General features: G+C 61.6%; 57 protein-coding genes (2 of these 57 cut by a window edge). 24 read left to right on the forward strand and 33 right to left on the reverse strand.

Features of this window, described 5'->3' with window-relative positions; translation table 11 throughout:
• Nucleotides 1-844, reverse strand: partial view of an Hsp33 family molecular chaperone HslO gene (hslO, locus tag PHA8399_RS17175; RefSeq protein WP_058287349.1) — the 5' portion only. Its footprint begins 143 nt before the window's first position; only the first 844 of its 987 coding nucleotides appear in the window; the start codon lies at nt 842-844; its stop codon lies off the left edge, out of view.
• Between the two features lie 77 nt (nt 845-921).
• On the opposite strand from hslO, the gene PHA8399_RS17180 reads away from it, so the two are divergent.
• The gene (locus PHA8399_RS17180; RefSeq protein WP_058287350.1) at nt 922-1365 is read left to right on the forward strand and encodes an NUDIX hydrolase; all 444 of its coding nucleotides are present in this window, start codon (nt 922-924) and stop codon (nt 1363-1365) included.
• A gap of 79 nt (nt 1366-1444) precedes the next feature.
• On the opposite strand, the gene PHA8399_RS17185 is transcribed toward PHA8399_RS17180, so the two are convergent.
• A complete protein-coding gene (locus tag PHA8399_RS17185) occupies nt 1445-2698 on the reverse strand; it encodes a PP2C family protein-serine/threonine phosphatase (protein ID WP_145977062.1) in 1254 nt (417 codons plus the stop codon).
• Nucleotides 2699-2885: 187 nt separating this feature from the next.
• On the opposite strand from PHA8399_RS17185, the gene PHA8399_RS17190 reads away from it, so the two are divergent.
• A complete protein-coding gene (locus PHA8399_RS17190; protein ID WP_058287352.1) occupies nt 2886-3209 on the forward strand; it encodes an Hpt domain-containing protein in 324 nt (107 codons plus the stop codon).
• A 15-nt stretch (nt 3210-3224) separates the two neighbouring features.
• On the opposite strand, the gene ilvA is transcribed toward PHA8399_RS17190, so the two are convergent.
• Nucleotides 3225-4451: a threonine ammonia-lyase IlvA gene (gene ilvA / locus PHA8399_RS17195; RefSeq protein WP_058287353.1), complete on the reverse strand. Its 1227-nt coding sequence runs from the start codon at nt 4449-4451 to the stop codon at nt 3225-3227.
• A gap of 72 nt (nt 4452-4523) precedes the next feature.
• Nucleotides 4524-5285: a hypothetical protein gene (locus PHA8399_RS17200; protein WP_058287354.1), complete on the reverse strand. Its 762-nt coding sequence runs from the start codon at nt 5283-5285 to the stop codon at nt 4524-4526.
• A 137-nt stretch (nt 5286-5422) separates the two neighbouring features.
• Between PHA8399_RS17200 and PHA8399_RS17205 the strand changes: the two genes are divergently transcribed.
• The 3 genes from PHA8399_RS17205 (at nt 5423) to PHA8399_RS17215 (ending at nt 7474) form a co-directional block, all read left to right on the forward strand.
• Nucleotides 5423-6649: an argininosuccinate synthase gene (locus tag PHA8399_RS17205; protein ID WP_058287355.1), complete on the forward strand. Its 1227-nt coding sequence runs from the start codon at nt 5423-5425 to the stop codon at nt 6647-6649.
• Nucleotides 6646-7110: a DUF1810 domain-containing protein gene (locus PHA8399_RS17210; RefSeq protein WP_058287356.1), complete on the forward strand. Its 465-nt coding sequence runs from the start codon at nt 6646-6648 to the stop codon at nt 7108-7110. The genes PHA8399_RS17205 and PHA8399_RS17210 overlap by 4 nt, the downstream gene beginning before the upstream one ends.
• Before the next feature lie 79 nt (nt 7111-7189).
• On the forward strand, nt 7190-7474 hold the full coding sequence (locus tag PHA8399_RS17215) for an SCP2 sterol-binding domain-containing protein (protein WP_058287357.1): 285 nt from the start codon (nt 7190-7192) through the stop codon (nt 7472-7474).
• Nucleotides 7475-7548: 74 nt separating this feature from the next.
• Here PHA8399_RS17215 and PHA8399_RS17220 read toward each other — a convergent pair whose 3' ends face one another.
• Together PHA8399_RS17220 and PHA8399_RS17225 are read right to left on the reverse strand one after the other, a co-directional pair.
• Nucleotides 7549-8262 (reverse strand): sulfotransferase-like domain-containing protein, encoded by a 714-nt coding sequence (locus PHA8399_RS17220; RefSeq protein ID WP_058287358.1) that lies wholly within the window; start codon nt 8260-8262, stop codon nt 7549-7551.
• A complete protein-coding gene (locus PHA8399_RS17225) occupies nt 8262-9170 on the reverse strand; it encodes a D-amino acid aminotransferase (RefSeq protein WP_058287359.1) in 909 nt (302 codons plus the stop codon). The genes PHA8399_RS17220 and PHA8399_RS17225 overlap by 1 nt, the downstream gene beginning before the upstream one ends.
• A gap of 148 nt (nt 9171-9318) precedes the next feature.
• Between PHA8399_RS17225 and msrA the strand changes: the two genes are divergently transcribed.
• Nucleotides 9319-9984 carry a peptide-methionine (S)-S-oxide reductase MsrA gene (gene msrA / locus PHA8399_RS17230; protein ID WP_058287360.1) on the forward strand — a complete coding sequence of 222 codons (666 nt, stop codon included), beginning with the start codon at nt 9319-9321 and terminating at the stop codon, nt 9982-9984.
• 54 nt (nt 9985-10038) lie between these two features.
• On the opposite strand, the gene PHA8399_RS17235 is transcribed toward msrA, so the two are convergent.
• The gene (locus PHA8399_RS17235) at nt 10039-10911 is read right to left on the reverse strand and encodes a ribokinase (RefSeq protein WP_058287361.1); all 873 of its coding nucleotides are present in this window, start codon (nt 10909-10911) and stop codon (nt 10039-10041) included.
• A gap of 6 nt (nt 10912-10917) precedes the next feature.
• A complete protein-coding gene (locus tag PHA8399_RS17240; protein ID WP_058287362.1) occupies nt 10918-13173 on the reverse strand; it encodes an NADP-dependent malic enzyme in 2256 nt (751 codons plus the stop codon).
• A gap of 296 nt (nt 13174-13469) precedes the next feature.
• Here PHA8399_RS17240 and PHA8399_RS17245 point away from each other — a divergent pair, with 296 nt between their 5' ends.
• Entirely contained in the window at nt 13470-14303 is an 834-nt protein-coding gene (locus tag PHA8399_RS17245) for a flagellin (protein WP_058287363.1), read from the forward strand.
• 102 nt (nt 14304-14405) lie between these two features.
• Nucleotides 14406-17036 carry a DNA mismatch repair protein MutS gene (gene mutS / locus PHA8399_RS17250; protein WP_058287364.1) on the forward strand — a complete coding sequence of 877 codons (2631 nt, stop codon included), beginning with the start codon at nt 14406-14408 and terminating at the stop codon, nt 17034-17036.
• 87 nt (nt 17037-17123) lie between these two features.
• Here mutS and PHA8399_RS17255 read toward each other — a convergent pair whose 3' ends face one another.
• A complete protein-coding gene (locus PHA8399_RS17255) occupies nt 17124-17687 on the reverse strand; it encodes a nucleotide exchange factor GrpE (protein WP_058287365.1) in 564 nt (187 codons plus the stop codon).
• Between the two features lie 9 nt (nt 17688-17696).
• Nucleotides 17697-18761, reverse strand: coding sequence for a heat-inducible transcriptional repressor HrcA (hrcA, locus tag PHA8399_RS17260; protein ID WP_058287366.1), 1065 nt, complete (start codon nt 18759-18761; stop codon nt 17697-17699).
• Nucleotides 18762-18904: 143 nt separating this feature from the next.
• Here hrcA and rph point away from each other — a divergent pair, with 143 nt between their 5' ends.
• Genes rph through PHA8399_RS17280 form a run of 4 tightly spaced genes read left to right on the forward strand, consistent with a single transcriptional unit; the run spans nt 18905 to nt 21734 of the window.
• Nucleotides 18905-19618: a ribonuclease PH gene (rph, locus tag PHA8399_RS17265; RefSeq protein ID WP_058287367.1), complete on the forward strand. Its 714-nt coding sequence runs from the start codon at nt 18905-18907 to the stop codon at nt 19616-19618.
• Nucleotides 19615-20229 carry an RdgB/HAM1 family non-canonical purine NTP pyrophosphatase gene (gene rdgB / locus PHA8399_RS17270; protein ID WP_058287368.1) on the forward strand — a complete coding sequence of 205 codons (615 nt, stop codon included), beginning with the start codon at nt 19615-19617 and terminating at the stop codon, nt 20227-20229. Before rph ends, rdgB begins: the two co-directional genes overlap by 4 nt.
• Entirely contained in the window at nt 20222-21376 is a 1155-nt protein-coding gene (gene hemW, locus PHA8399_RS17275; protein ID WP_058287369.1) for a radical SAM family heme chaperone HemW, read from the forward strand. Before rdgB ends, hemW begins: the two co-directional genes overlap by 8 nt.
• Nucleotides 21377-21380: 4 nt before the next feature.
• Nucleotides 21381-21734 (forward strand): YbaN family protein, encoded by a 354-nt coding sequence (locus PHA8399_RS17280; RefSeq protein ID WP_027245219.1) that lies wholly within the window; start codon nt 21381-21383, stop codon nt 21732-21734.
• Here PHA8399_RS17280 and PHA8399_RS17285 read toward each other — a convergent pair.
• The 7 genes from PHA8399_RS17285 to PHA8399_RS17315 all read right to left on the reverse strand — a co-directional run bounded on the left by PHA8399_RS17285 (nt 21724) and on the right by PHA8399_RS17315 (nt 29165).
• Complete coding sequence (locus PHA8399_RS17285) at nt 21724-22617, reverse strand: ParB/RepB/Spo0J family partition protein (protein ID WP_058287370.1); 894 nt, start codon at nt 22615-22617, stop codon at nt 21724-21726. The genes PHA8399_RS17280 and PHA8399_RS17285 overlap by 11 nt on opposite strands.
• Nucleotides 22618-22643: 26 nt before the next feature.
• Nucleotides 22644-23453, reverse strand: a complete 810-nt coding sequence (locus PHA8399_RS17290) for a ParA family protein (protein ID WP_058287371.1) — start codon at nt 23451-23453, stop codon at nt 22644-22646.
• On the reverse strand, nt 23446-24063 hold the full coding sequence (gene rsmG / locus PHA8399_RS17295; protein WP_058287372.1) for a 16S rRNA (guanine(527)-N(7))-methyltransferase RsmG: 618 nt from the start codon (nt 24061-24063) through the stop codon (nt 23446-23448). The genes PHA8399_RS17290 and rsmG overlap by 8 nt, the downstream gene beginning before the upstream one ends.
• A complete protein-coding gene (mnmG, locus tag PHA8399_RS17300; protein ID WP_058287597.1) occupies nt 24060-25934 on the reverse strand; it encodes a tRNA uridine-5-carboxymethylaminomethyl(34) synthesis enzyme MnmG in 1875 nt (624 codons plus the stop codon). The genes rsmG and mnmG overlap by 4 nt, the downstream gene beginning before the upstream one ends.
• A gap of 13 nt (nt 25935-25947) precedes the next feature.
• Nucleotides 25948-27234, reverse strand: a complete 1287-nt coding sequence (mnmE, locus tag PHA8399_RS17305; RefSeq protein WP_058287373.1) for a tRNA uridine-5-carboxymethylaminomethyl(34) synthesis GTPase MnmE — start codon at nt 27232-27234, stop codon at nt 25948-25950.
• Nucleotides 27235-27264: 30 nt separating this feature from the next.
• Nucleotides 27265-28536 (reverse strand): transcription termination factor Rho, encoded by a 1272-nt coding sequence (rho, locus tag PHA8399_RS17310; RefSeq protein WP_008554331.1) that lies wholly within the window; start codon nt 28534-28536, stop codon nt 27265-27267.
• Nucleotides 28537-28709: 173 nt separating this feature from the next.
• Entirely contained in the window at nt 28710-29165 is a 456-nt protein-coding gene (locus PHA8399_RS17315) for a CopD family protein (RefSeq protein WP_058287374.1), read from the reverse strand.
• 410 nt (nt 29166-29575) lie between these two features.
• On the opposite strand from PHA8399_RS17315, the gene PHA8399_RS17320 reads away from it, so the two are divergent.
• The 4 genes from PHA8399_RS17320 to dnaQ are packed head-to-tail and all read left to right on the forward strand — an operon-like array spanning nt 29576 to nt 32313.
• Nucleotides 29576-30175: a Maf family protein gene (locus PHA8399_RS17320; RefSeq protein ID WP_058287375.1), complete on the forward strand. Its 600-nt coding sequence runs from the start codon at nt 29576-29578 to the stop codon at nt 30173-30175.
• Nucleotides 30172-31005, forward strand: coding sequence for a shikimate dehydrogenase (locus tag PHA8399_RS17325; protein WP_058287376.1), 834 nt, complete (start codon nt 30172-30174; stop codon nt 31003-31005). Before PHA8399_RS17320 ends, PHA8399_RS17325 begins: the two co-directional genes overlap by 4 nt.
• Nucleotides 31002-31595 carry a dephospho-CoA kinase gene (gene coaE, locus PHA8399_RS17330; RefSeq protein ID WP_058287377.1) on the forward strand — a complete coding sequence of 198 codons (594 nt, stop codon included), beginning with the start codon at nt 31002-31004 and terminating at the stop codon, nt 31593-31595. The genes PHA8399_RS17325 and coaE overlap by 4 nt, the downstream gene beginning before the upstream one ends.
• A complete protein-coding gene (gene dnaQ, locus PHA8399_RS17335; protein ID WP_058287378.1) occupies nt 31588-32313 on the forward strand; it encodes a DNA polymerase III subunit epsilon in 726 nt (241 codons plus the stop codon). The genes coaE and dnaQ overlap by 8 nt, the downstream gene beginning before the upstream one ends.
• 72 nt (nt 32314-32385) lie before the next feature.
• Here dnaQ and secB read toward each other — a convergent pair whose 3' ends face one another.
• Complete coding sequence (secB, locus tag PHA8399_RS17340; RefSeq protein WP_058287379.1) at nt 32386-32874, reverse strand: protein-export chaperone SecB; 489 nt, start codon at nt 32872-32874, stop codon at nt 32386-32388.
• Between the two features lie 56 nt (nt 32875-32930).
• Nucleotides 32931-33431, reverse strand: a complete 501-nt coding sequence (locus PHA8399_RS17345) for an FxsA family protein (RefSeq protein ID WP_058287380.1) — start codon at nt 33429-33431, stop codon at nt 32931-32933.
• A 116-nt stretch (nt 33432-33547) separates the two neighbouring features.
• Between PHA8399_RS17345 and PHA8399_RS17350 the strand changes: the two genes are divergently transcribed.
• Genes PHA8399_RS17350 through PHA8399_RS17360 form a run of 3 tightly spaced genes read left to right on the forward strand, consistent with a single transcriptional unit; the run spans nt 33548 to nt 35841 of the window.
• The gene (locus tag PHA8399_RS17350) at nt 33548-34204 is read left to right on the forward strand and encodes a Tim44/TimA family putative adaptor protein (RefSeq protein WP_058287381.1); all 657 of its coding nucleotides are present in this window, start codon (nt 33548-33550) and stop codon (nt 34202-34204) included.
• Nucleotides 34201-35253, forward strand: a complete 1053-nt coding sequence (gene mltA, locus PHA8399_RS17355) for a murein transglycosylase A (RefSeq protein WP_058287382.1) — start codon at nt 34201-34203, stop codon at nt 35251-35253. The genes PHA8399_RS17350 and mltA overlap by 4 nt, the downstream gene beginning before the upstream one ends.
• Nucleotides 35254-35841, forward strand: a complete 588-nt coding sequence (locus tag PHA8399_RS17360) for a Smr/MutS family protein (protein ID WP_058287383.1) — start codon at nt 35254-35256, stop codon at nt 35839-35841. It abuts the gene before it with no gap.
• Nucleotides 35842-35852: 11 nt separating this feature from the next.
• Here PHA8399_RS17360 and PHA8399_RS17365 read toward each other — a convergent pair whose 3' ends face one another.
• The 3 genes from PHA8399_RS17365 to hslV all read right to left on the reverse strand — a co-directional run bounded on the left by PHA8399_RS17365 (nt 35853) and on the right by hslV (nt 38981).
• A complete protein-coding gene (locus tag PHA8399_RS17365; RefSeq protein WP_058287384.1) occupies nt 35853-36974 on the reverse strand; it encodes an alpha/beta hydrolase in 1122 nt (373 codons plus the stop codon).
• Nucleotides 36975-37053: 79 nt separating this feature from the next.
• Nucleotides 37054-38361 carry an ATP-dependent protease ATPase subunit HslU gene (gene hslU / locus PHA8399_RS17370; protein WP_058287385.1) on the reverse strand — a complete coding sequence of 436 codons (1308 nt, stop codon included), beginning with the start codon at nt 38359-38361 and terminating at the stop codon, nt 37054-37056.
• A 62-nt stretch (nt 38362-38423) separates the two neighbouring features.
• Nucleotides 38424-38981, reverse strand: coding sequence for an ATP-dependent protease subunit HslV (gene hslV / locus PHA8399_RS17375; protein WP_008554606.1), 558 nt, complete (start codon nt 38979-38981; stop codon nt 38424-38426).
• A 221-nt stretch (nt 38982-39202) separates the two neighbouring features.
• Here hslV and PHA8399_RS17380 point away from each other — a divergent pair, with 221 nt between their 5' ends.
• On the forward strand, nt 39203-39394 hold the full coding sequence (locus tag PHA8399_RS17380; RefSeq protein WP_008555919.1) for a DUF1127 domain-containing protein: 192 nt from the start codon (nt 39203-39205) through the stop codon (nt 39392-39394).
• A 52-nt stretch (nt 39395-39446) separates the two neighbouring features.
• Here PHA8399_RS17380 and PHA8399_RS17385 read toward each other — a convergent pair whose 3' ends face one another.
• The 10 genes from PHA8399_RS17385 to regB form a co-directional block, all read right to left on the reverse strand.
• A complete protein-coding gene (locus PHA8399_RS17385) occupies nt 39447-39818 on the reverse strand; it encodes a Lin0512 family protein (protein ID WP_058287386.1) in 372 nt (123 codons plus the stop codon).
• Nucleotides 39815-40162 (reverse strand): Lin0512 family protein, encoded by a 348-nt coding sequence (locus tag PHA8399_RS17390; RefSeq protein ID WP_058287387.1) that lies wholly within the window; start codon nt 40160-40162, stop codon nt 39815-39817. The genes PHA8399_RS17385 and PHA8399_RS17390 overlap by 4 nt, the downstream gene beginning before the upstream one ends.
• Nucleotides 40163-40315: 153 nt before the next feature.
• Nucleotides 40316-40636 carry a thioredoxin gene (gene trxA / locus PHA8399_RS17395; RefSeq protein WP_008557909.1) on the reverse strand — a complete coding sequence of 107 codons (321 nt, stop codon included), beginning with the start codon at nt 40634-40636 and terminating at the stop codon, nt 40316-40318.
• A gap of 62 nt (nt 40637-40698) precedes the next feature.
• Nucleotides 40699-44052, reverse strand: a complete 3354-nt coding sequence (gene addA, locus PHA8399_RS17400; RefSeq protein WP_058287388.1) for a double-strand break repair helicase AddA — start codon at nt 44050-44052, stop codon at nt 40699-40701.
• A complete protein-coding gene (gene addB, locus PHA8399_RS17405; protein ID WP_208856335.1) occupies nt 44049-46982 on the reverse strand; it encodes a double-strand break repair protein AddB in 2934 nt (977 codons plus the stop codon). The genes addA and addB overlap by 4 nt, the downstream gene beginning before the upstream one ends.
• Nucleotides 46972-47664, reverse strand: coding sequence for a nucleotidyltransferase family protein (locus PHA8399_RS17410; RefSeq protein ID WP_244270247.1), 693 nt, complete (start codon nt 47662-47664; stop codon nt 46972-46974). Before PHA8399_RS17410 ends, addB begins: the two co-directional genes overlap by 11 nt.
• Nucleotides 47664-48662 (reverse strand): aminoglycoside phosphotransferase family protein, encoded by a 999-nt coding sequence (locus PHA8399_RS17415; RefSeq protein ID WP_058287389.1) that lies wholly within the window; start codon nt 48660-48662, stop codon nt 47664-47666. The genes PHA8399_RS17410 and PHA8399_RS17415 overlap by 1 nt, the downstream gene beginning before the upstream one ends.
• On the reverse strand, nt 48659-49135 hold the full coding sequence (gene tsaE / locus PHA8399_RS17420) for a tRNA (adenosine(37)-N6)-threonylcarbamoyltransferase complex ATPase subunit type 1 TsaE (RefSeq protein ID WP_058287390.1): 477 nt from the start codon (nt 49133-49135) through the stop codon (nt 48659-48661). Before tsaE ends, PHA8399_RS17415 begins: the two co-directional genes overlap by 4 nt.
• 49 nt (nt 49136-49184) lie before the next feature.
• A complete protein-coding gene (locus PHA8399_RS17425; protein WP_058287391.1) occupies nt 49185-50732 on the reverse strand; it encodes a PAS-domain containing protein in 1548 nt (515 codons plus the stop codon).
• A gap of 89 nt (nt 50733-50821) precedes the next feature.
• On the reverse strand, nt 50822-52216 hold the full coding sequence (gene regB / locus PHA8399_RS17430; RefSeq protein ID WP_058287392.1) for a sensor histidine kinase RegB: 1395 nt from the start codon (nt 52214-52216) through the stop codon (nt 50822-50824).
• A gap of 116 nt (nt 52217-52332) precedes the next feature.
• Here regB and PHA8399_RS17435 point away from each other — a divergent pair, with 116 nt between their 5' ends.
• The gene (locus tag PHA8399_RS17435) at nt 52333-52953 is read left to right on the forward strand and encodes an SCO family protein (protein ID WP_058287393.1); all 621 of its coding nucleotides are present in this window, start codon (nt 52333-52335) and stop codon (nt 52951-52953) included.
• Nucleotides 52954-53031: 78 nt separating this feature from the next.
• Nucleotides 53032-53586: an ActR/PrrA/RegA family redox response regulator transcription factor gene (locus PHA8399_RS17440; protein WP_027235894.1), complete on the forward strand. Its 555-nt coding sequence runs from the start codon at nt 53032-53034 to the stop codon at nt 53584-53586.
• A gap of 3 nt (nt 53587-53589) precedes the next feature.
• Here the strand turns inward: PHA8399_RS17440 and PHA8399_RS17445 are convergent, their stop codons facing one another.
• Nucleotides 53590-54186 (reverse strand): HD domain-containing protein, encoded by a 597-nt coding sequence (locus tag PHA8399_RS17445; protein ID WP_058287394.1) that lies wholly within the window; start codon nt 54184-54186, stop codon nt 53590-53592.
• Between the two features lie 235 nt (nt 54187-54421).
• Between PHA8399_RS17445 and PHA8399_RS17450 the strand changes: the two genes are divergently transcribed.
• Together PHA8399_RS17450 and ahcY are read left to right on the forward strand one after the other, a co-directional pair.
• Entirely contained in the window at nt 54422-54736 is a 315-nt protein-coding gene (locus tag PHA8399_RS17450; RefSeq protein ID WP_058287395.1) for a hypothetical protein, read from the forward strand.
• Between the two features lie 152 nt (nt 54737-54888).
• On the forward strand, nt 54889-54947 hold the 5' portion of the coding sequence (ahcY, locus tag PHA8399_RS17455) for an adenosylhomocysteinase (RefSeq protein WP_058287396.1). It continues 1330 nt past the right edge of the window; the window shows 59 of its 1389 coding nt (coding positions 1-59); its start codon is at nt 54889-54891; the stop codon falls past the right edge of the window.

A 54947-nucleotide genomic window follows, 5' to 3' on the forward strand; every position in this document is an offset into this window, starting at 1 on the left:
GGCTCTGGCGCACGCGATCTTCCGAGCAGGTGCAGCCGAAGCGCACCGGCTGGAAATCGTAGACGCGGGGTTGTTCCTCGTGAAACAATCGGACCAGCAGGTCGGCGGGGGTGACCGACGGGCCGATCAGTTCCAGTTCCTCAACTGTGTTCAGCAGCATGGTGACGCGGTTCCAGTTCTCTTCCTCGTCGCCGGTCACCAGATCGGTGGCTTGCAGAACCTCGCCCGTTCCTTCGCCCTGGACCGCGAAGGGCGACGCCTTGGGCATGCTCTGCAGCATCACACCGCCGGCGCGCCAATGCTCAGGCACGCCGGGTTCAGCCGATTTGCCAAAGCTCAGCTTGAACATCGTGGGCAGCTGTTCGGACTGGGCGAAATACGCCTCGGCGCAAGCGCTGAGCGAGCCTTGGGCCAGCGGGGTGATGCCCTGGTAAGGCTGGGTGCCGGTGCCCTGGTCGATCAGAATCGCGAAATACCCTTCGCCCACCTGCTCGAACGGATCGCCATCGGTCAGGCGGCTGCGGTCAAAGCTGGCATAGGCGCGTATCTTGCCGATCTCACCTTCTTTCTGCGGTGCATAATAATCGGTGGCAATCATCCGCACCGCGCCCTTGGACTGCACCTGCAGCGACAGTTTCCAGCGCAGGGAAATCGTTTGGCCAATGAGCGCCGTCAGCAGCGCCATCTCAGCGACCAAAGCTTCAACCGCTGGCGGATAATCATGCTGTTTCAGGATACCATCCAGCACGCCGTCCAGCCGCGCCACGCGGCCGCGCATGTCGGATACATCAAGCTGGAAGGGCAGGACAGTGTCGTCCCACGCGATTTTAGAACCAAGAGTCATGGGGTTTCCTTAAGCGCCGGGGGTTGGCATACCGGGGCTATATAGGAGAAACGCCGCTGGAGTGAAGGGGGCTGCCCGTGATCAGACGTTTTGGCGACACCCCGCTAAAGGGCCAGCGCTACCGGATGCGGCCGGGGGCCTATGCGCTGCTGCCGCGGGGCGGCAAGCTGCTGATCACCTGCCAGTACGACCCCCACCCCGACTTGCAGCTGCCGGGCGGCGGCATCGACCCTGGCGAATCGCCGGTCCCTGCCCTGCACCGGGAGGTGTATGAAGAAACCGGCTGGAAAATCTCCGCCCCGCGCAAACTGGGGGTGTTCCGTCGCTTCGCCTATATGCCCGAATACGATCTGTGGGCCGAGAAACTGTGCCACATTTATGTGGCCCGTCCGCTGCGCTGCATCGGCCCGCCGTTGGAGGACGGGCATGAAGCGCTGTGGATCGATCCGCAGGAGGCTGCCGTCAGGCTGGGCAACGCCGGCGACCGCCATTTTGCAGCCCGGCTGGCAGCACGCCTGTGAAATCTGGCTAAACCCACCTCCCAAATACACAAAATCCCAGCCGCGGCCGGGATACCATCAGGCAGAAGCTGAGGCAGGTTCAGGGGCCTTGATATTCGAACAAGGTGGCTGAAACGTCATCTTCCAGCCCGTGCTCTTTGCTCATTACCTGGGTCAGGTGCCAGTACAGATCGTCCAGGAATTCCTTGCCGCTCTGGCCGGAGCCGCATTTCTCCACCAGCTCAAGCAGGCCCTCGGGTTCCAGCATGGAGCCATCTTCCAGCCGCGCCTCGGTGAAACCGTCAGAGAACAGCAGCAGGCGGTCGCCGCGCTCCATGGTGAATTCTTCCTGGCTGTAGCCGATATCCGGCACCAGCCCCACTGGAACGCCGCCTTTGCCGATAAATTCCATCTTGCCGCTTTTTCGCAGCAGCAGCGGGTGCGGATGCCCGGCCTGCACCATCTTGACGACCCCGCTGCGCAGGTCGGCAATGCAATAAGCCATGGTGAAGTATTCTTCGATGCCGGTGTCGGCGATCAGCCGGGCATTCAGCAGGCTAGCCACTTCTTCGGGCTGGCGCAGGGCGTAGAAACGGTTGAACCGCTTTTCCATGCCGACGTTCTGATCGAAATAGTTGGAGGACAGGTATCCGCCCAGCCGCGCCGTCATCATTGCGGAGGTGATGCCATGACCCGACACGTCAATGGAGTAGAAGCCGATTCGGTTCACGCCGGGAGAGAACATGCCCACTAGGTCGCCACCGATGTGCCCGCAGGGTTTCAGCAGCAGGCTGACGGTGGAAGAGCCAAAGGTCTTGGACAGTTCCGGCACCAGCGATTCCTGGATCTTGCGCGCCTGGATCAGGTCCTTGTCGATCGCATCATACACCCGCTGCAGCTCACCCAGGGTTTCGGAGACGATGCGGTTCTTCTCTGACAGCTCCCGCTGCATGCGCAGAATCCGCTCCCCCGCGGAAATGCGCGCGCGCAGCTCATCGGAACTCACCGGCTTGGTCAGGAAATCATCGGCGCCGGCATCAAGCCCCTCGGCAACCTCGTTCTTTTCGCTTTTGGAGGTCAGCAGGATGAAATAGGCGTAATCCCCGCTTGAGCGGGCCCGGAAGGCGCGGCAGAACTCCAGCCCGTTCATGCCCGGCATCATCCAGTCGCTGAGGATCAGATCCGGCGTTTCCGCCTGGCAGATCTCCATCGCTGCCTCGCCGCTCTCGGCCTCGACGACCTCAAAACCCCATTTCTTGAGTGAAGCGACAAGGATGCGTCTTTGCAGGCGGCTGTCGTCGACAACCAGCACACGGCGTATTGATCCGGCCACTGTGTGGTCCTCGTTGTCCATCGAACTTTCTGGCAGCACCGAAGGCACCTCACAAATGGCATAATCAGACAGTCTTGTGATACTATCGGTCCAGAAATTTAACAGGCGGTGAAACCTAAAATTTGAGCTTCCCCCTTTATTTCACTATATTTTTACTGCAATCAACTTAAGAAATCGCGCATGGCGACTGATCGTAGGGACAAGAGACATGATTGACTGGCCACGCGTGACCGAGCTGCGCGAAGAAGTGGGTGCTGAGGATTTCGAGGAAGTCGTAGAGATATTTCTCGAAGAAGTCGAAGAGGTTATCGGAAAGCTGCAAGACGGCGACCGCAGCCGGCTGGAGCAGGATCTGCACTTTTTGAAAGGCAGCGCCCTCAACCTCGGGTTTGCGGATTTTTCCGCACTCTGCCTCGACGGGGAGAGAAAGTCCGCACAGGGCGCAGCGGACGGCGTCGACATCCCCGCCATCATCACCAAGTTTCAGGATTCCAAGTCAGCCTTTCTGACGGGCATGTCCGAAAAATTCTGACCTCCGCCGCAGGTCTCAGATCACGAACTGCGCCAGCGTTTCGTCCCGGGTGATGTCCGTATAGGTCATCCCAGCCGCATCCAGCCGCGCGAACAGCTGCTCAAAATTTTCCGGCCGTTTGGTTTCGATCCCGATCAGAACAGAACCGAAGTTGCGGGCTGATTTCTTCATGTACTCAAAGCGGGCGATGTCGTCCTCAGGCCCCAGGATGCCCAGGAACTCTTTCAGCGCGCCAGGCCGCTGCGGCAGCCGCAGGATGAAGTATTTCTTCACCCCGGAATAGCGCTGCGCCCGTTCCTTGACCTCGGGCAGCCGTTCGAAATCGAAATTCCCGCCGGAGGTGACGCAGACCACAGTCTTGCCGCGGATCCAGGACCGCACATCCTGCAGCGCCTCGACCGACAGCGCGCCAGCCGGTTCCAGCACGATGCCCTCGACATTCAGCATCTCAATGATGGTGGCGCAGATCCGGTCTTCGGAAATTGCCAGGACATCCGGCAGCGGCACGTCCTTCAGAATGTCAAAGGGCAAGTCACCGATCCGTCCCACCGCGGCGCCATCGACAAAGGTATCAACGGTGTCGAGCGGCACCGGCTTGCCCGCCGCCAGTGCCGCGCGCAGGCAGGCGCCGCCGTCCGGCTCGACAAACAGACTGTGAACATCCTCCCCAAACCAGGAGGAAACGCCCGCCGACATGCCGCCGCCGCCCACCGGCAGCAGGATGTGATCCGGAGCCTTACCCAGCTGCGCCTCAATCTCCACTGCAATGGAGGCTTGCCCCTCGATCACATCGGCGTCGTCAAAGGGCGACAGGAAATGCCCGCCTTCCTGCGCGCACCATTCCTGCGCAGCGGCCAAGCAGATGTCGAAATAGTCGCCGACCAGGTGGATTTCGATATTGCCGCCGCCGAACATGCGGGTCTTCTGGATCTTCTGCTGCGGCGTGGTGACCGGCATGAAAATGACACCGCGCTTGCCCATATGCCGGCACATAAAGGCGACGCCCTGGGCGTGGTTCCCTGCCGAGGCACAGACGAACAGTTCCTGATCCGGCTGCTTGCGCATCGCGTTCATCGCGCCGCGGATCTTGTAGGAACGGACCGGGCTCAGGTCCTCCCGCTTGAGGTAGATGTCGGCACCGAAGCGTTCGGACAGATGCACATTGCGCTGCAAGGGTGTTGCGGGAAACACATCGCGCATCGCCTGTTCGGCAGCGCGGGCCTGGGTCTTGAAATCGCTCATGTATCCTTCAGTGGCGCATGCCCGCCCCTAAGGCAAGAGGCGGGTGCGAAGCATACATAAGAATACTAAGGATCAGACCGGGCGGCCCTCGACGTAGTGACCGTAAAGGGTGGTCATGATGCTGACGTTCAGAAGGCTCAGAATGACTGCAAATCCCAATTGCAGTACAAGCGAAAAGACCGGGATTCCGGCAACCGCCGACAACGCCAGCTCCACCACGAGCTGTGCAAGAAACACACACACACCAAGCAGAAACAGCGCCGGAATTGCGCCCTTGGTCGCCTCCAAGGCGTCACTCAGGCTAATTGCCCTGCCAACAGCCGCAGCGGGGAGAATGACCAGCAGCCGCGAGAGAAACAGGGCAACGGCAATAAACAGAACAATCAGAATGGCAACCCCGAAGTACCCCGCTGCCTCCGCAAACGCGCTTCCGATGAAGGCGACTGCGATCAGGGAGATCACCGAAACGATGGCAAGCTGGACCGCTCGCAGAAAGTAGATGAGGATATTGGAGGTGTGGAGCCGGGGAATCCATCCTTCAGGCATCTCTTCCAGAAGCACATACCTGTGCCAGGCAACAACACCCCAGATGCTGATCAGCATTACGACTACCCAGACTGCTGCCATTTGCAGTAAAAAGCCCGTAGACACGCTGCCCAGCGGCATGTTCACTGCCTGCCCCACTGGTATTATCCCTGATTGAAAAACAGCATAGACCACGGCAAACACCACTGCGAACACAAGCAGCGTTGGGACCAGGAATATCTGGATTGCAGCTTGGAAATTCCTGAGCACCATGCTCACGGAATGCGAGAAAATCGACCAGCCCTTCATTGGGGTATTCTCCAAAATGTCTTTCCGTTTTGCCGCGCACGTTAAGCGTGTCCCGCAGATTAGAAAACCCCGGAAAACCTTGCTCTTCCGGGCAAAACCCGATACGCCGCAGGCGTTCTGACCTGAGAGGGAATTCCATGTCCGCGCCCAAGAAAGTTGTGCTCGCCTATTCCGGTGGCCTCGACACCTCGATCATCCTGAAATGGCTGCAGACCGAGTACGGCTGCGAAGTTGTCACCTTCACCGCCGATCTCGGCCAGGGTGAAGAGCTGGAGCCCGCCCGCAAGAAAGCGGAGATGCTGGGCATCAAGCCGGAAAACATCTACATTGAAGATGTGCGCGAGGAATTTGTCCGCGACTTCGTGTTCCCGATGTTCCGCGCCAATGCGGTGTATGAGGGCCTCTACCTGCTGGGCACCTCCATCGCCCGGCCGCTGATCTCCAAGCGTCTGGTTGAGATCGCCGAAGCCACCGGTGCCGACGCCGTCGCCCACGGCGCCACCGGCAAGGGCAACGACCAGGTCCGTTTCGAACTGGCAGCCTATGCGCTGAACCCCGACATCAAGGTGATCGCCCCCTGGCGCGAGTGGGACCTGACCTCGCGCACCAAGCTCTTGGAATTTGCCGAGGCGCACCAGATCCCCGTTGCCAAGGACAAGCGCGGCGAGGCCCCCTTCTCGGTCGATGCAAACCTCCTGCATACTTCATCCGAGGGCAAGGTACTGGAAGACCCGGCGCAGGAAGCGCCCGATTACGTCTATCAGCGCACCGTGCATCCGGAAGAGGCACCCGACACCCCCGAGTACATTGAGATCGGGTTCGAGAAGGGCGACGCGGTCAGCATCAACGGCGAGGCGATGTCGCCCGCGACCATCCTCACCGAGCTCAATGAATACGGCCGCAAGCACGGCATCGGCCGGCTCGATCTGGTTGAGGGCCGATTTGTCGGCATGAAGTCCCGCGGCATCTACGAGACACCGGGCGGCACCATCCTGCTGGAAGCCCACCGCGGTATCGAATCCATCACCATGGACCGCGGCGCGATGCACCTGAAAGATCAGCTGATGCCGCAGTACGCAGAGCTGATCTACAACGGCTTCTGGTACAGCCCTGAGCGTGAAATGCTGCAGGCCGCCATCGACAAGAGCCAGGAATTCGTCTTCGGCACCGTGCGCGTGAAGCTTTATAAGGGCTTGGCCTCTACCGTTGGCCGCTGGTCGGAAAATTCGCTCTACTCCGAAGCGCATGTGACCTTTGAGGAAGACGCCGGTGCCTACGACCAGAAAGACGCCGCAGGCTTCATTCAGCTGAACGCCCTGCGCCTCAAACTGCTGGCCGCCCGTGAGCGCCGGATCAAAAAGTGAGTGATCACGACGGCATAGACAGCGATTTCGAGGATGATTTCGCGGAAGAGCTGGACATGTTCGTCGAAGCTCAGGACACCGTCTGGGCGGCTGTCCTGAACGAACTCTCTGCAGGACAGAAGACGAGCCACTGGATGTGGTTCGTCTTCCCCCAACTGGCCGAGCTTGGCCGGTCCCACATGGCGCAGCTTTACGGGATCGAGGATCTGGTTGAGGCCACAGCTTATCTGAACCACGAAAAACTGCGCGCCCGCTTGGTCGAGGTCAGCCAGCTGATGCTGCAGCACCGCAGTAAAAAGCCTGAGCAGATCCTCGGCGGCATCGACGCCAAGAAGCTACGCTCCTCGATGACGCTGTTTGCTGCTGTGCCCGGCGCGCCGGCAGAATTTCAGCAAGTGCTAGATGCCTTCTACGACGGTCAGCCCTGCCCGCTGACCCGGGACGCGCTTGCCGGCGGGTAATCCACCCGCTTCCCCCTTGGTCAATGTTGCCCGGACCGCCTTGCCTGCCTAACGCTCAAGTCAGGCAAGGGAGGAAAACATGGCACTTGAAGACATCGCAGCAGGCATTCGCGACGGCCTGACCGGAAAAACCTTCGATGGCTCTCTGAAATTCGATTGCGGCGACGAGGGTGTGATTGTGCTCTCACAGGGGGATGCCACAACGCTGGACCGGGACACCGACTGCACGCTGCGCCTGTCCGCAGACAACCTGCAAAAGCTGCTCGCCGGCAAGCTGAACCCGATGACCGCGGTGATGATGGGCAAGATCAAGGTGTCCGGCGACATGGGCGTCGCCATGAAACTGAGCAAGCTGATCGACTGAACCTCTTCCTCTCGCCCTAAATTCTCTGAAAGTGAGCGCCGCGGGAGCAAGGGGGCAAAGCCCCCCTCCGCACATCAGATCTTCACGGCTTTCATCTGCTCATAATAGGGCATTGCCGCCTGCAGCACGGGCTGCAGCGCGTCCGGCACGTCTGGCAGCGGCCCTTCGGCGCCGGCAAATCCGGTGGAACTCCAGACCGCGCCATACCAATGTTCAGCCCACACGCCGTCATCCTTGTGCCCGCCTTTGGGCCAGCTCAGCATCTTCGGGGAATAGGGGATGCCGATTGCGTCGCACAGCTGCTCCAGTTTTGCCGCCGAGTTCTCGCGGATATCGTGGCTGTCCACCACCACCGGCGTTTGCCCCCAGCTGCGCACCAGGTCAAACAGCTCTGCCTGCTGGCGGAAGCCGATATCCTCCAGCGTGGGATTTTCCCGTTTTGCCGCATAAGAGGCAATCACCCGCGCCGGGTGACGGATCAGAAAGACATTGACCGCCTCGCGCATCCAGTCACGCGGCACGCCCGGGATCATGTGCTGGGTCATGTGTTTTTGATAATAGTAGGGCTTCGCCCCCGGGACCGGCCCAAGCAGCGCCTTGGCCACAGCTTCGGGGTCCTGCGGCTGGCTGTCCAGAATCTCACTCCGCATCGGATGGTCGAGACCGGTCATCGCCAGATAGGCAGCATAAAACGGTTCATCCACCACTGCGCAATCGCCGCGGTTGCCAAAGGCATACATCATCGCGGTCGACAGGTTCCGCGGTCCTGACCACATGGCAATCCGCATCACGCACACTCCTTCTCAATCAGGTTCTTGTAGAGGCTCCTGATACGCTCGGTCATGGGACCCATCTGCCCGCTGCCGATCTGCCGCCCGTCGATCTCCCCCACCGGGGTCTGCGCGCCGAATGTGCCGGTGAGGAAGGCTTCATCCGCGCCATATGTGTCGACCAGTGAATAGTTCCGCTCATGCACCGGAATGCCGTTCTCTCGGCACAGATCAATCACTTTCTGGCGGGTGATGCCGTTCATGCAATAGTCCCCAGTAGAGGTCCAAACCTCCCCCTTGCGCACGATGAAGAAATTGCACGCGTTGGTGGTGTTTACAAAGCCACTCACGTCCAGCATCAGCGCCTCATCCGCGCCCGCTTTTTCTGCCGCGATGCAGGCGATGATGCAATTCAGCTTGGAATGCGAATTGAGCTTGGGGTCCTGTGTCATCGGCAGGCCCCGGATATGCGGCACCGTGGCCAGTTTGATCGGGCGCGGCAGGTTCGGGCGCGAGTGTTCCATGATGATCGTCATGGTCGGACCCTGTTGCGACAAGGACGGATGCTGGAAAGGCCGGGTTTTCACCCCCCGCGTGACCATCAGCCGGGCATGGGCATCCGTTGTCATGCCATTGGCTTTTTGCGTCTCTAACAGGGCATTTTCGACCCCTTTCCGGTCCAGGCCGATGTCCAGATCAATGGCCTTGGCGGCCTCGAACAGGCGGTCCAAGTGCTCATCCATGAAGGCCCAGGTGCCGTTGTACAGGCGCAGCCCCTCCCAGACGCCATCGCCCAGCATGAAGCCGCTGTCATAAACGCTCACCTTGGCCTCGGCCTTGGGAACGATTTCGCCGTTCAGGTAGATCAGGATCTCGTCGTTGCGCCGGTCTTCTTCGGCCTGATGGGTGCTCATCTTTTTGGTCATGGAATCCTCCTGCTGGCGGCACGTTAGTAAGATTGGATCCAATTTCCAAGCGGTAACTTGATGTCACCTGTTTGTGAAAAACCCGTCTGCCGGGTTGAGCGGCGCGAATACTGCCGGCAGTGTGGCATCATACAGGATGGAGGCAGCGATGCGTGTTTTGGAGAGAGTGAAGCCGTTGGCTCTGGCGGGTCTGATTGCCATTGGCACCCTGGCGCAAAGCAACCCGTTGCAGGCCCAGTCCACTGAAGTTCTGACCGTTGCCGGAGGATGCTTCTGGTGCGTGGAAAGCGATTTCGAGAGTGTTCCCGGCGTGATAGAAGCCGTGTCCGGCTACACCGGCGGCACCATGAAAAACCCGACCTACAAGGATGTGACGCGCGGCGGCAGCGGCCATTACGAGGCGGTGCAGATCATCTTTGACCCGGCCAAGGTGTCCCGGGAACGGCTGCTGGAGATGTTCTTCCGCTCGGTCGATCCAACCGATGCAGGCGGCCAGTTCTGCGACCGCGGCGAAAGCTACCGCACAGCTGTTTTTGTCTCTAACAAAGCGGAATCGGCTCTGGCAGACAGGGTTAAAGCCGAGGCGCAGAAGGCCCTGGGGCAAAAGATCGTGACGCCGGTTCTGGCGGCGATGACCTTTTACAAAGCCGAGGACTACCACCAGGACTACTACAAGGGGGATAGCCTGGTGTTCACCCGGTTTGGACCCAAGCGTCAGGCGGCAGCCTATGAGCGGTACCGCCAGGCCTGCGGCCGGGACGCAAGGGTCGGGCAGCTGTGGGGCACCGCGGCGCCTTTTGCCAAGGGGCATTAATGCGCGGCCCTGCCCCCTTGGCGGTTGCAGCCGGAACGCGGCAGGCGACCCGGATCAAAAACGGGCGGCTTGAACCTCTGCCAGCTCGGGGATCACATCCGCTGTGCCGTGGCGGGTGACCATGAGTGCCGCGGCACGGCTGGCCTGATCCATCGCCTCTGCCATCGCCAGCCCCCGGTCCAGGCCGGACAGGACGTAGCCGGTGAAGGTGTCGCCGGCCCCGGTTGTGTCGACCGCAGTGACCGGCAGCGCGGGCACATCCAGCACGGCGCCTGTTTCACCGTCGATATGGCGGGCACCTTTGGAGCCAAGGGTGACGATCACGTCCTTGATGCCAATTTGCCCGGGCGACTTGCCGATGGCCTGCTGCAGCTGCTGGGCCTCGACCTCATTCAGGATCAGGAAATCCAGATACGGCAGCACCGCCTGAACCGCATCCGCATCAAACGGAGCCGCGGCATAACACACCCGCAAACCCATCTGCCGGCCCAGCTGCGCCGCTTCTGTCTGCATATTGGTTTCATTCTGCATCACCAGAATGTCGCCGGCGTTTGCCTTGTCCAGCGCCTGGTTCAGCTGGTCTTTGCTGATCAACCGGTTGGCACCAGGGAACAGAATGATCTGGTTCTCTCCCCCCGGTTCCACCGCAATGATGGCGTGGCCGGTTGGTGCTTCCACCCGGACAATGTGCTCCGTGCCGGCTCCGTAGGCCTTCAGCCGCTCAATCGCCCAATCGCCGTCAGATCCCACCGCGCCGATGTGGTGAACCTCACTGCCGGCCCGGGTGGCGGCGACGGACATATTGGCGCCCTTGCCGCCCAGAAACCGGTCAAGGCGCAGGGCGGCCAGGGTTTCCCCCGCCGCCGGCAGATGCGGCATGGAGTAAACCATGTCCGCGTTGATCGAGCCGAGGTTCCAAATCGCCATATCAGATCACCCGATATTGCAGGCTGCCAGCACCGCCATGTTCAGAATGTCATTGGTGGTGGAGGTGGTAGAACAAATCTGAATCGGCTTGTCGATGCCTGACAGGATCGGGCCGATCACCGTGGCGCCGCCCATCTCCTGCATCAGCTTGACCGAGATTGAGGCCGAGTGGCGCGCCGGCACGATCAGGATATTGGCCGGGCCGGTCAGCCTCTGGAACGGGTAGTACCGCTGCGCGCGCTGGTTCAGAGCCACGTCGACGGTCATCTCGCCTTCGTATTCGAAGTCGACGCCCCGCTTGTCCAAGACGGTTGGCGCGACATGCATCTTTTCCGCGCGTTCCGACACCGGATAGCCGAAGGTTGAGAAGCTGACAAAAGCCACCCGCGGCTCAAGACCCATATGGCGGGCCACCACGGCTGCACGCTCCGCGATGTTGGCCAGGTGGTTTTCATCAGGCCATTCATGCACCAGAGTATCGCCGATCAGCACGATCCGCCCCTTGTGCAGCAGCGCGGTGACACCTGCCACACCGTGATCGGCATCGGCATCGAACACATGGTTGATCCGGTCCAGCACATGCGCGGATTTGCGGGTCGCACCGGTCACCAGACCGTCACCATGCCCATGCGCCAGCATCAGGCTGGAGAACACATGTCGGTCGCGGCCCACCAGCCGGTGGATGTCCTTGCGGTCGAAGCCCTTGCGCTGCAGGCGGCTGTACAGGAAATCCTTGTACATTTCGAAATGGGGTGTGTTGGCGGCGTTGATAATCTCCAGCTCGCGCACTGCATCGCCAAGGCCGGCTGCCTCCAGTTTGACCCGCACGTCCTCCTGCCGGCCGACAACCAGCGATTTACCAAAGCCGGAACGCTGGTACATCACCGCCGCGCGCAGCGCGCGGGGATCGTCGCCCTCGGCAAAGATCATCCGCGACTGGGCAGAACGGGCCCGGGCGTTCAACCCGCGCAGGATTGAGGCGGTCGGATCCATGCGGGACTTCAGGCCAACCTCATAGGCGTCCATGTCCACGATCGGGCGGCGTGCGGCACCGGTATCCATGCCAGCCCTGGCAACCGCCGGGGGAATCCTATGGATCAGCCGCGGATCAAATGGGGTCGGGATGATGTAATCACGGCCAAAGGTCAGCGACTTGCCATAGGCCAGCGCCACCTCATCCGGCACATCTTCGCGCGCCAGCGCGGCAAGCGCATGGGCGCAGGCGATCTTCATCTCGTCATTGATCGCACGGGCGTGAATGTCCAGCGCACCACGGAACAGATAGGGAAAGCCCAGAACGTTGTTGACCTGGTTCGGATAATCCGAGCGTCCAGTGGCGACGATGGCATCCACACGCACCTCATGCGCTTCTTCCGGGGTGATTTCCGGATCCGGGTTTGCCATGGCAAAGATCACCGGGTTGTCAGCCATCGAGGCCACCATGTCCTGTGTCACGGCACCCTTGACCGAGACCCCCAGAAACACATCGGCCCCGCGCATCGCCTCTTCCAGGGTCCGCAGATCGGTGCTGACAGCGTGCGCCGATTTCCACTGGTTCATGCCCTCGGTACGGCCCTGATAGATCACGCCCTTGGTATCGCATGCGATGCAGTTTTCATGCCGCGCGCCCATGGATTTCAGCAGCTCGATACAGGCAATACCGGCAGCGCCGGCGCCGTTGAGGACGATCTTCACCTCCTCGATCTTCTTGCCCGACAGATGCAGCGCGTTGATCAGTCCCGCCGCACAGATCACCGCGGTGCCGTGCTGGTCATCGTGGAAGACGGGAATGTCCATTTCTTCCTTCAGGCGCTGCTCGATGATAAAGCATTCCGGCGCCTTAATGTCTTCCAGGTTGATGCCGCCAAAGGTCGGGCCCATCAGCTTGACCGCCTCGATGAACTTGTCCGGGTCTTCGGTGTCCAGCTCGATGTCGATCGAGTTCACATCGGCAAAGCGTTTGAAGAGGACCGACTTGCCTTCCATCACCGGCTTGGAGCCCAGCGCGCCCAGATTGCCCAGGCCCAGCACCGCAGTGCCGTTGGAGATCACTGCAACCAGGTTGCCCTTGTTGGTATAGTCATAGGCTGTTTCGGGATTCTCAGCGATTGCCTCGCAAGGCACCGCAACGCCCGGAGAATACGCCAGCGACAGGTCCCGCTGGGTGGTCATCGGGACGGTCGCGTTGATCTCCCATTTGCCCGGAGACGGCTCCAGGTGAAACGCCAGGGCTTCCGCGTCGGTGATCTTGTTCTTGGGCATTTAATCTCTTGTCCTCTCCTCGTCGCCGACCGTCTTATCCCAGCCCACCGCGCCCCTCAATCCGGGGTTTCAAGAATCTGTATCGCCAGATTTTAGAAAAAAGCGGCTAAAAGACGATAGATTCCGTCAGGATTTCGCCTCAAAGCAGACCGCGGAATGCTGTAATTCCTTAATAGGTCTTAAGGCGCACCTGTCTTCCAGGTGGCGCTGAGGCCGGGAAGTCTGGGCCAGAAAGCAACGGTCAGAACGGCGTTTGTCCGCCCGCCAAGGGCATAGGATCAAAGGAAAAGTGAGGAATGATAAGTTTCCACAACAATTCCGGGGCGATGGTGGCCTTGCAGACATTGGGCGGAGTCAATTCTCAGCTCAACCAAACGCAAGACAGCATTTCCACCGGTCAGACCATTAATTCCGCACAGGATAATGCGGCCCTCTGGGCGATCTCCGAACTGATGAACTCGGATATTTCCGGCTTGCGATCGGTGTCGGACTCTTTGTCGCTGGGCGAGGCTACCGTGGCGGTTGCCTCAGCCGGCGCAGAGCAGATCACCGAAACCCTGACCGAAATGCGGTCACTGGCCATCATGGCCAGCAGCGGCATGGGCGACTTCAGCAAGTATGAGGCCGCCATGGCAAAGAAGACCGAGCAGATCAATTCGATCATCTCGTCTTCCGGCTTTAACGGGGTGAACCTCCTGAAGACCGATGTCGACGGTGCCGGCGGCACCGGACTGACAGTTCCGTCTGCGATCTCCAGCGACGGCAGCCTGACCACCCTCAGCGTTGACGGTGTGGATTTTGAAGGCAGCCCGCAGTTCGATCTTGGCAACCGGACCGCAATCACCGACAGCGCCAGCGCCCTGACCGCCTTGGGAGAAATCGAAGGCTTTCTTGCCTACGCAGTCGAAGGTTCGGCGGCTCTGGGATCCAGCGCCAATCAGCTCGCTGGTCAGGGCGATTACGTCAGCAAGCAGTCGGATGCGCTCACCCGGGGCGTCAGCTCGATGATCGACACCAGCATCGAAGAGGCCGCAACCAAGCTGCTGGCATTGCAGTCGCAGCAGCAGCTCAGCACGCTGTCGCTCTCCATCGTGAACACGATGCCTGACACGCTGCGCAACCTCTACTGACAGCAGGCTGCCGCCGGGTCCCCTGGCGGCAGCCATATCCGGGTTTTCCTCGCTCCGCCCCCATTGTAGATGTCTTGCAAAGACGACCCCGGGGGACTTTTCATGACCGTAACGCCCATGATGGCGCAGTATCTGGAAATCAAAGCAGCGCATCCCGACGCGCTGCTCTTCTACCGGATGGGCGACTTCTACGAGATGTTCTTTGAGGATGCCGTGAACGCGGCTGAGGCGCTGGACATCGCTCTCACCAAACGCGGTAAGCACAACGGTGACGATATTCCGATGTGCGGCGTGCCGGTTCATGCCGCCGAAGGTTACCTGCTGACCCTGATCCGCAAAGGCTTCCGCGTCGCTGTTGGGGAGCAGCTGGAAAGCCCGGCCGAGGCCAAGAAACGCGGCTCGAAATCGGTGGTGAAACGCGATGTTGTGCGGCTGGTCACCCCCGGCACACTAACCGAGGACTCCCTGCTGGAGGCGCGGCGCCACAATTTCCTGGTGTCTTATTCCGAACTGCGGGATGAGGCCGCGCTGGCCTGGGCTGATATTTCCACCGGCGCGTTTCACGTGATGCCGGTTGCCCGGGTGCGCCTGTCTCCGGAGCTGGCCCGCCTGGCGCCTTCGGAACTGATCGTTGCGGATGGGCCAGCCTATGATGCCGCCCGCCCGCTGACCGATGAATACAAAATTCCGCTTACCCCACTGGGCAAGGCCAGCTTTGACAGCACCGCAGCGGAAAAGCGGATCTGCTCCCTATTCAACGTGAGCGCACTGGACGGCTTCGGCACCTTCACCCGGGCCGAAGTCTCTGCGATGGGCGCGCTGATCGACTATTTGGAGATCACCCAAAAAGGTAAACTGCCGCTGCTGCAGCCGCCGCAGCAGGAAGCCCAGGACCGGGTCGTGCAGATCGACGCCGCCACCCGCCGCAATCTGGAGCTGACCCGTTCCCTGTCCGGCGGCCGTGCAGGCTCGCTGCTGTCAGTAGTTGACCGGACGGTTACACCCGGCGGCGCCCGGCTGCTAGAACAGCGCCTGTCCAGCCCCTCACGCAACCTCGACACCATCCATCAGCGTCTCGCAGCCTTGGATTTCGCGGTTGAGCACACGCGGACTGCCGAAGATCTGCGCGCTGCCTTGCGAAAGACGCCGGACCTTGATCGTGCGCTTTCCCGCCTGGCCTTGGAGCGCGGCGGCCCGCGCGACCTGGCCGCTATCCGCAACGGGCTGTCGCAGGCAGAAGTGATCGCAGGCCTCTGCAGCGGGATGGAGCTTCCCGCACTTGTGGCCGGAGCAGTCTCGGATCTGCAGGGGTTCGATGACCTGCTGTCGCTGCTGGACGCCGCCCTGGTCGCCGAACCGCCCCTGCTGGCCCGCGATGGCGGTTTCATCGCGTCTGGCCATGACCCGGACCTGGACGAAGCCCGCACCCTGCGCGACGAGGGCCGCTCGGTCATCGCCTCCATGCAGCGGAAATACGCGGAGCACACCGGCGTCTCCTCCTTGAAGATCAAACACAACAACGTGCTGGGCTACTTCATCGAAACGACTGCGACCCACGCGGACAAGATGATGTCGCCGCCGCTGAACGAGACCTACATCCACCGACAGACCACCGCCAACCAGGTGCGGTTCACCACGGTGGAGCTGAGCGAGATAGAGACCCGCATCCTGAACGCCGGGAACCTGGCGCTGGAAATCGAAAAGCGGCTCTATACAAGGCTTTCCAGCGCCATTCTGGACACTGCTGCCCGCCTCAACACCGCCGCCCGCGGGCTGGCGGAACTGGACCTTCTGACGGCGCTGGCCGATCTGGCCCGCGGCGAGAACTGGACCCGCCCCAAGGTCGACAACAGCCGCGCGTTTCACGTCGAGGGCGGCCGCCACCCGGTGGTGGAACAGGCCTTGCGCCAGCAAGGCGGCGAGACCTTCGTGGCCAATGATTGCGACCTCACCGCCCAGGACGGCGCAGCCGTCTGGCTGCTGACCGGCCCGAATATGGCCGGTAAATCGACCTTTCTGCGGCAAAACGCACTGATCGCCCTGATCGCCCAGATGGGCAGCTACGTCCCCGCAGACAGCGCTCATATCGGCATTGTCAGCCAGCTGTTCAGCCGTGTTGGGGCATCGGATGACCTGGCGCGCGGCCGCTCCACCTTCATGGTGGAGATGGTCGAAACCGCCGCCATCCTGAATCAAGCAGACGACCGCGCGTTAGTCATTCTCGATGAAATCGGCCGCGGCACCGCCACGTATGACGGCCTCTCCATCGCCTGGGCCACGCTGGAGCACTTGCATGAAGTCAACCGGTCCCGGGCGCTGTTCGCCACCCATTACCACGAATTGACCCAGCTCGCGGCCAAGCTGGAAGGCGTCGACAACGCCACCGTGGCTGTCAAGGAATGGGAAGGTGAGGTGATCTTCCTGCATGAGGTGCGAAAGGGCGCCGCTGACCGTTCTTACGGCGTCCAGGTCGCGCAGCTCGCCGGTCTCCCCGCGTCCGTGGTCGCACGTGCACGGGATGTTCTCGACATGCTGGAACAGGGCAGCCGGGAAGGCGGGTCAAAGATCCAGATTGACGACCTGCCCCTTTTTGCGGCCGCCCCGCCGCCGCAGCCCAAGGCGCCGGCCGGTCCTTCTCCTGCCGAAGAAATGCTTGCAGCCATTCACCCGGATGAACTGTCGCCACGGGAAGCGCTGGAGATGCTCTACAAGCTGAAAGAAGCTGCTAGCTGAAACGAAAAAGCGGCCCCAGCCGGGACCGCTCTTTCATCTTTCCTGAAATACTCCCGCCGGAGGCACAGGCCCGTCAGGGCCTGTTCATCAGCTGGCCGGAGTCGACGACACGCCAACCTGCGCCGCACGCAGCAGACGGTCGTGCAGCATGAAGCCTTCTGCCGAGACCTGGATGATGTCGCCGGCCTTGGTGCCCGGCACCGGAGCCTCGAACATCGCCTCATGCACCTGCGGATCGAACTTGTCGCCAACCTCCGGCGAAACGACCCGGATACCGTGTTTCTCGAACACACCCAGCAGCGAGCGCATGGTCAGTTCGACACCTTCGATCAGGGCCGCGGACACCTCGCGCTGTTCGTCAGTTGCGGCTTCGATCGCGCGCTTCATGTTGTCATAGACCGGCAGCATGTCGCGGGCCAGCTTCGAGCCGCCATACTGCTCCGCCTCGCGGCGTGCCTTGTCGCCGCGCTTGCGGGCGTTTTCCGCATCCGCCAGCGCCCGCATAAAGCGGTCCTTCAGCTCATCCCGTTCTGCCCGGAGCGCATCAAGTTCCAGCGAGGCGTCGTCAAACTCCTCAGTTTGCGCTGCCATCTCCTCCGCCTCGGCGGCGGCGATGTCATCCAGAAAGTCTTCGTCCTTGAGCTCTGCCATTTTTCACCTCTAACTCCGGTCCGACAACAGCTTGCCGACCAGTTGTGCCGTATAGTCCACAATCGGCACGATCCGTCCGTAGTTAAGGCGCGTCGGGCCGATCACCCCCACCGCGCCGATTATCTTTCGATCCGCGTTCATATAGGGAGACACCACCAAAGAGGAACCCGAAAGTGAAAAAAGTTTGTTCTCCGAACCGATAAAAATACGCACGCCCTCGCCGTCTTCCGTCAGTTCCAGGAATTCAGCGATATCACGCTTGCGCTCCAGGTCGTCAAACAAGGTCCGGATCCGCTCCAGCTCCTCCGCCGCACCCGGCTCCGCCAAAAGATTCGCCCGGCCACGCACGATCAGACGGGCCTGCTCGCTACCGTCATCCTCCCAAACTGCCAGGCCGCTTTCGATCATTGCGTGTGCAAGGCTGTCGATTTCCTGACGCCGCGCCGTGATCTCCTTTTGAATTTCCCGCTGCACTTGGCTCAGGGTCTTACCCTCAATCAGCGCATTCAGAAAATTCGCTGCCTCCCGCATAGAGCTGGGGGTCTGCCCCGGCGGCGGAGTGAACAGCCGGTTTTCCACATGACCATCGGAGAACACCAGCACCACCAGTGCCCGGTCATGCGCCAGCGAGACGAACTCGATATGGCGGATCTCGGCCTCATGCTTGGGTGTCAGCACTAGCGACGCGCCCTGTGTCACCCCTGACAGCGCCGCCCCCACCCGGTCCAGCATCCCGCCCACATCGCCGGCATTGCGGCCCAGCGTCGCGTCGATTTTCTCGCGGTCCTGCACATTCAGATCGCCGACTTCCAGCAGCCCATCGACAAACATCCGCAATCCCAGCTGCGTCGGCACCCTGCCAGCGCTGACATGCGGGCTGTTCAGCAGACCCAGAAACTCCAGATCCTGCATCACGTTGCGCACCGTCGCTGCGCTGACTTTCTCACTCAGCGACCGCGTCAGGGTTCGGCTGCCCACCGGATCGCCGCTTTCCAGATAGCTTTCCACCACAGCCCGGAACACCTCCCGGGAGCGATCGTTCAGGTCCTCCAGAATGTTGCTCGGATTGCTCATTGTTCGTCCAGTATTTCTTACGGTTTAAACATAGGAACCCGCTACCCGGATGTCATTAAAGAGCAGAGCGGCAAAAGGTCAATCGGGCTTGCATAGCCCCGCGTCCGGGGGATATCCCCAAGCCAGCTAACAAAGGATGTGCCATGCGACCCTCAGGACGACAACTGAACGAAATGCGCCCCGTGTCGATCGAGACCGGCTTTACCAAACACGCAGAGGGCTCCTGCCTGATCAAGGTTGGCGACACCCACGTCCTGTGCACCGCCACCATCGAGGACCGCGTGCCGCCCTTCATCAAGGGCACCGGACTGGGCTGGGTCACTGCCGAATACGGCATGCTGCCCCGCGCCACCAACACCCGGATGCGCCGCGAGGCTTCGTCGGGCAAGCAGGGCGGACGCACCGTGGAAATCCAGCGCCTGATCGGCCGTGCCCTGCGGGCCGGTGTCGACCGCGTTGCCCTGGGTGAACGCCAGATCACCGTCGACTGCGACGTGCTGCAGGCCGATGGCGGCACCCGCTGCGCCTCGATCACCGGCGGCTGGGTCGCACTGCGGCTGGCGGTCAACAAGCTGATGAAAGCCGGCGATGTTCACATCGACCCGCTGCTGGACCCGGTCTCCGCTGTATCCTGCGGCATCTATGCCGGCCAGCCGGTTCTGGACCTGGATTATCCTGAAGACTCCGAAGCTGGCGTCGACGGCAATTTTATCATGACCGGCTCCGGCAAGCTGATCGAAGTGCAGATGTCGGCTGAAGGCTCTGTCTTCTCCCGCGATCAGATGAATGAGCTGATGGACCTGGCCGCCAAAGGCGCTGTCGAGCTTGCAGAGATGCAGAAGGCCGCGTCCAAATGACCCGCAAACTGGAAGGCGGCAAGCTGCTTGTCGCCACCCACAACAAGGGCAAGCTGAACGAAATCGCGGAGATCCTCGCCCCTTACGGTGTGACGGTTATCGGCGCCGGCGAGATGGACCTGCCGGAACCGGAAGAGACCGAAGACACCTTTGTCGGCAATGCCCGGATTAAGGCCCATGCCGCCTCCAGGGCAACCGGTCTCCCTGCCCTCTCCGATGACTCCGGCATCACCATCGACGCGCTGAACGGCGCCCCCGGCGTTTACACCGCCGACTGGGCTGAGACCCCGAAGGGCCGCGACTTCAAGATGGCGATGACCCGTGCCAATGATGAGCTGACCGCAGCAGGCGCCAGCGCGCCCCGCACTGCCCAGTTCCGCTGCACCTTGGTCGTTGCCTGGCCCGATGGTCATGACGAAGTGTTTGAAGGCGTGATGCCGGGCCAACTGGTCTGGCCGGTCCGCGGCGAGCATGGCTTTGGCTATGACCCGATGTTCCAGCCGGACGGTTACGAGATCACCTGCGCCGAGATGGACCCCGCGGAAAAGAACAAGATCAGCCACCGCGGCAAGGCGCTGGCCCAGTTCGTGCAGGGCTGTTTCAGTGGATGACTGGCGCAATGGGGGCTTTGGCCTTTACGTGCATTGGCCCTTCTGCCAGGCCAAATGCCCCTATTGCGACTTCAACAGTCATGTCTCCGCAAGAATAGACCAGAAGCTTTGGGTTAGAGCCTATTTGGCTGAACTCGACAGACTCTCCGAGCAGCTCCCCGGCCGCGTTCTTAACACGATTTTCTTTGGCGGCGGCACCCCGTCCCTGATGCAGCCGGAAACCGTTGCCGCCGTCATCGAGCGGGCACGTGAAATCTGGCCTTTCGCCAACGACATGGAGATTTCTCTGGAGGCAAACCCGGGCTCCGTCGAGGCAGGCCGCTTTGTCGGCTACCGGGACGCCGGCGTCAACAGGGTCTCCATGGGCATTCAGGCCCTGAACGACGAAGACCTGCGCAGGCTCGGCCGCATTCACAGTGTCGCAGAAGCAAGGGCGGCCTTCGACATCGCCCGGGAGTGCTTTGACCGGGTCAGCTTCGATCTGATCTACGCGCGTCAGGGGCAGACTCTGGAGGCCTGGAAAGCAGAGCTGAAAGAGGCCCTGTCGATGGCCATCGACCACCTTTCTCTCTATCAGCTCACCATCGAGGATGGCACAGCCTTCGGCGACCGTTACGCCAGAGGCAAGCTGCGCGGCCTGCCAGAGGATGACACCGCCGCTGACATGTACCTGGCCACCCAAGACCTAACCGCGGCGCACGGCATGGCATGTTACGAGATTTCCAACCACTCCAGGCCAGGGGCTGAGTCCCGCCATAACCTTATATACTGGCGTTACGGAGACTATGCCGGTATCGGCCCCGGCGCCCACGGGAGACTGACGTTGGGCGGCGTTCGTTATGCCACAGAAACCCACCTTGCCCCGGGCGCATGGCTGCAAGCGGCAAACGCCGGCAACGGGGAATCCCTGCGAGTCCCCCTGACCAGAGAAGATGCTGCGGCAGAATACCTGATGATGGGGATGCGCCTGACTGAGGGGCTGGATATGGTGCGTTTTACTGAACTTTCTGGCCGGCGTCTCCCGGAAAGCAAGCTTAACGACCTTGTAGATCTGGGTATGGTAACTATCTCTGAAAAGCGGCTTCGCGCGACCGGTCAAGGGCGCGCCGTATTGAACGCGGTGCTCCGCGACTTGTTGATGGATTGAGGCAATGCGTTTTCTTTATGCCGGCTTAGGACTCTGCTGCGTGGCCTTAGCGGTTATTGGGATTGTTCTGCCTCTTCTGCCAACCGTGCCTTTCCTCCTGCTCGCCGCATTCTTCTTTGCCAATTCCTCCGACCGTTTGCACAACTGGATCGTTGCCCATAATGTTTTTGGCCCGATGATCTTGGATTGGCGGGAACGCGGCGCTATCCGGCCGGGCGCGAAAAAGGCGGCAACCGTTTCGATTGCCGCCGTCTTTGGGCTATCTCTTCTGCTTGGCGCACCCGGTCATATATTGGGCATCCAAGCGGTGGTTCTCACGGCTGTACTGACCTTTATCTGGTCCCGCCCTAACGGCTGAGCATATTGCACAGCTCATCCAGCTGATCCAAGTTTTCATAACTGATCGTCACGGACCCGGCCTCTCCACCAGGCTTGTGGTCAATCGAGACCTTCATCTTCAGCATCGCAGACAGGTCCCCTTCCAGAGCCCGGGTATCCGCATCTTTCTCTGCTGCAGCCTTTTGCTTTTTGGCTGGCGCCGTCCGGATTCCGGCAGCGTCTTTCTTGACCAAAGCTTCGGTTGCCCGGACCGACAATCCACCCTTAACGATCTTCCGCGCCAGGTCAGATGCGTTATCAGAGGTTATCAGCGCACGCGCATGCCCGGCCGACAGCTTGCGTTCCTGAACCAGGATCTGAACGTCTTCCGGCAAATGGAGCAGCCGCACCAGGTTAGCGATGTGGCTGCGGCTCTTTCCAAGCGCCTCGGCCATCTTTTCTTGGGTATGACCGAATTTCTCCATCAACTGCTTATAGCTCTGCGCTTCTTCCATCGCGTTCAGATCAGAACGCTGTATGTTTTCGATGATGGCAACTTCCATCATCTCCAGATCGGAGTATTCGCGGATCAAGACCGGAACTTCATGCAGCTGCGCCGCTTGAGAGGCACGCCAACGGCGTTCGCCGGCCACGATCTCGTAAACACCGCCCGCCTTCGGCCGCACGATCAGCGGCTGCAGGACGCCCTTTTCCTTGATGGACGCCGTCAGGTCATCCAGATCCGCCTGCAGGAACTGGCGGCGCGGCTGGTTCGGGTTGGCAACAATATTTTCGATCGGCACCAGCACTTCTGCATTCCGCGGCGCCTCTGCCTGGGTGCTCACCGGTGCAGGGTTCACATCTGCCATCAACGCCGACAATCCCCGGCCCAGCCCGCGCGGTTTCGTCTTTTTGTCTGCCATGGTTGCCTCCGGTTCTTTTTCTGCATTTAGGCCGCTATCTTGTGATGTTTATTCAGGAGTTCTTCCGCCAGGGCGCGGTAGGCCCGCGCTCCCAGAGAGTTGGTATCGTAGTTCAAAACAGGGAGCGCGTAGGAAGGCGCTTCGCTCACCCGCACGTTTCGAGGGATTTTTGTCTGAAACACCAAATCGCCCAAGTTATCACGCGCATCCTGCTCGACCTGCTGCGACAGGTTGTTACGCCGGTCGAACATCGTCAAAACGATTCCCTCAATGCGCAAATTGGGATTCGCAGATTGGCGCACCTCTCGAATCGTCAGCATCAGCTGCGTGACCCCTTCCAGCGCAAAGAATTCGCTTTGCAGAGGGATCAGAACGGAATGTGCCGCTACCATCGCGTTTACGGTCAGAAGGTTCAGAGACGGCGGGCAGTCAATCAGGACATAATCCCAATCGTAGTCATCCATAGCCGTCTGACGCAGGGCGTCATGCAGCAGGAAGCTGCGCTTTTCATTGGTGAAAAGTTCGATATCCGCGGAGCTGAGATCCACCGTCGCCGGGATGATGCACAGGTCTTCGATTTCAGTCTGACGAATCACATCCGTCAGAGAGGCATCTTCCACCAGAAGATCGTAAGTTGTCAGATCCCGGTCGGCGGGATCAATCCCGAGCCCGGTCGAAGCATTCCCTTGCGGATCAAGATCGACAACCAGGACCCGCAGCCCGCACTCGACCAGGGCGGCAGCAAGGTTTATCGCCGTTGTTGTCTTTCCTACCCCGCCTTTCTGATTTGCGACCGCGATAATACGAGGCCCCTCCGGGCGGGAATAATCAGACACGGGCCACTCCCTTTATCTTTAGGATTAATGCTTCTTGTTCCGTCAAACTTTTAACTGGTTCCGCATCAAACCGCCATCGCTGCCGCGCGTTATCCACTTCTTTTTTCCAGCTTTCCCCCTTGGGGAACAGGGCGGTTCCTCCGGCGGCAAGATGCCTCTCAGCGAACTCCAGAAGGAGGGACAGGTCCGCCAGCGCGCGCGCCGACAGAACCTCCGCGTTCTGCGGATCAGCTTGCTCAATACGTTTGGAAATCACCGTGACCTTCGCACCGCACTCCCGTGCAGCAGTACGAAGGAACGCTGACTTGCGTTGATCGCTCTCAATCAAAGTGGTCATCATTTCCGGAGCTTCGTCTGCAGCCAGAATCGCAACAATCAAACCCGGAAATCCACCCCCGCTTCCGATATCGACCCAGTGATCAGGGGCATCAACGCAGCGGAAAACCTGAACGGAATCCGCAATATGCCGCGACCACAGGAGCTCCAAGCTGGATTTGGAAACTAAGTTGATCTTGGGATTCCATTTCTTTATGACCTGCTCGAAGATCTCCAGCCTCGCCAATGTTTCACGTGAAACATTCAATTCCTCGAGGATTCGTTTCTCGTTCATGCAGATTTATCCTGCCGCGATTGGTCCCGGCGAAGACGAGCCAAAAGGAGCGCCAGAGCTGCCGGCGTCATCCCATCAATCCTCGCAGCTTGCGCCAGGGTTTCCGGGCGTGCTACTGACAGTTTTTGCTGCAGTTCTTTCGAAAGCCCCTCAATACCATCATAGGCATAATCCGCTGGGATTACATACCCTTCGTCCCGCTTCATCGCGGATATTTCCCGCTCCTGCCGCGCAATGTAATTCGCATAAAGCGCATCACGTTCGACCTGCCGGCGGATATCCGGATCTACACTTTCCAGATCAGGCATGAGGGGCACGATATCCTCAAATGCCACATCAGGAAAAGCAAGAACCTCCATCCCGGAGCGCCGGTTTCCGTCCTGATTCACCCGAATCCCTGCTGCGGCAACCTGTTTCGGGGTGAAGCTCTGCGCTTCCAGAACGGAACACGCTTTCCCCAACCGGTCGCTCTTTTCCAGAAAGGCCGCCTGGCGTTGTTTGCCGGCGCAGCCGATCTCGATGGCCAAGGGGGTCAATCTCTGATCAGCGTTATCAGCCCGCAGGGACAGCCTGAATTCCGCGCGGGACGTAAACATCCTATAGGGTTCGGTCACTCCGTTCGTGGTCAGGTCATCGATCATGACACCGATATAGCTGTTTGATCTGCTAAAGCTGACGGGGCCCTCCCCCAAGCTGGCGCGTGCGGCGTTCAGTCCGGCAACCATCCCCTGGGCTGCGGCCTCCTCGTACCCGGTGGTGCCATTGATCTGGCCGGCAAGATACAGCCCGGGCACGTCTTTCAGCCGCAGCTCCAGAGTCAGAGCCCGAGGATCAACGTAGTCATACTCAATGGCGTATCCCGGTTGAAGGATGACCGCTTGTTCTAATCCACGGATCGAATGAACATACTCCTCCTGAACATCCTGCGGCAGGCTGGTGGAGATGCCGTTCGGGTAGACAGTGTGGTCTGTCACGCCCTCAGGCTCCAGGAAGATCTGGTGCGAGTCTTTATCTGCGAAACGGACAACCTTATCTTCGATCGACGGGCAGTAGCGCGGGCCAACCCCTTCGATGTGCCCGCCGTACATTGCAGACCGTTCCAAATTCTTCTGTATGATCTCGTGGGTCTTCGCGTTGGTGTGGGTGATCCCGCAAGACACCTGCTTTGCGCTGGTCGACTTTGTCAGGAAGGAAAAGAAAACAGGGTCTTCGTCCCCTGGCTGCGCTTCCAGAATATCCCAGTTGATGGTCCGTCCATCCAGCCGCGGCGGTGTCCCAGTCTTCAGGCGGCCCAATGGAAGAGCAAAGTTATCCAGACGTTCCGCCAGCTTGACCGACGGCTTGTCCCCCATGCGGCCGCCCGGTTTAGAAACGTCACCTATGTGAATAACGCCGCGCAAGAAGGTTCCCGACGTCAGAATGACCGACTTACTCGGAATTTCGCTGCCGTCAGCGAGGATCACGCCGGCGACGGCAATCCCCTGCAGGAGAAAGTCAGTGACCTCTCCTTCAACGATATCCAGATTCTCCTGCGCCACCGTCAGCCGCAGCATTTCCCTCCGGTAGATCGCCCGGTCCGATTGCGCGCGCGGCCCCTGCACTGCGGGGCCCTTGCGGCGGTTCAGCAAGCGGAACTGAATTCCGGCGAGGTCGGCCACCCGCCCCATCACACCGTCTAGCGCGTCAATCTCCCGAACCAGATGCCCTTTTCCCAGCCCGCCAATCGCTGGGTTGCAGGACATGACGCCGATACCATTGCGGTCCAGCGTCACCAGTGCTGTGCGAACACCCATCCGTGCTGCTGCATGGGCGGCTTCGGTGCCGGCGTGGCCGCCGCCTACTACGATCACGTCATAAGCTGAATGTTTCACGTGAAACACTCCTTCATTTCCCCAGGCAAAAACTCGAGAAAATCTCGTCCAGGAGATTCTCTACGCCAATCCGCCCAACCAGCATTTCCAGTGCCCGAATGGCCGATCGCATTTCCTCGGCCGCTATATCATAGAACTCGGGGCCGCGTTGCAGGATTTCTTGCGCTTCAGACAAGCTGACCAGCGCCGAAAGCATCGCATCCCGATGCCGTGCACGCGTTGCGATACCGGCTTGGGCTGACCGGTTTTGCAACACTTTGGAGATATGATCAACCAGGCGGTCAATTCCCTGCCCTGACTGGCCGGAAATTGCATCGCCGGCATCGTCGCGCAGATCGGCCTTGGGCAGCAGCCGGATATCCCCCTGCTGCAACTCGACATCCAGGACTTCGTCCCTTTCCGCCAGAAACACGCGTAGATCAGCATCCTGCGCCCGTTTGCGGGCCAAGGCGATACCGATCCCTTCAACGTGATCATCGGTGTCGCGCAGCCCGGCAGTATCAAGAAGAGTCACGGGCAGACCGGCAAGGTCCATGCGGACTTCGATAATATCCCGGGTGGTGCCGGCATATTCAGATGTGATTGCAGCCTCCCGGCCGGCCAGCGCGTTCAGCAGCGTGGACTTACCGACATTCGGAGCGCCGACGATTGCCACCTCAAAACCGCTGCGGATTCGTTCGGCAATTCTGACACCGGCAGTCTCCTTTTCGAGGCCGGCTTGAACATCCGCCAGCAGTTCTGAAACCTCGGGGGTAACATCTACCGGCACGTCCTCGTCTGCGAAGTCGATGGTCACTTCGATCAAAGACGCAGCGCGGATCAGTTTGACCCGCCAAGCTTCCGCCAGCTTCCCCAGCCCGCCGGCGAGGATCACCTGAGCTTGCTTGCGCTGTGCTTCGGTTTCCGCGTCAATCAGATCGGCAAGACCCTCGACCTGAGCCAGGTCCAGATTACCGTTTTCCAGCGCGCGGCGCGTGAACTCACCCGGATCGGCCATTCGGAGGCCCTCGATTCGTCCCAACGAATCGAGGACAGCCGAGACTACTGCTGTACTTCCATGTGTTTGAAATTCAACGGTATTTTCGCCAGTAAAGCTATGCGGAGCAGTAAAGCTCAGGACCAGCGCTTCATCGAGGCGCTTTCCTGATTCGTCCTGCAGAATTCGCAGGCTGGTGCCCCGCGCCGGCAAATCCCCGCCGCAAAGCTGCGCGCCGGCGGCAAGCGCCAAAGGGCCGGAGACGCGGATCACCGCGACCCCGGCCTTCCCCTGAGCGGAGGCCAGCGCAAAGATCGTGTCCATTGGGTGGCCTTTCTCTCTCGCCGGCCCGGATCAGGTATTCATCGAGTCGAAAAATTCGGAGTTGCTCTTGGTCTGCTTCAGCTTGGACAGCAGGAACTCAATCGCGTCTGTCGTGCCCATCGGGTTCAGGATCCGGCGCAGCACAAAGGTCTTGGCCAGATCGCCCTTGTCAACCAACAGATCCTCTTTCCGGGTGCCGGACTTGAGGATGTCGATGGCCGGAAACACGCGCTTGTCCGCAATCTTGCGATCCAGGACGAGTTCAGAGTTACCGGTGCCCTTGAATTCTTCGAAGATCACCTCGTCCATGCGCGAGCCGGTGTCGATCAGCGCGGTGGCGATGATGGTGAGCGAGCCGCCTTCTTCGATATTCCGGGCGGCACCAAAGAAGCGTTTCGGCCGCTGCAGAGCGTTTGCATCGACACCACCGGTCAAAACTTTACCCGAGGACGGCACAACAGTGTTGAAGGCCCTACCAAGTCTTGTGATCGAGTCGAGAAGAATCACAACATCTCGTTTATGTTCAACAAGACGCTTGGCCTTTTCGATGACCATTTCAGACACAGCAACGTGGCGGGTCGCCGGCTCGTCGAAGGTGGAGGAAACCACCTCGCCCTTCACCGAGCGTTGCATGTCGGTCACCTCTTCCGGGCGTTCGTCGATCAGCAGAACGATCAGGTAGCACTCCGGATGGTTCTTCTCGATCGAATGCGCGATGTTCTGCAGAATTACCGTTTTACCGGTGCGCGGCGGCGCCACGATCAGCGAACGCTGGCCCTTGCCGATCGGCGCAACCAGGTCGATCACCCGGGCGGAACGGTCCTTGATGGTGGGATCCTCGATCTCCATCTTCAGGCGCTCATCCGGGTAAAGCGGGGTCAGGTTGTCAAAGGCGATCTTGTGGCGGGCCTTTTCAGGCTCCTCAAAGTTGATCATGGTGACGTTGGTCAGCGCGAAGTAACGCTCTGTCTCCAGCGGCGCCTTGATCTGGCCTTCCACGGTGTCGCCGGTGCGCAGCGAATACTGGCGGATCATGTCAGGGGAGACATAGATATCGTCCGGACCGGGCAGGTAGTTTGCCTCGGGCGAGCGCAAGAAGCCAAAGCCGTCCTGCAGCACTTCCAGCACCCCGTCGCCGCCAATGTCCCAGCCTTCATCCGCGCGTTCCCGCAGGATCTGGAACATCATCTCGCCCTTACGCATGGTCGAAGCGTTTTCGATCTCCAGCTCCTCAGCCATTGCCAGCAGCGATTTGGGGCTTTTTGCCTTGAGGTCAGCCAGATTCAGGGATTGCACGGTCATATAGATACGGCCTCTACTCCCCGCTCATCCGGGGGTCGGTCACACGACAGGTTTGGAAAACGCGGCTGCCCGGACGGGCCCGCTGGAAGCCATACATAGGGACTCGTTTCAGATGAGTCAAACGCCGGCTGCAAGCGTTCCGGCGCTGCTGGGCCTGTTTCAGCGCCTCTGCGCTAGAATTTGAAGATGACGGAAACCACGATCACCAGCATCAGCACAGTGGGCACCTCATTCATCATTCTAAACTGCCGGCCCGTCAGCGTGTTCCGTTCTTCTTTGAAGTCGCGGTAGCGCAGAAGCAGCCAATGATGGAACCAGGTCATGGCGATGACCGACACGCCCTTGGTCCAGGGCCAGACATAGCTCCAGTCGACCATGCCGGGGGTCAGAACGATAAACAGCCCTGCCGCCCAGGACACATACATGGCAGGGCGCATGATGATCCTGAGGAGCTTCTCTTCCATGGTGAGGAAGATTGGAATGGCGTCCTGCACATTCTCAGCCTGCTCCACGTGATACACGAACAGACGGGGGAGATAGAAAAGACCGGCCATCCAGCTCAGCACGGCCATGATGTGCAGCGATTTGGCATATGGGTAGAGCGTGAACATCACGTCGCTCGGGTCCATGGGCAGTTCTCCCCGGTCAGGTCTGATCACCCTAATAAATAAATGAATATTTAAAGGATGATGTTTTTGTAGTGTGCGTGGATTCCAGTGGATAAGTGAATCCTCCCCCGCTTATCCCCAGCAAGGATAAGATTCCAGCGCGGAAGGGACAGGAGTCCTGGTTTTGCCGCCGGCGCCAGGAAAATAAGGCGCGTTAAGGATGTCTTTACCTTCGCGTGCTTGGGGATAACAACGGGATGAACCGGGGAGTGCCGGCATATCCACGGATTCAAAGTTATCCTGACTCACAAAGGACGACTCAGCGGGTTGAATCCCGGGATTTGCGTCAACCCCTGGAGTCTTTACTTGAGCGTGGAAAACCATACAAAACGTCCTGAAACCGTCTGCTTCTTTCCCACGGGGTTTTCCACATGACTGCCCACATTGTGCTGGCTTCTGGTTCCGAAATCCGGGCGCATCTGCTGCGTCAGGCCGGGATCGAATTTGAAACCGATGTGCCGAGACTGGATGAGCAGGCGATCAAGGCCGCGCTGCTGGCAGAGCAAGCGCCGCCGCGGGACATTGCCGATGCGCTGGCAGAAGCTAAGGCGCGCAAAATCAGTGCCAAGCATCCGGGCAGGCTGGTATTGGGGTGCGACCAGGTCCTGGATTTCGAAGGGCAACTTCTTTCCAAGCCGGCGAGTGCAGAGGCCGCGTTGTCCCAGCTGAAAGAAATGCGCGGCAAGCGGCACATGCTGTTGTCGGCCGCCGTGATCTATCGGGATGGTGAGCCGATCTGGCGCCATGTCGGACAGGTCCGGCTGGTGATGCGCAACTGCTCTGACGCTTATCTGGAGAATTATGTCAGCCGCAACTGGGACAGCATCCGCCACGCGGTGGGGGCATACAAGCTGGAGGAAGAAGGCGTGCGGCTGTTCGCTTCTATCGAGGGCAGTTACTTTAATGTCTTGGGATTGCCGCTGATGGAGCTTATCAGTTACCTGGGTTTGCAAGGGGTAATCGAGCAATGACAGAAGCAAAAATCCCGCTCGCCGGCGTGATCGGCTGTCCGGTTTCACATTCCAAATCCCCGCAGCTGCATGGCCACTGGCTGAAAACGCACGGCATCGCCGGGCATTATGTGCCGATGCATGTGGAACCCGCGGACCTGGCAGAGGCCATCCGGGCAATGCCGAAAATGGGGTTCGTCGGGGCCAATGTCACCATCCCGCACAAAGAAGCGGTGATGGAGATAGCCGACAAGGTCACCGACCGGGCGAAACTGATCGGCGCGGCCAACACCCTGATTTTCCGGGAAGACGGCACCATCCTAGCCGACAACACAGACGGGTACGGCTTTATCACCAACCTGCATCAAGGCGCCCCGGATTGGGATCCTCAGTCCGGGCCGGCCATTGTGCTTGGGGCCGGCGGCGCCTGCCGTGCAGTGGTTGCCTCGCTGATAGAGGCCGGGGTCCCGGAGATCCTTCTGAGCAACCGCACGCGCGAGCGGGCGGAACAGTTGCAAAAGGATTTCGGCAACCGGATCCGCGTGGTGGAATGGCTCCAGGCCGGCAACGCCATCGAGGAAGGCAAGCTGATTGTGAACACAACCTCTCTGGGTATGGCGGGCAAACCGCGGCTGCGTGTGCCTCTGGACGGTTTGCGGTCCGATTCCGTCGTGACGGACCTGATATATGCACCGCTGAAAACCGGCCTGCTGGAAACGGCAGAGGAAGCCGGCTGCACTGTGGTCGACGGGCTGGGCATGCTGCTGCACCAGGCGGTTCCGGGGTTCGAACGCTGGTTTGGCCACCGCCCTGAAGTTGACGCTGCCACCCGGGCGGCGGTGCTCGGATGAGCTTCAGCCTCGGCCTTACCGGGTCCATCGGAATGGGAAAAAGCACCACCGCCCAGCTGTTTGCAGCGCAGGGCTGCGCGGTCTGGGACGCGGATGCCGCGGTTCACCGGCTGTATGGTAAAGGCGGTGCGGCCGTTCAGCCGATGTCGGAAGCATATCCTGACGCTATTGAGGGCGGGGAAGTCAGCCGCGCTGCGCTGAAACGCATCATTGGTGCAGATCCGCAGGCTTTGACGCGGATTGAAGCCATCGTGCATCCGCTGATCGCGCAGGACAGCGCGTCCTTCCGGGCTGACGCGAAAAGCGACGTTCTGGTCTTTGACATCCCGCTGCTGTTTGAAACAGGTGGCAACGCGGAAATGGATGCGGTGGCCTGCGTGACGGTGGACGCGGAAACCCAGCAAGAGCGGGTTCTTGCCCGCGGCACAATGACGGTTGAGCAGTTCCGGCAGATCCTGCAAAAACAGATGCCAATTGAGGAGAAGATGGCCCGCGCCGACTATGTGATTGAGACGGACACGCTCGAACATGCCGAGGCGCAGGTGGCGGAGATCCTCGCAGATATCAGGAGCAAACTGACCCATGCGTGAAATCGTTCTTGATACCGAGACCACCGGGTTTGATCCGTTCTCCGGCGACCGGATTGTCGAGATCGGTGCCGTGGAACTGTACAACCACATGCCCACCGGCAAGACATTCCACGAGTACATCAACCCGGAACGCTCAATGCCGGCAGAGGCGTTTTCGGTCCACGGTATCGGCCCCGACCTGCTGGAGCCGCCGCAGAAGCCGGAACCCGGTGCGGTGACGCTGCGGGACAAGCCGGTCTTTGCCAAGGTCGGGCGGAAGTTCCTGGATTTCGTGCAGGACTCCAGGCTGGTCATTCACAATGCCAGCTTTGATATGAAGTTCCTGAACGCGGAACTGGACTGGATCGGGCTGCCGAAACTGCCGATGGATCAGGCTCTTGATACGCTGGCCATGGCCCGCAAGCGGTTCCCAGGCTCGCCGGCGACGCTGGATGCGCTGTGCCGCCGCTTCAACATCGACAACACCAATCGGACCTTGCACGGGGCGCTGCTCGACTCCGAGATCCTGGCCGATGTCTATCTGGAGCTGATTGGCGGGCGGCAACCTGATTTCGGTTTGTCCGCCCAATCCTCTTCCAGTTCGGCCCAGGTCGAGGATGACTGGCGCCCGATGCCGCGTCCAGCCTCCCTGCCCGCACGGATCACCGCGGAGGAGTTGGCCGCGCATGAGGCATTTGTGGACAAGCTGGGAGATGACGCTTTGTGGAAAGCCTCCTGATCCCGCGAAGGCCCGCAAAAGAAAAACGCCGCTGAATCCCAGCGGCGTTTTCCGTTTCAAAGGTCTGAAACCTTACTGCGTGGGTGCCGCTGCTGCAGCTTCGGACTGGCGGCGGGCCAGTTCGTTGCGGTAGATCGCCACAAAGTCGATGTTGTCCAGGTTCAGCGGCGGGAAGCCGCCATCGCGGGTCACATCGGACACGATGCGGCGCAGGAACGGGAAGGTCATGCGCGGGCATTCGATCAGCAGGAACGGGTGCAGCTGGTCTTCCGGCACACCGACGATGTTGAACACGCCGACATATTCCAGTTCCAGCACGAACAGGACGTTGCCGGCTTCCTTGTTCTTGGACTCGACGGTCAGCTTGGTGACAACCTCATACTGGTTCTCGGCCGAGCGCTTCTTCGCATCCAGGTTCACCTGCACGCTGACGTCGGGCTGAACCTCGCCGCCGGTGCCTTTCTGCGCCATCACGTTTTCAAACGACATGTCGCGGATGAACTGGCCCAGAATGTTCATCTGGACTTGCGGCTGCTGCTGGGCTTCGCCGTTTTCGGCCATGTAGATACTCCTGAAAATATGCTTTGGACCGTGCTTACCAGCTTGGTCCGGGTTCCTCAACGGGGACCGTCAACCCAGCCGGAGGGGCCGCCGCGCCGGTCAGACGGCGTCACATCTTCATAGTCGCCGTCGATGACGTCATCGGGCCGGCCGGCCGTTCCGGGATAGTGGCGGCCCTGCATGCTGCCGGGGCCCATCTGGAACTGCGCGACTGTGACACGGGCGCGCAGGTGGCGGTAAACCGCCAGCCGCACCGGCGGCATCAGCAGCGCAAATCCGACGGCGTCGGTAAAGAAACCCGGTGTGAGAAGCAGCGCACCGGCCACCAGGATCATGGCGCCATGGGCCAAAGGCTCTGCCGGGTCGGACAGTTGCTGGAACGAAGATCTCAGCTGTCCCATGGCCATACGCCCCTGGGTTTTCACCAGCCAAGTGCCCAGAACAGCGGTCAGAACCACAATGGCCAAGGTCGGCCACATGCCGATGGCGCCGCCAACTTGAATAAACAAAGCGATTTCAATGATGGGAACCATCAGAAAGGCCAGGAAGAGATACATCGGGGGTTTCCTTGCGATCATACACCCGGGCGGTAGACTTGCCCCCGCCCGTCACCTACATAAGACGTGACCGCTTTGGTTTCAAACAAAGCACGAACGCCTAGCATGAGGTTTCCATGGAGTCGCCTGTGATTCAGCTTTTGGTTCTGGCCGGTATCGCTGTGTTTCTGATCCTGCGCTTGAGAAGCGTTCTGGGAACACGCGAAGGCTTTGAAAAGCCGCCGCTGCCGCAATCCGAAGCCCGGGGCCGCCGCCCGGATCTGGAGGTGATCGAGGGCGGCCCGGACCGCGATATCACGGATTATGTGGCGGAAGGCAGTGAGCAGGCCCAGGCACTGGCGGCAATGAAACGGGCTGAGCCTTCCTTCCAGGTCCAGGAATTCGTGCAGGGCGCGCGCGGTGCCTATGAGATGATCCTCATGGGGTTCGAACACGGCAATCTGGACGACATTCAGCCCTTCCTGGCGGAAGATGTCTTTGACAGCTTCGTGGATGCCGTCGCGCAGCGCGAGGACAAGGGCTACAAGATCGAGGCCGACTTCATCGGCGTGCGGGAAACCACTCTGCAGGACGCGCAGTTCGACCCGCAGACCGGCCGCGCCGAAATCACTATGCGCTTCGTCGGCGAGATGACCTCAGTGGTCCGCGACCGCGGCGGCGACATTGTCGAGGGCGACCCCAAGGCGATCAAACGCCAGAAGGATACTTGGATCTTTGCCCGCAACATGGGCAGCGACGATCCCAACTGGCAGCTGGTTGCGACGGACGCATGATTGCGGCGCTTCGGGGGGCACTTGGGGCGGCTGCACTTGCAGGCGCCGCGATGACCGCCTCCGGGGCGCACTCAGAGACCGTGTCCAGCATTCTGGAATTTGAACAGCTTGATGGCTGGGCGGAAGATGACCACGCCCAGGCGCTGCAAGTGTTTCTGGGCACTTGCAGGGATCTGAAGGACCCCGACTGGGCCGCCCTGTGCAAGGCCGCCAGGTCGCAGCCGCCGGGCGGGGCGCGGGCGTTTTTTGAGCTGTTTTTCCGCCCGGTGCTTATCGAGGACGGTAACCCGGCTCTCTTCACCGGCTATTTCGAGCCGGAACTGACCGGCTCCCGCTATCCCACCAGCCGCTTCCGCTACCCGGTCTACAAGATGCCGCCAGAGGCACGCGGAGCGGATCTGTGGCTGCCGCGCCGTGAAATCCTGACCGGTGACGTGATGCAGGGCCGCGGGCTGGAAATCGCCTGGGTGGATGACCCGGTTGAGCTGTTCTTTCTGCAGATCCAGGGTTCGGGCCGGATCCGCCTTCCAGACGGCTCGACCATCCGGGTCGGCTATGGCGGCGCCAACGGCCACCCCTATAAATCCATCGGCAAGGAGCTGGTGCGCCGCGGTGTCTACAACGCCCATCAGGTCAGCGCCCAGGTCATCAAGTCCTGGGTCCGGCGCAATCCCGCGGACGGCAAGGAACTGCTGTTTCACAACCCGTCTTACGTGTTCTTCCGCGAGGTGCGCAAAGTGGCGGCCTCCAAGGGGCCGCTTGGCGCCATGAACCGCTCAGTCACGCCGATGCGCACCATTGCCGCCGATCCCGCCTATACTCCGCTTGGCGCGCCGGTTTGGGTGGAAAAGGACGGCCATTTGCCGCTGCGCCGGCTGATGGTGGCGCAGGACACCGGATCCGCGATCAAGGGGGCTCAGCGGGCCGACATTTTTGTCGGCACCGGTGATCAGGCCGGCGAGACCGCCGGCACGATGAAAGACCCGGGCCGGATGGTGGTGCTGCTGCCGATCCAGCGGGCCTATGCGATGCTGCCGGAAGACCTTTGAATGACACGGCGGAAATTGACAGGCGATGAGATCGACCTCTGGCACAAGGTCGTAAAGCACACGGAGCGTTTGCATCCGGGCACCCATTCGTCGCCCCCTGCCCCGCCGATGCCCAAACCCAAACCGGTGAAGCAACCCGAACCGCGCCTGGACCCGTTCGAGGTCGGCAGCCGGGCCAAACCCAAGCCGGTGAAACACGACCTAAGGCCTTCGATTGCCCGCAGCCTGGCCAGTGATCCGCTGCAGATGGACGAAAAGGCCTTTCGCCGCATGAAGCGCGGCAAGCTGAAGCCGGAAGGAAAGCTGGACTTGCACGGGATGCGCATCGACACCGCGCACCCTGCTCTCACACGGTTCATCCTGTCGGCGCAGGCCTCCGGCAAACGGCTGGTGCTGATAGTAACTGGCAAGGGCAAGGACCGCGACGAGCCGGGCCCGATGCCGGTGCCGCGCGGGGTGTTGCGCCACAAGGTGCCGCAGTGGCTCTCGCTGCCGCCCTTGGCGCAGGCGGTCCTGCAGATCACCCCGGCGCACGTCAGTCACGGCGGCGCGGGCGCCTATTACGTTTATCTGCGGCGCAACCGCTGACGGCAGGGCCGTTACCTGTTGTCCGCAGGCGTCCCGGTCAGCGCGACCTTGACGGCATTTTCGCGAATGACAATCTGGCCCGGCAGTATGTTCTGAAGCCGGTTTCGCGCCCGGTCGCGTGCAAACGTGTCCGCGGTTTGCCGGGCGCCGTTCAGCAGCGCCACCAGCGCCGGCGAGGAAGCCGCCACGAAATGCTGTGACTCCGCCTCGCCGGCAAAGGCGGTGGTGTCGATGATTTCCACCGGCAGGCTGCTCAGCTCTTCGATATTGTCCAGATTGCCGAGCCGCTCTTGCCCGTCCAGCCCGCGCAGGCGCTGGGAAAGCGTCAGAATGTTGTCCTTTCGCGAGACAAAGATCAGGAAAGGCTGCGGCACCTTGCGGAACCGCCGCATCTGGGTCTTGAACACATCAATGTCCAGATCCGGCGACATCAGCACCACGCCGCCCAGGTTCCGGGCGGTCCACCCGGGGGTCTGGATTTCAATCTGGCGCAGCGTCTCCATCGTCAGCAGCCCGCCCATGGAATGCGCGACGACCACCACCCGGCCGGCGCCGGCGACACGCAGCTTGCGCAGCAGCTGCTCCAGTCCGTCGCGGGCGAACAGAACGCTGTCGCCGTCATAGGCATAGCCAAGCGGTTGTCCCTTGCTGGGCCATGAATAGATGACCGTGGCGCCGGGAACGTTGATATCATGGGTCAGTTGGGCGGCCCGGAACGCAGTTTCGGCCTGGGTCGAGTTGAAGCCATGCACGAACACCGTGATGTCGCGTTCCTTTGGCGGAAACTTGGCCAGTTCCTGCTGCAACCGTGCCCCGAAGGCTGCGTCACTTTCGAATTTCTTCCGCCCTGCCATGGTGAACTCAGTGACGGGATCCGGGTTCCTGTAGCCGAATTTCAGGGAACCCGGAGTATGTTCCGGCGGAATTGAAACGGTCAGTTCAAGCAGGCTGTATCCCTCTGCCCGCTCCACGCCAAAGGTGCCATCGGGCAGCTGGTCGCGATTGGTGGCGGCAAACACGGTCTTGGGGGTGCCCACGTTCAGGGCTGCGGGATAGGTGGGGGAAAAGGACCTGTCAGTGCAAGCTGTCAGTAACACCAGCGTCACACCGCAAATCAGGCGCAGCCTTTGCATGTCATCCCACCTCAATGAACTGGCGGCAGGCTACTGCACCTGCCGCCAATGTCCAGCGGCCGCAACCCGTGCGGGCGGGTTACAGCACGTAACGGCTGAGATCAGCTGAGCGGCCAAGCTCACCCAGGTTCTTTGTGACAAAGGCCGCGTCCACGGTTACCGCCTCACCCGAACGGTCCGGTGCGGTAAAGGACAGTTCCTCAAACACCCGCTCCATCACCGTGTACAGCCGCCGGGCGCCGATGTTTTCCACGCTCCGGTTCACCTCGGCTGCGATCTTGGCCAGGGCCGCGATCCCGTCTTTGGTGAAGGCGACCTCAACTTCTTCGGTGCCCATCAGCGCAGTGTACTGGCGGGTCAGCGCATTGTCGGTCTCGGTCAGGATTCGGACGAAGTCCTCCTCCGTCAGGGCCCGCAGGTTGACCCGGATCGGCAAGCGGCCCTGCAGTTCGGGCAGCAGGTCTGATGGCTTGGCGATGTGGAAGGCGCCGGAGGCGATGAACAGGATGTGGTCGGTTTTGACCGGCCCGTGCTTGGTGCTGACGGTGGTGCCTTCGATCAGCGGCAGCAGGTCGCGCTGCACGCCTTCGCGGCTGACATCGCCGCCCCGGGTTTCCTGGCGCGCGCAGACCTTGTCGATCTCGTCCAGGAAGACGATGCCGTTCTGTTCCACCGACTCCAGGGCGCTGCGGGTGACGGTCTCGTCATCCAGCAGCTTGTCGGCCTCCTCGCCGATCAGCACCTCATAGCTTTCGGCGACGGTCATCTTCTTGCGGGTGGTGCGGCCGCCCATCGCCTTGCCGAACAGATCGCCGAGGTTCAGCATCCCCATGTTGCCGCCGGGCTGGCCGGGAATTTCGAACATGCCCATCGGGTTGGAGGTGTCGGCCACATCCAGTTCAATCACGGTATCGTCCAGCTCACCGGCCTTGAGCTTCTTACGGAACATGTCGCGGGTGGATTCGCGGGCATCACTGCCGGCGATGGCTTCCACAACCCGGTCCTCCGCCGCTTGGCGTGCGTTTGCCTTCACGTCTTCGCGCATGTACTCGCGGGTCTGGGCAATGGCGCTGTCAACCAGGTCACGGATGATCTGCTCAACATCCCGGCCGACATAGCCGACTTCGGTGAACTTTGTGGCTTCCACCTTGATGAAGGGCGCGCGTGCCAGCTTGGCCAGGCGGCGGGAAATCTCGGTCTTGCCGACCCCGGTGGGGCCGATCATCAGAATGTTCTTGGGATAGACCTCGTCGCGCAGATCGTCGGCAAGCTGCTTGCGCCGCCAGCGGCTGCGCAGCGCCACGGCCACGGCGCGCTTGGCTTCCTTTTGGCCGATGATGAAGCGGTCCAGTTCCGAGACGATTTCGCGGGGGGTGAGATCGGTCATGTCAGTCCTTTCCGGGCAAAACTCTTGAGGAAAAGTTTTGCTAAGAATTTCGAGGAAATTTCTTAGCCGCCGATGGTTTCGACGGTCAGGTTTCCATTGGTGTAGACACAGATATCGGCGGCGATGGCCATGGCGTCCCGCGCTACCGTTTCGGCGGACCTGTCGCTGTCCATCAGGCCGCGGGCGGCCGCCAGTGCGTAATTTCCGCCGGAGCCGATTGCCGCCACATCATGTTCCGGTTCTAGCACGTCGCCGGCGCCGGTAATCACGAACATGTCCTTGCCGTCGGTGACAATCAGCATCGCCTCCAGCTTCTGCAGGTATTTGTCGGTGCGCCAGTCCTTGGCCAGCTCGACACTGGCACGGGCCAGCTGGCCCGGGGTCGCTTCCAGCTTGGCTTCCAGCCGTTCAAGCAGAGTGAACGCGTCAGCGGTCGAGCCGGCAAAACCCGCCACCACGTCAAACCCGCCAGGCGACAGGCGGCGCACCTTGCGGGCGGTGCCCTTGATCACCGTTTGCCCCAGCGAAACCTGGCCGTCGCCGGCGATGACGACCTGGCCATTCTTTTTCACACCGATGATCGTGGTGCCGTGCCAGCCAGGAAATTTATCGTCTGCCATGTAAGTCTCCGTTTGGTTGCCCCCTATATGGAACCAACCCCCCGCCGGCACAAGAGATCGGCTAGGATCCGCGCTGATCCCAGGCTTGCGCCGGTGTTCGCTGCTATGCAGCATTTGCAGATCGGGGCTGTTTAACCGGCAATTGTGGAACCCGGAACCGCATCCTAAATGAAGCTCGCAACCGGCACAGCGTCGGCTGTTTCTCAGAAGGATATGCGCAAATGACGACCGCAAACATTCATGCGCCGCTCGGAGCAGTCACCGTTCTCCGCGTGGTCGACGCAGTGGCCAATGTGAAAACCGCCATCGTGGAATGGTATGTTGCCCGCGAAACCCGCAAGGTTCTGGCGCAGCTGACCGATGCCCAGCTGCGAGACATCGGCCTCGACCGTTCCGACATCGCCAAGTTCTGATCCCCGATGACCAGAAACCCTGAATGAGCCGCCCTGCCACGGGCGGCTTTGTTCATTCCGGGGTTCTGATTTTGTATTTACCGGCCTGATCCGGCAGCCAGGCTTCGACCGCTGCGGTGGCCACCACATGACGGCTGCCTTCCGCGGCATCCTCCACATCCAGACCGCCTTTGACCGCCCGCACCCTGGCCCGTCCGCGCGGCAGGTCCTGTGCCACCAGTTCGCAATCCACCGCGTCCGGCTGCTGCACGCCGATGATTACCTCCACCCGCATTTCGCTGTGGTCTACTCCCAGCTTGGAAAACAGCGTGATGGAGGAGTGATGCAGCGCGTCCTGCACCGCACGGCGGGCGGCTTTGGTATAGTCCTGGCCGTAAAGATCGTTGCCGGTGCCCATTTCCAGGATGATGCGCTTTTCGCTCATTCTGCGGCCTCCATGTCAAAGGACACAACCACGGCTGCATTGGCGATCACCGTGCGTCCGCCCTGGGGCTTGTCTATGTCGAGCCCGCCTTTCACCACCGTGATGCTGGGCCGGCCGTAGGGGAAGATCTCCAGAAGCGCGTCCTTGTCCACCGCTTCCGGTTCCTGCACACCGATCTCGGCATCGATGATCATGTCTTCTTTCGAGAAATCAAACAGTTCCGCCATGTTGACGGAGTTGTGCCACAGCGCGTCCCTGATCGCGCGGCGGGCGGCTTCGGTGTAATCTTCGCGCCTGAGAGATGTGCCCATGCCGAATTCCACCAGGACCCGTGTCTTGGCCATGCTGCCTCCTGTATCTGCCTTGTGTGCGACCCTTGCAGGGCAGCCGGGCAAAGGAAAGAGCCAGTTTGGCGATTGCCGCAGCACCAGAGCTTGCCAAAAAAAAGAGCTGTCCCCGCCGGGACAGCTCTTTGAAATGCGGCAGCTGGTTCAGGCTCAGATCGACTCTTCGATCCAGCTCTGCAGCGCGGCCTTGGGGGCGGCGCCTGCGCGGTTCGAGATCACCTGGCCGTCCTTGAAGATGAACAGCGCCGGGATACCGCGCACGCCCATGGCAGCGGCGGCGTTCGGGTTGCTGTCCACGTCGACCTTGGCAATTTTCACCTTGCCGTCGAATTCCACGGCCAGCTCTTCCAGAGCCGGGCCAATCTGCTTACAGGGACCGCACCACTCAGCCCAGAAATCCACCACAACGGGGATGTCGGAGTTCTTGACTTCGGCGTCAAAAGTGGCGTCGGTGACGGCAACGGTGGACATATGAATGTCTCCATGAGTGTGTGGCAACTGGAGTCGGAACCTAGGTACGGCTTAACCGATCGTCAAGGTTCCAACTGCCGCTTCAATGCCGCAGTCACAAGGTCGTGCGGCAGCGGCATCAGGGTTGCGGTACGGGTCCAGAGCAGTGCGGTTTCGATAGTGCGGCCCGGATAGATCAGAGCCAGCGCATGGGCATAGGCCCCCATCTGCCGCAACAGGCCTTCGGGGCATTGTTCAGGCGTTGCGGGCACGGTGGCGTTCGATTTGAAATCCACCGCGAGGACCGTTTCCGGTGTGACGATCAGCCGGTCGATGACGCCATGCAGGCGGGCGCCGTTCAGGTCAGCGGTGACAGGAACCTCGGCCAGTGTATCCGGGTGAAAAACATCTGCCAGAGCGGCATTCCGCAGTACTGCGGAGGCCTCGGCCAGCAGTTCCGCACAGTCGCCTGCCCCTTGCAGCAAGTTTTGCGCCAGCTGCGGCCAGTCTGCGCCAGCCCGTCCCGGCAGATGCTCCAGAAGCAGGTGCAGCCGGCTGCCGCGGGCCTTTGCTGCCTTCTCATCAAGCCCCTGATCGCCCGGCAGCGCTTTGGCTCCGCCCAGGTCGGACGGGCTGAGCGCTGGCGCCGGCGCTGCATAGGCTCTGGCAGAGCGGGTGAAGACCTCCGGCAGATCATGTTTCACAACTTCCTGTGCTTCGGGCACGACCAGCGGCGGGCCGTCCCAATCGCCATGCTGCAGCCGCAGGCCGGTGCCGCCTTCCGCGTCGAATTCCACCGCGCCGCCGTCGCGCATCGCACGCTCGGTCAGCCGGTACCAGCTGTCGCCCTGCTCACCGACCTCGCCGGCAGCAGCGACGATCAGCCACTTCTCCGCCCGGGTCAGGGCCACATACAACAGCCTCAGCCGTTCGTTCTGCAGCTTCTCCTGCGCGGTTTCGCGGGCCGCCAGCATGGCGGGCGGCATCTGGTCCTTGGGCAGCTTCCAGACCGGGGTGCCATCGGCCAGCATGATCTCTGCATCCCGCGGAGCCTGCCGTTTGGCAGTGTCAGGCAAAATCACGATCGGCGCTTCCAGCCCCTTGGAGCCATGCACCGACATCACCCGGATCATGTTGCCTGCCGCGCCCATCTGGCGTTTGATCTCCAGATCATCGGTCTGCATCCAGACCAGAAAGCCGGTGAGGCTGGGGACATCGGTGCGCTCATAGGCCAGCGCCTGCGACAGCAGCGCGTTGATGCCGTCCTCAGCCTCCGGTCCCAGCCGGCCCAGCAGTTTTTGCCGGCCGCCATGACGGGTCAGAATGCGTTCGATCAGGTCGTAGGGGCGCAGGAAGTCGGCGTTGGCGCGCAGGTCGTTCAGCACGGCCATGGTTTCGGGGAACTCCCCTGCCCGGTCGCGCAATGCCGACCACAGGTACATCGCCTCCCGCCGGTGCGCGAGGTCGAACAGCGCCTGCTCCGTCCAGCCAAAGAGGGGCGATTTCAGCGCCTCCGCGAGCGACAGAGAATCTTCGGGCAAAGCAAGGAACCGCAGCAGCGCCGCGATATCCTTGACGGCCAGTTCTGCGCCCACCTTCAGCCGGTCGGCGCCGGCGATGGGCAGTTCGGCTTTCTTGCAGGCACGGATGATTTCCGAGAACAGATCGGACCGGCGCTGCACCAGGATCAGGAAGTCGCCGGCCTGCACCGGGCGGCGCTGAAAGGTGCCCCGTTCCGGGCCGTCCTCGGGGATGGTGACGCCGGTGCCGATCATCCGTTTGATCGAACGCGCAATGCGCTCCGCCAGGATCACAGTGTGGTGGCGGCTGCTGGGGCGGTCCACCGGGCTGGTCCAGTCGGGGTCCTCGTCATCCTCGACCTTGCCGACCACCGGCCACAGATCCACCCGGCCCGGCAGGTCGGATTTAAACGCTTGGTGCAGCGCGTCCTTGCGGAATCCTGCCCGCGGGCTGTCGCGAAACACCAGATCCACCAGTTTCAGGATCGCGGCGGAGGAGCGGAAGGAAAAGTCGAGCGAAGCATCCTGCAGCCCTGCTCCGGTTTCCGCCAGCCGGTTGCCGAACTCCTGCTGCATCCGGTCGAACGCATCCGGGTCGGCGCCCTGAAAAGAATAGATCGACTGCTTCTTGTCGCCGACCACAAAGATCGTGCGCTCCACGTCGGACCGCGCGCCTTCGCCGGCGGTGAATTCCTGCGCCAGCTTTTCGATCACGTCCCATTGCACCGGGCTGGTATCCTGCGCCTCGTCCACCAGGATGTGGTCGATGCCGCCATCCAGGCGGTAGAGCACCCAAGCGGCAACGCCCGGATCGTTCAGCAGCTGGCGCGCCTTCAGGATCAGGTCGTCGAAGTCGAGCCAGCCGCGCAGCTGCTTGCGGCGCTCGTATTCCGGCAGGAAGGCGGCGGCAAAACGGTGCAGGTCGTGACTCTTGCGCGCTGCCGTCAGCGCCAGGCGTTTTGCCCGCGCATCCTCAACCCGCCGCATCAGCGGTTCCAGTTGATCCATCAGGGACAGGTGGGATTCGCGCAGTTTCTTGGTCGGGAACTTGTCTATTTTGGCTGTGAAAGGCTCCTTGGCGCTGGCGCCAGTCAGAAACACGCTTTCAAATGTCCCCAGGTCGGCAAGCGCGGGTTTGGTGATGCCAGCCAGCTTGGCCGCGGCCTTTAGGTCGGTCGAACCGCCCTGCCCCAGCATCTCGCGGGTGCGCTGCAGCAGCTCTTCCTCGCCGCCCAGAAACACCAGCGCTTCCAGTGCAGTCTCGTCAAAACCTTCGGGGAGCCCGAACAGCTCCAGAAGCTGGGCCCAGTCCAGTGGGTCACCGAAATCAGCGCGGCGCTGGCAGATGGCAGAGGTGAGCGTCTCAAAATCACTGTCGCTGACTTGCCGTGCCAGGGCATCGAGCTGAGGCGCTTGCGGGCCCTGGGCAAAGTCCTCCATGATCTCCGCCCGCAGCAGCTGGCCTGCGCGGTCGTCCATCTCGGCAAACTGGGGGCTGACGCCGGCCTCCAGCGGGAACCGGCGCAGCAGTGAGGAACAGAAGGAATGGATGGTTTGAATCTTCAACCCGCCCGGTGTCTCGATCGCACGGGCGAACAGGGTGCGCGCCTGCGCCAAATCCTCAGCCGTGGTGCTGACTTCTCCCAGTTCGGTCAGCGCGGCGGTCAGCGCCGCATCCCCAAGCATCGCCCATTCCCCCAGCCGTTTGAACAGCCGGTTTTGCATCTCGCTGGCGGCGGCCTTGGTGTAGGTGAGGCACAGGATGTGCTGCGGCTGCACGCCCTTCAGCAACAGCCGTGCCACCCGGTCGGTCAGCACTTTGGTCTTGCCAGAGCCTGCATTGGCGGCCAGCCAAGTAGAAGCATCAGGGCGCGCAGCCCTGAACTGCGCCTCAGAGGCGGCATCGCGGATGGTCATGCCAGATCCTCCGGCTGCGGGGTGGCGCTGCGGTCCCATTCGCCGTAGCGCGCCAGGTGGTCGTAATCGCCGGCGATGTCGTCCCGGTGCACCATGCGCCGGCTCGAATAGCCTTGGTCAGGCTCAAAATAGGCCGCGATAAGCGTGCGCAGCTCATCCCAGACCTTGGCTGGCGGCTCTGCCTCCAGCGGCGCCGGCACTTCGCTCAGTTTGCTGCCCAATCCTATGAACAAGGCACGCGCGACCTCCGCAGGGCCGAGGTCGTCGAAAGCGCCCTCTTCGGCCATGGCCGCTTCGATCAGCAGCTGTTTTTCGAATTTCTTCTGCTGTGCCTCGCTGGGCGGCGTGCCCGTCTTGTAGTCATAGAGGTGCAGAAATCCGCGGTCGTCCATGTCAATCCGGTCGGCGCGGCAGGCGATCGTGAAATCGAGCGGATCCAGCCGGGCGCTGCCCTTGGCCTCAAAGGCGACCGGTTTGGCGCGGGCCTGGCGCTCCTGCTCGGCCAGGACAAAGTCGCCGGCAATCTTGCGGATGCGGCTGTGCCACAGGATGCGGGCCACGGGCCAAGGCACGTGCGTCTCCAGCAGCTCCCGGGTTTTGCCGACCAGATGACCGGCGGTCAGCAGCGAGGGGTCGGCCTGCGTTTCCTTGATGAAATGCTCAAACACCTCATGCACAACGATGCCGCGCAGCAGGGCGTCGGGTTCCTGCACCAGCGGGTTCAGCGGCCTCAAGCGCAGCACATGTTTAGCATAGATCGCATAAGGATCGCGGATCAGCCGCGGAATTTCGGTGATCGTCAGCCGCCGCGGGCGGGCGGCCACAGGCGGGCACGGGGACGGGCGGCGATATTGCGGAATCGGCGCCGGTTCTTCCAGCGCCTCCGCCCAGCCAAGCCACTGGCGGCCCTTGGCGCGCATGGTGTCCAGTGCCGCATGGCCGCCCTGATCCGGCAAGCCCGACAGCAGGTTGGTCAGCCTGTTCAGCCAGCGCGAGGGCACGGTATCGGCTTCCTCTGACCGTTCGGCGCGGGTCAGCCAGACCTCCGGCGCGGCGATGGCCTGCTGGAAATCATGCGCCGACAACCCGATGCGGCGTTCGGGCAGCAAGAGCCCGGCCTGATTTCGAAGCTGGCGGTTCAGCCAGGGATCGGGGGAAGCAGCCTCGGGCCAGCTGCCTTCGTTGAGGCCGCCAAGGATCACCAGATCAGCACCCTGCACACGCGCCTCCAGTGTGCCCCAGATCATAATCGAGCCATAAGGCGCATCGCGGTCACGGACCTCACCCTGGCTCAGCAGCGCGCCCAGAAGATCGGCAAAGTCGCGGGCGGTCATATCGCCGCCATAAGGCGCCTCGGCCTCCAGGTTTTCGATGCAGGCGAGGGCGGCTTGACCGGCTTTCTTGTCCCACAGCGTGCCGGCGCCATCGGCCTGGCTGCCGGCGGCGATGTCTTCGGCCAGGCCGCGCAGACGCTGGACCCAGTTCGTCAGGGGAAGCGTGCCGGCAACCTCTTGATCCGCGAAACAGGATGACAGCCAACCGGTCCATCCCGGCGTCAGCTCACGGCCCTTTTCAAAGGCGGCAAAGGCGGCGGCATCCGGGAAAGGCGGGCCGTTGCGGCGCAGGGACAGTTCCAGCTCGCGCGTCTGGCGCAGATGGTTGCCGCGGTCCGCGCCGTCATGGGTGAGCGGGTGTTTCAGCAAAGTCAGCAGGCTGTCGCAGGCCAGCGGCTTGCAGAACAGCCCCGCCACATGGCGCAGGAAGCGGCCCGGCGGCGACAGCTGCAAGGGCTGGCCGGCGGAGTCATCGGGCAGAATGTCCCAGCGGTCCAGCGCCGCGGAGACCTGGCGGGTCAGCATCCGGTCCGGGGTGATCAGCGCCGCGGTCTGCCCGTCTTCGGCCGCCTGGCGCAGGCGCAATGCAATGGCGAGCGCCTCGGCACGGGGGCTGGGCGCCTCCACCAGGGTGAGGTTTTCGGTGGCCTCGCTCAACCCGGTCAGCAAGGGGCCTTCCCTCATCCAGGCATCGGTGACAGGGGCAGGGCGCAAGGCCAGCGAAACCAGCCGGTTGCGTTCGGGCGAGGCCGGCAGCGTTTCCGTCCAGGGCTGCACGTCGCCGGGTGTCAGCTCCAGATCCTTCATCAGCTTGTGGAAGCGGTACTGCGGGTGATCTTCCGAGATCATCGGATCATCCAGCCCGGCCCAGACATGATCCGGCTGGTCAAAGTCGAAGCCGGGCAGCACCACGGCCCCTTGCGGCAGCCGCGCGATGGCCTGCATCAGCATCAGCGTTGTGCCGCGCGATCCGGTGGAGCCGGCCAGGATCACCGGATGCTGCGGGGGCTTGTCCTGCCACTGTTCAATCAGATTCAGGACCACCTGCCGCTGCCGGGCCTGTGCATCCATCGCGCCCTCATGCAGGCCGGTGAATTCGTCGGCGATGCCGATAAAGGCCTGCGCGCGGGCCCAATGGCCCGACATGTCTGAGACATCCAGCGCGCGGATCGTATCGGTGCTGACGCCTTCGCCCTGCATCTCATCGATCAGCGCAGCCAGGCTGTCGGACAGGTCATAAAGCGAGGCGCGGGAGGCGAGATCGGGTTGTGCGTCCAGAAGTTTCGCAATCAGCTGCGACAGTTCCAGACGGCGCCGCAGCGGGGGCAGGGCGGGCGGCAGGCCGTCCAGCGTGGCGCGTTGGGCCAGGTCGGTCAGCAGCATCATCCGCGGCAGCAGCATGGCCGGGCCGGTATCAAACAGGCCACGCACCCGGCGCGCCATGCGGGAGGTGTTGACGATCAATTCAGCCCGCGCCAGCGCCTCCGGTGGCAGGCCCTGGCTGCGGCTGCGCAAGCCCTCAACCAGCGCACGCGGGAAATCGGCGCCGCAGGGCACGGCAAACAGGCGCGGTTTGGCGGATGGTTCAAACATCATCAGCGGTTATCAGGTCCTCGGCCAGTGTGACCCCTTCGGGGCGCCCCACATCGCACCAGCGGCCGGGATATTCCAGCGCAAACAGCCGGCCTGCCGCGGCCATCTGATTCCAGAGTATGTTGAGCGAGAAAACCTTGTCCTCAACCTGGTGAAGCCTTTCCGTTTTCAGAATCTGCACTCCGCCATAGACCAGATCGCCGCCGCGGCTGATGCGCCCATCGGCATCCGTCGAGAAATCGCCGCCGCCGGTGCGGCCGACGGCCCTGTCCAGTGGCACGCAGACCAACAGTGCATCCATGCGCGCCGGGTCCCAGGCCTCCTGCGCCAGATGCAGCGGGTTCGGGCCTTTCCAGATGGCGTCGGTGTTCATCGTGAAAACCGGGCCGTCCCCCAGCAGCGGCAGGGCCTGGCGCAGGCCGCCGCCGGTGTCGAGAATGTCAGGTGTCTCCAGACTGAGGAGCACGTTTTCAGGCTCTAACAAGGCCTTCAGCGGTTCCGGCTTGTAATGCAGGTTGGCGGCGATCCGGGCCGGCTGGACCGCTTGGGCCAACTCTAGCGCGTGGGAGATCAGCGGCCTGCCTGCCACCTCGATCATCGGTTTCGGCTTGTCGCTGGTCAACTCCCGCATCCGGGTGCCAAACCCGGCGGCAAACAGCATGACAGCATCGGGGGAGCGCTGCATCAGGGCCTCAGCTTGTCCAGGTTTTCCGGGGTGGGGGCAGGCAGGCTCTCGCGCAGCAAAGCGCCGATCCGGGCCAGTGCCGGGTGCTCCAGCCCGCGGATGAAATGGTCCCAGACCCGCGGGATCAGATCCACGTAATGGGGTTTGCCGTAATCCATGCTGAGCCGGGCAAAGACGCCGAGAATGCGCAGGTTCCGCTGCACGCCAAGCACGGTATAGGCGGTACGGAAGCCGGACTCATCAACGCCAGCCGCTGCGACGTAGCGGTCGATCATCTGCATTTCGATGCCGGCGGGCACGTCCCGGCGGGCATCCTGCAGCAGCGATACCAGATCATAGGCCGGATGGCCGGCGCGGGCGTCCTGAAAATCCAGAAGGCCGACACGGGCAACGCCCTTGCGGTCCGGCAGCCACAGAAGGTTTTCGGCGTGATAGTCGCGCTGTACCAGAACCGGATCGCCTTTCACGGTGGCGCGCAGGATGTCTTCGAACAGATCCTCGAACCGGGCCTGCAGGTCTGGATCCTGGCTGCCGGTGATGCCGGCGCGGTACTTCGACAACGCCAGCGCGGACATTTCCGCCATCATCCGCGGGCCGTAAGGTTCCAGATCCGGCATTGGTGCCTGGTGCAGTGTCACCAGCGCATCCGTCGCCGCCTCATACAGCTGCTTTTCCAAGGCCGGTTCGCGCCGGATAACCCGGGCATAAAGATCGTCGCCCAGATCCTCCAGCAGCAGGAAGCCGTGTTCGGCATCCTGTTCCAGAATCTCCGGCGCGCTAAGGCCCTGCTTCCGCAGATATTCGGCAACGCGGATGAACGGACGGATGTCTTCGCCCTTTTCCGGCGGCGCGTCCATCAGCACCACTGTTTTGCCATCGGCACCTGTCAGCCGCTCATAGCGGCGGTTGGAGGCGTCGCCGGCGAGCGGGCCGCGCCGCCAGCAGGCATAAGGTGTTGCGGACAGGAAAGAGTCGCAAAGTTGATTGCGGTCGGTCATGCGCTGATGCGCTCCATCAGGGGCTGCCATTTCTCATCGCTCCAGCGGAGCGTCAGATGGCGGCGGTCTTCGTGTTCGGGGTCCAGCGCCAGCGTCAGATGCAGGGCGTGGGCAGGCGTCAGCTCAGCCAGCCGGTCGGGCCATTCCACCAGGCAGATCGCGGAGTCAAACGCCTCGGTCAGGCCCAGCTCCTCCAGTTCGTCCAGTGAGGACAACCGGTAGAGATCGGTGTGCCACAGCTCGCCGGCGGGCACGTCATAGGTCTGCACCAGCGTGAAGGTGGGGGAGGGCACGTCTTCGGGCACCTCCATCAGCGATTGGATCAGGTGGCGGGCGAAATGGGTCTTGCCGGCGCCGACCACCCCCTCCAGCAGCAGGCAATCGCCGGGGCGCAGGGCCCCGGCGATTTGTGCGGCCAAGCGGGCCGTATCTTCCGGTGAGTTCAGCGTGCAGGCCGCGGTATGCGTGGTCATGGCGGTACAATGCCGCCGCCGCCGGCCTGCTGCAAGCCGGTTTCCCGGTTCAACCCTGGGTGATGGCGGGGAAACGCTCCTGGCTCGCCGGCAGGGCGGCGGTTTCCGGCGGGCGGAAGCTGACCATGCTGGCACCGTTCTGGATCGCCGATACCTTGCAGATCAGCGGCGTGCCATCGCGCAACTGGACGCGGGACCACCAGGCCTCCCGCCCTTTGTAACCGGCAACAAAATCGCGGATCTCACCCCAGACGGGGGTCGGGGCGGCGGTATTCTGCCAGACCCGGCTGGCATCCATAATTGATACTTTGGCAAAGCTCGCCTCAGGGTCCATCTGCCACAGGCTGCCATAGGCGGTGTTGCAGAAAGTCATGGTGCCGTCGCTGGCAAAGACTGCGATCGCCTCGTCCATCTGGTCCAGGATCGACTGCCCCATTTCCAGCTCTGAGCGGAACTGGCGGGTGAGGGTCACTTCGGCGGTGATGTCCTCGAACAGGAAGGCGATGGCACCGTCCGGATGAGGGCGGCCAGACACCTTGTAGACGGAGCCCGACGGCAGCGACCAGGTTTCCTGGTACCGGCCTTCGGCAGCGGCTTCCAGCAGGTCGGCCATCTGGTGGCGCCAGCTGGAATAGCTTTTCGGTTCCGGCATCATCCGCTGATCGCGCAGGCGATCAAAGAAGGTCAGCAGGTTGGGCCGCGAGCTGAGGAAGTTGGCGGGCAGGGCGGTCAGGTCGATCAGAACCGGGTTGAACAGAACCAGCTGCCGGTTGCGGTCAAAGATCGCGAGGCCAATCGACAGCTGCGCAAAGGTCTTGGCCAGCGTCTGGACAAAATTGCGCTGGGCCACCTCAGCATCGACCACAGCGTTCACGTCGACCGCATGGCACAGCCAGCCGGCCTCGGTTTCGGTGGTCGAGACGTTATACCACAGCTTTTTCTTGCTTTCCGGCAGCGGGATGGAGATCCGCTCAGGCTTGCCGCTGGTCATCGGGTCGTGCAGATCGGTGAACAGGGGGTCGGCAAAATCCGCGTTCCGGCCGCGGATTTTCTGGCTGAGGTTGTCATAGGCAAGGTTGGACCAGGTGACGTTGCCCTCTTCCGATTGTAGCCAGACCGGGTAGGGCGCCTGATGCACCGCGGCGCGCAGGGTGGTCAGTTCCTGATCAAGGGATTTGTTCTGCTCCTCCAGGGCGCTGCGGCGCAGCTGCACCCGGGTCACCCCGTCAATCCATTCGCAATGCGCCTCGCGGCTTTCGGCAGCGGCAGTGCCGGACAGGACCAGCGGGCCGACGTCCTTGAGGAAACCCGGCGATTGCGGCAGGCCCGGATAGCTGCGGGCCAGCTGATCGCGCAACATGCTCCAGTCAAAGTTTTCGGCCTGATCGCCAATGAACTTGCGCGCGCCGGAGGACCAGCCGATCAGGCTGTTGTCGTCAAACAGGAACACGGCATCGGTACGGCCATCGGTGGCCAGCAGGTCGTGCGCCATGCCGCGGCGGCGGGGCGTTGGCGACAGCCACCAAACCGCGGCGGCAGCCGTTGCAGCGCACAGCGCCGCCAGTACAAACCATTCGATCGAAGCGAAGTCCTGCATCTCGTCCTGCCCAGTTCAGCTCTCGTTTACCCGCATGGTTCCCCAATAATGGTTAAATGAAGTTTAATTGGTTGCCCAAAAGTGAATAGTTAAATTTCTAAAGGTATATTTTTCCCAATGACAGGGCCGCCGTCCTCCATTGCGTCGATTTTTTTGCGCGGCCAGGCCACCTCGACAATGGCGCCGCGGCGTTCGCGGAAGGGGCTGAGGGTCTGGAACGGGTCAGTGCCATTCGCAAACCTCAGCTGGGCGCCGGTGCGCTGAAGCAGGGTTTTGGCGATGAACAGCCCCAGCCCCATGCCTTCGTATTCCGGTCTCTGCTTCAATTCGCTTTCCCCGCGGCGTCTGCGCACGAAGGGGTCGCCGATCCGGCCCAGCAGCTGCGGCGGGAAGCCCTGGCCGTCATCGCAAATGCGCAGGATGATCCGGTCGTCGTTCCAGGCTGCATCAATCCAGACGGTGGACCGGGCAAAATCGACGGCGTTTTGCACCAGGTTGCGCAGACCGTGAATGATCTCGGGCTTTCGCAGCACGGTTGGCTGCTGGAAATCGCCGCCTTCCAGCGGTTCCTCATGATAGATGACCGTCTTGCCCCGGTTCATATGCGGCTCTGCGGCCTCGGTCACAAGGGTGGAAAACGGCGCTTGGCGCAAGTGCAGGTCGTCCTTGCCGGCCCGGCCCATGCTGCGCAGGATATCGCGGCAGCGGTCGGCCTGCTCGCGGATCAGGGCGGCGTCCTCGCGCAGGTCGGGGCGGTCGTCCAGTTCCTCGATCAGCTCGGCGCTGGCGAGCTTGATGGTGGCCAGGGGGGTGCCCAGCTCATGCGCCGCGGCCGCCACAACACCACCCAGATCGGTTAGTTTCTGTTCGCGCGACAGCGCCAGCTGGGTCGCGCTCAGCGCATCCGACATAGACCGCATCTCGTTACTGACACGGAAGGAGTAGGCGCCGATGAACAGGATGGCGATCACAATGGCGATCCAGTTGCCGAAAATAAACACATCAGGGATACGCAGGATAAAACCCTGTTCGGTCCGCAGCGGCAGGTGAAATTCGGCCATCAGCGTGACCAGGATAATAGCCGTGGCACCGATGATAAGGGTGGAGCGCAGACCCATCACCGCAGCGGAGATGGTGACCGGGCCCAGCACCAGCAGCGCAAAGGGGTTGTTCAGTCCGCCTGTCAGATACAGCAGGAAGGCCAGCTGCAGCAGGTCGAACAGGACCATCAGGAAATTCTCGAACTCTGTCAGGCGCTTGTTTTCCGGGAAGGCAAAGATGGCGATCAGGTTGCCCGCCGCCGAAATGCCGATGGCCAGGTAGCACAATGCCAGCTCCAGCTGCAGGTTGAAGCGGTGCTGCGCCACCGCGATGGCGGTGATCTGCCCGGCAATCGCCACCCAGCGCAGCAGAATCAAGGTCCGCAGCCGGATCCAGTGGCTGTGCTCATGGCCGCTCATCAGCCTGAAAATGCGATCGCTCATAAGGTCCGCTGCTCCCGCAGATGTGACGCCGTGCGCCAGTTGCATCGGCTGTATTTCTTGATAGGTCTGGCGCCGCAAACGTTCAACAATCCTTCCTTACCGAAAAGTGCAATCTCATGACCCGCGTGTATGCTCTTCTTGCCGTTGCTTTTGTTGCTGCCCTTGTGGGCGGCGCCTGGTTTCTGACACGCGGAGGCAACGGGGGTGACAAATTCGCACAGTGCCGCAGCAGCCAGATCGCCGGCGGGACGGATACCATCGGCGGGGCGTTTGAGCTGATCAATTCCCGGGGCGAGACGGTGACCGACAAGGATGTGATCACCGAACCATCGATCGTCTACTTCGGATATACCTTTTGCCCGGACGTCTGCCCGATGGATGCAGCCCGCAATGCGGATGCCGTCGATCTGCTGGCGGAGCGCGGCATCAGCGTGACGCCGGTGTTCATTTCGATCGACCCCGACCGCGATACACCTGAAGCGGTTGGCGATTTCGCCGCAAACCTGCATGAGAAAATGATCGGGCTGACCGGCTCGCTGGAGCAGGTCAGGGCGGCCAGCAAGGCCTATAAGACCTATTTCAAGAAGAATGAGGGCGACGAGGATTACTACCTGGTCGACCATTCCACATTCTCGTATCTGGTGCTGCCTGAGGAAGGCTTTGTCGAGTTTTTCCGCCGCGACGAAACGGCAGAGCAGATGGCCGGCAAGGCTGCCTGTTTCATAGAAAAAATCTGAACCGCGATAGCTGTTTGACCTTTCCCCTTGCCCGGACATATTCTTGCGTGAACTGAAAAACTTCGCGGAGGACCGGGCATGGCCGAAACTGCTCTGCAGGACATTGGACCCGATAAATCGCTGCTGCTGGTCGATGATGACGAGCCGTTCCTGCGGCGTCTGGCCAAGGCAATGGAGAAACGCGGCTTCGAGGTGGAAACCGCGGGCTCTGTTGCGGCTGGCAGCGCCATTGCAACCGCCCGCCCGCCGGCCTATGCGGTTGTCGACCTGCGGCTGGAAGACGGTAATGGCCTGGATGTGGTCGAGGTTCTGCGCGAAAAACGTCCCGACAGCCGGGTGGTGGTGCTGACCGGTTACGGCGCCATTGCGACGGCGGTGGCCGCGGTGAAGATCGGCGCAACCGATTACCTGTCCAAGCCGGCCGATGCCACCGACATCATGAATGCGCTCTTGGCCACAGAGGATGAGCTTCCGCCGCCGCCGGACAACCCGATGAGCGCGGACCGGGTGCGCTGGGAGCATATCCAGCGGATCTATGAGCTGTGCGACCGCAACGTGTCAGAAACCGCCCGGCGGCTGAACATGCACCGGCGCACGCTGCAGCGGATCCTGGCCAAGCGCAGCCCGCGCTGAGCCTTACAGCTGTATCATCAGTTCCGCATGGCGCCCCAAGAATGCCATGCGGGTTTCGACCGGCGGACGCAGCACGATTTCCAGCCCGTCCACGATCTCCGGTTTCGGCGTGCCGAAGAACCGGCTGGCTTCCTTCTCCTGAAATCCGGCGATCTGCACCGCCTCCATCCAGGCGCTTACCTTGTCCGCGCGCTTGATCTGCGCTTTGACCGTCTTGGGCAGCGCCGCGGGCAGCCCGAACCGCAGATGAATGGCCGTGGTCAGCCTCTGGTCCAATTCGCCATAACCCGCTCCCACTGCGGCTTTGACCGGAGAGATCATGTCACCGATCACATATTCGGGGGCATCGTGCAGCAGCGCCGCCAGCCGCCATTTAACCGGCGCCTTGGGGTACATCCGGGAAAAGATGTCTTCGACCAGCAGCGAGTGCTCTGCGACCGAATAGGCAAAATCCCCGCGGGTCTGACCGTTCCATCGCGCCACAAAGGCCAGCCCGTGGGCGATGTCCTCGATCTCTATGTCCACCGGCGTCGGGTCCAGCAGATCCAGCCGGCGGCCGGAGAGCATGCGCTGCCAGGCGCGGGCGGGTTTGGCGGGCATGGGGTGTGTCCTGTCGCTGCGGTTCCTCTTTGACTACCTCCTGAACAGGCTTCGGGCAATGCTGTGAACCATGTCCTGTTCACGGCCGGGACACGGGTGAAAACCCAGTGTTTATAAGCTGTGAATTTGAAACCGCCCCATTCAGACCCAATATTATAAGGGTATAAGGGGCTCCGCCCCCTCGCGCGGCAAACCCCTTTTGTGACGTGACTCACATAACGGAAAGGAGTTTGTCATGTTCAAACGTCTGCTTGGTGTTTCTTTGCTTTTCGGCATGGCCGCGACCGCGCCGCCTGCGCTGGCTGCCAGCTGCGGCGACCGCGAGGTGATGACCGAGAAGCTGGCAAGCGGGTATTCCGAGCGGCTGACCGCCGGCGGTTTGCAGAAAGGCCGGACCGAGGCCACTGTGATCGAGGTCTGGGCGTCGGATGAAACCGGGACGTTCACCGTTCTGGTTACCCATGCAAACGGGATCAGCTGCGTCGTCGCAACCGGATCCTCGTTCTTCCACATTGCGGACAAAGCGCCGGACCCGGGCACGCCAAGCTGACACAGCCAGCGTGACAGGCTATCCCCCCACAGCCTGACCGACCACAAAAAGCCAGAGCCTTCGGCTCCGGTTGCGGGTATCTTCGTTGAATATCAACACATGCAGTGTTAGGCCCTGCAGCAAGTGTACTCGTAACCGGAATGGAGCAGACTATGGCCGGGGATTATATCGTCAAAGACATCGCGCTGGCCGGCTTTGGCCGCAAGGAGCT

This window comes from Leisingera aquaemixtae (genome assembly GCF_001458395.1).
GTDB classification, from domain to species: Bacteria; Pseudomonadota; Alphaproteobacteria; order Rhodobacterales; family Rhodobacteraceae; genus Leisingera; species Leisingera aquaemixtae.

Excerpts from the sequence above, each read along its gene's own strand:
- PHA8399_RS17185 (WP_145977062.1), bottom strand. The coding sequence starts at position 2,698 with ATGGACAACGAGGACCACACAGTGGCCGGATCAATACGCCGTGTGCTG.
- PHA8399_RS17190 (WP_058287352.1), top strand. The coding sequence starts at position 2,886 with ATGATTGACTGGCCACGCGTGACCGAGCTGCGCGAAGAAGTGGGTGCT.
- ilvA (WP_058287353.1), bottom strand. The coding sequence starts at position 4,451 with ATGAGCGATTTCAAGACCCAGGCCCGCGCTGCCGAACAGGCGATGCGC.
- PHA8399_RS17200 (WP_058287354.1), bottom strand. The coding sequence starts at position 5,285 with ATGAAGGGCTGGTCGATTTTCTCGCATTCCGTGAGCATGGTGCTCAGG.
- PHA8399_RS17205 (WP_058287355.1), top strand. The coding sequence starts at position 5,423 with ATGTCCGCGCCCAAGAAAGTTGTGCTCGCCTATTCCGGTGGCCTCGAC.
- PHA8399_RS17215 (WP_058287357.1), top strand. The coding sequence starts at position 7,190 with ATGGCACTTGAAGACATCGCAGCAGGCATTCGCGACGGCCTGACCGGA.
- PHA8399_RS17220 (WP_058287358.1), bottom strand. The coding sequence starts at position 8,262 with ATGCGGATTGCCATGTGGTCAGGACCGCGGAACCTGTCGACCGCGATG.
- PHA8399_RS17225 (WP_058287359.1), bottom strand. The coding sequence starts at position 9,170 with ATGACCAAAAAGATGAGCACCCATCAGGCCGAAGAAGACCGGCGCAAC.
- msrA (WP_058287360.1), top strand. The coding sequence starts at position 9,319 with ATGCGTGTTTTGGAGAGAGTGAAGCCGTTGGCTCTGGCGGGTCTGATT.
- PHA8399_RS17235 (WP_058287361.1), bottom strand. The coding sequence starts at position 10,911 with ATGGCGATTTGGAACCTCGGCTCGATCAACGCGGACATGGTTTACTCC.
- PHA8399_RS17240 (WP_058287362.1), bottom strand. The coding sequence starts at position 13,173 with ATGCCCAAGAACAAGATCACCGACGCGGAAGCCCTGGCGTTTCACCTG.
- PHA8399_RS17245 (WP_058287363.1), top strand. The coding sequence starts at position 13,470 with ATGATAAGTTTCCACAACAATTCCGGGGCGATGGTGGCCTTGCAGACA.
- mutS (WP_058287364.1), top strand. The coding sequence starts at position 14,406 with ATGACCGTAACGCCCATGATGGCGCAGTATCTGGAAATCAAAGCAGCG.
- PHA8399_RS17255 (WP_058287365.1), bottom strand. The coding sequence starts at position 17,687 with ATGGCAGAGCTCAAGGACGAAGACTTTCTGGATGACATCGCCGCCGCC.
- hrcA (WP_058287366.1), bottom strand. The coding sequence starts at position 18,761 with ATGAGCAATCCGAGCAACATTCTGGAGGACCTGAACGATCGCTCCCGG.
- rph (WP_058287367.1), top strand. The coding sequence starts at position 18,905 with ATGCGACCCTCAGGACGACAACTGAACGAAATGCGCCCCGTGTCGATC.
- rdgB (WP_058287368.1), top strand. The coding sequence starts at position 19,615 with ATGACCCGCAAACTGGAAGGCGGCAAGCTGCTTGTCGCCACCCACAAC.
- PHA8399_RS17280 (WP_027245219.1), top strand. The coding sequence starts at position 21,381 with ATGCGTTTTCTTTATGCCGGCTTAGGACTCTGCTGCGTGGCCTTAGCG.
- PHA8399_RS17285 (WP_058287370.1), bottom strand. The coding sequence starts at position 22,617 with ATGGCAGACAAAAAGACGAAACCGCGCGGGCTGGGCCGGGGATTGTCG.
- rsmG (WP_058287372.1), bottom strand. The coding sequence starts at position 24,063 with ATGAACGAGAAACGAATCCTCGAGGAATTGAATGTTTCACGTGAAACA.
- mnmE (WP_058287373.1), bottom strand. The coding sequence starts at position 27,234 with ATGGACACGATCTTTGCGCTGGCCTCCGCTCAGGGGAAGGCCGGGGTC.
- rho (WP_008554331.1), bottom strand. The coding sequence starts at position 28,536 with ATGACCGTGCAATCCCTGAATCTGGCTGACCTCAAGGCAAAAAGCCCC.
- PHA8399_RS17315 (WP_058287374.1), bottom strand. The coding sequence starts at position 29,165 with ATGGACCCGAGCGACGTGATGTTCACGCTCTACCCATATGCCAAATCG.
- PHA8399_RS17320 (WP_058287375.1), top strand. The coding sequence starts at position 29,576 with ATGACTGCCCACATTGTGCTGGCTTCTGGTTCCGAAATCCGGGCGCAT.
- PHA8399_RS17325 (WP_058287376.1), top strand. The coding sequence starts at position 30,172 with ATGACAGAAGCAAAAATCCCGCTCGCCGGCGTGATCGGCTGTCCGGTT.
- coaE (WP_058287377.1), top strand. The coding sequence starts at position 31,002 with ATGAGCTTCAGCCTCGGCCTTACCGGGTCCATCGGAATGGGAAAAAGC.
- dnaQ (WP_058287378.1), top strand. The coding sequence starts at position 31,588 with ATGCGTGAAATCGTTCTTGATACCGAGACCACCGGGTTTGATCCGTTC.
- secB (WP_058287379.1), bottom strand. The coding sequence starts at position 32,874 with ATGGCCGAAAACGGCGAAGCCCAGCAGCAGCCGCAAGTCCAGATGAAC.
- PHA8399_RS17345 (WP_058287380.1), bottom strand. The coding sequence starts at position 33,431 with ATGTATCTCTTCCTGGCCTTTCTGATGGTTCCCATCATTGAAATCGCT.
- PHA8399_RS17350 (WP_058287381.1), top strand. The coding sequence starts at position 33,548 with ATGGAGTCGCCTGTGATTCAGCTTTTGGTTCTGGCCGGTATCGCTGTG.
- mltA (WP_058287382.1), top strand. The coding sequence starts at position 34,201 with ATGATTGCGGCGCTTCGGGGGGCACTTGGGGCGGCTGCACTTGCAGGC.
- PHA8399_RS17360 (WP_058287383.1), top strand. The coding sequence starts at position 35,254 with ATGACACGGCGGAAATTGACAGGCGATGAGATCGACCTCTGGCACAAG.
- PHA8399_RS17365 (WP_058287384.1), bottom strand. The coding sequence starts at position 36,974 with ATGCAAAGGCTGCGCCTGATTTGCGGTGTGACGCTGGTGTTACTGACA.
- hslU (WP_058287385.1), bottom strand. The coding sequence starts at position 38,361 with ATGACCGATCTCACCCCCCGCGAAATCGTCTCGGAACTGGACCGCTTC.
- hslV (WP_008554606.1), bottom strand. The coding sequence starts at position 38,981 with ATGGCAGACGATAAATTTCCTGGCTGGCACGGCACCACGATCATCGGT.
- PHA8399_RS17380 (WP_008555919.1), top strand. The coding sequence starts at position 39,203 with ATGACGACCGCAAACATTCATGCGCCGCTCGGAGCAGTCACCGTTCTC.
- PHA8399_RS17385 (WP_058287386.1), bottom strand. The coding sequence starts at position 39,818 with ATGAGCGAAAAGCGCATCATCCTGGAAATGGGCACCGGCAACGATCTT.
- PHA8399_RS17390 (WP_058287387.1), bottom strand. The coding sequence starts at position 40,162 with ATGGCCAAGACACGGGTCCTGGTGGAATTCGGCATGGGCACATCTCTC.
- trxA (WP_008557909.1), bottom strand. The coding sequence starts at position 40,636 with ATGTCCACCGTTGCCGTCACCGACGCCACTTTTGACGCCGAAGTCAAG.
- addA (WP_058287388.1), bottom strand. The coding sequence starts at position 44,052 with ATGACCATCCGCGATGCCGCCTCTGAGGCGCAGTTCAGGGCTGCGCGC.
- addB (WP_208856335.1), bottom strand. The coding sequence starts at position 46,982 with ATGATGTTTGAACCATCCGCCAAACCGCGCCTGTTTGCCGTGCCCTGC.
- PHA8399_RS17410 (WP_244270247.1), bottom strand. The coding sequence starts at position 47,664 with ATGCAGCGCTCCCCCGATGCTGTCATGCTGTTTGCCGCCGGGTTTGGC.
- PHA8399_RS17415 (WP_058287389.1), bottom strand. The coding sequence starts at position 48,662 with ATGACCGACCGCAATCAACTTTGCGACTCTTTCCTGTCCGCAACACCT.
- tsaE (WP_058287390.1), bottom strand. The coding sequence starts at position 49,135 with ATGACCACGCATACCGCGGCCTGCACGCTGAACTCACCGGAAGATACG.
- PHA8399_RS17425 (WP_058287391.1), bottom strand. The coding sequence starts at position 50,732 with ATGCAGGACTTCGCTTCGATCGAATGGTTTGTACTGGCGGCGCTGTGC.
- regB (WP_058287392.1), bottom strand. The coding sequence starts at position 52,216 with ATGAGCGATCGCATTTTCAGGCTGATGAGCGGCCATGAGCACAGCCAC.
- PHA8399_RS17435 (WP_058287393.1), top strand. The coding sequence starts at position 52,333 with ATGACCCGCGTGTATGCTCTTCTTGCCGTTGCTTTTGTTGCTGCCCTT.
- PHA8399_RS17440 (WP_027235894.1), top strand. The coding sequence starts at position 53,032 with ATGGCCGAAACTGCTCTGCAGGACATTGGACCCGATAAATCGCTGCTG.
- PHA8399_RS17445 (WP_058287394.1), bottom strand. The coding sequence starts at position 54,186 with ATGCCCGCCAAACCCGCCCGCGCCTGGCAGCGCATGCTCTCCGGCCGC.
- PHA8399_RS17450 (WP_058287395.1), top strand. The coding sequence starts at position 54,422 with ATGTTCAAACGTCTGCTTGGTGTTTCTTTGCTTTTCGGCATGGCCGCG.